This window comes from Cronobacter sp. EKM101R, from assembly GCF_963888145.1.
GTDB lineage: Bacteria > Pseudomonadota > Gammaproteobacteria > Enterobacterales > Enterobacteriaceae > Cronobacter > Cronobacter turicensis.
In genome coordinates this window covers 1-55,349 of record NZ_CAWPHW010000042.1, presented here as the reverse complement: position 1 = coordinate 55,349, position 55,349 = coordinate 1, and the positions used below count along the sequence as shown (strand labels likewise).

58 protein-coding genes (1 of these 58 running past the window's edge) are annotated in these 55,349 nt (G+C 57.9%); 34 read left to right on the top strand and 24 right to left on the bottom strand.

The window, feature by feature from the left end; translation table 11 throughout:
* The 4 genes from hslO to AACV31_RS17690 all read right to left on the bottom strand — a co-directional run.
* Positions 1-694, bottom strand: the 5' portion of a protein-coding gene (hslO, locus tag AACV31_RS17705) for an Hsp33 family molecular chaperone HslO (RefSeq protein WP_007764936.1). The gene continues 185 nt to the left of window position 1, outside the view; 694 of the gene's 879 nt are visible here — the first part of the coding sequence; its start codon is at positions 692-694; its stop codon lies beyond the left edge, outside the window.
* A gap of 23 nt (positions 695-717) precedes the next feature.
* Positions 718-1,119 carry a ribosome-associated heat shock protein Hsp15 gene (gene hslR, locus AACV31_RS17700; protein ID WP_015742753.1) on the bottom strand — a complete coding sequence of 134 codons (402 nt, stop codon included), beginning with the start codon at positions 1,117-1,119 and terminating at the stop codon, positions 718-720.
* Positions 1,119-1,799 (bottom strand): GMP/IMP nucleotidase, encoded by a 681-nt coding sequence (gene yrfG / locus AACV31_RS17695; RefSeq protein ID WP_041923999.1) that lies wholly within the window; start codon positions 1,797-1,799, stop codon positions 1,119-1,121. The genes hslR and yrfG overlap by 1 nt, the downstream gene beginning before the upstream one ends.
* A gap of 63 nt (positions 1,800-1,862) precedes the next feature.
* Entirely contained in the window at positions 1,863-4,001 is a 2,139-nt protein-coding gene (locus tag AACV31_RS17690; RefSeq protein WP_165155241.1) for an intracellular growth attenuator family protein, read from the bottom strand.
* Between the two features lie 336 nt (positions 4,002-4,337).
* On the opposite strand from AACV31_RS17690, the gene nudE reads away from it, so the two are divergent.
* Positions 4,338-4,898 carry an ADP compounds hydrolase NudE gene (gene nudE, locus AACV31_RS17685; RefSeq protein WP_032806887.1) on the top strand — a complete coding sequence of 187 codons (561 nt, stop codon included), beginning with the start codon at positions 4,338-4,340 and terminating at the stop codon, positions 4,896-4,898.
* 82 nt (positions 4,899-4,980) lie between these two features.
* Here nudE and mrcA read toward each other — a convergent pair whose 3' ends face one another.
* Positions 4,981-7,533, bottom strand: coding sequence for a peptidoglycan glycosyltransferase/peptidoglycan DD-transpeptidase MrcA (gene mrcA / locus AACV31_RS17680; RefSeq protein WP_165155243.1), 2,553 nt, complete (start codon positions 7,531-7,533; stop codon positions 4,981-4,983).
* Between the two features lie 119 nt (positions 7,534-7,652).
* Between mrcA and AACV31_RS17675 the strand changes: the two genes are divergently transcribed.
* The 12 genes from AACV31_RS17675 (at position 7,653) to trpS (ending at position 17,727) form a co-directional block, all read left to right on the top strand.
* Positions 7,653-8,435, top strand: a complete 783-nt coding sequence (locus tag AACV31_RS17675) for a pilus assembly protein (protein ID WP_165155245.1) — start codon at positions 7,653-7,655, stop codon at positions 8,433-8,435.
* 56 nt (positions 8,436-8,491) lie between these two features.
* On the top strand, positions 8,492-8,986 hold the full coding sequence (locus AACV31_RS17670; RefSeq protein ID WP_234006151.1) for a PilN domain-containing protein: 495 nt from the start codon (positions 8,492-8,494) through the stop codon (positions 8,984-8,986).
* Complete coding sequence (locus tag AACV31_RS17665) at positions 8,970-9,446, top strand: HofO family protein (RefSeq protein ID WP_165155246.1); 477 nt, start codon at positions 8,970-8,972, stop codon at positions 9,444-9,446. The genes AACV31_RS17670 and AACV31_RS17665 overlap by 17 nt, the downstream gene beginning before the upstream one ends.
* A gap of 19 nt (positions 9,447-9,465) precedes the next feature.
* Positions 9,466-9,846, top strand: a complete 381-nt coding sequence (locus AACV31_RS17660; protein WP_165155288.1) for a HofP DNA utilization family protein — start codon at positions 9,466-9,468, stop codon at positions 9,844-9,846.
* Positions 9,758-11,008, top strand: a complete 1,251-nt coding sequence (gene hofQ / locus AACV31_RS17655; RefSeq protein ID WP_370458098.1) for a DNA uptake porin HofQ — start codon at positions 9,758-9,760, stop codon at positions 11,006-11,008. The genes AACV31_RS17660 and hofQ overlap by 89 nt, the downstream gene beginning before the upstream one ends.
* A 294-nt stretch (positions 11,009-11,302) precedes the next feature.
* The gene (gene aroK / locus AACV31_RS17650) at positions 11,303-11,824 is read left to right on the top strand and encodes a shikimate kinase AroK (RefSeq protein ID WP_004386573.1); all 522 of its coding nucleotides are present in this window, start codon (positions 11,303-11,305) and stop codon (positions 11,822-11,824) included.
* Positions 11,825-11,878: 54 nt separating this feature from the next.
* Positions 11,879-12,967: a 3-dehydroquinate synthase gene (gene aroB, locus AACV31_RS17645; protein WP_165155250.1), complete on the top strand. Its 1,089-nt coding sequence runs from the start codon at positions 11,879-11,881 to the stop codon at positions 12,965-12,967.
* Between the two features lie 89 nt (positions 12,968-13,056).
* Positions 13,057-14,370, top strand: a complete 1,314-nt coding sequence (damX, locus tag AACV31_RS17640) for a cell division protein DamX (RefSeq protein WP_165155252.1) — start codon at positions 13,057-13,059, stop codon at positions 14,368-14,370.
* 68 nt (positions 14,371-14,438) lie between these two features.
* Positions 14,439-15,257: an adenine-specific DNA-methyltransferase gene (dam, locus tag AACV31_RS17635; RefSeq protein WP_007764890.1), complete on the top strand. Its 819-nt coding sequence runs from the start codon at positions 14,439-14,441 to the stop codon at positions 15,255-15,257.
* Between the two features lie 44 nt (positions 15,258-15,301).
* Positions 15,302-15,979 (top strand): ribulose-phosphate 3-epimerase, encoded by a 678-nt coding sequence (gene rpe, locus AACV31_RS17630; RefSeq protein WP_007753071.1) that lies wholly within the window; start codon positions 15,302-15,304, stop codon positions 15,977-15,979.
* Positions 15,972-16,730 (top strand): phosphoglycolate phosphatase, encoded by a 759-nt coding sequence (gene gph, locus AACV31_RS17625; protein WP_165155254.1) that lies wholly within the window; start codon positions 15,972-15,974, stop codon positions 16,728-16,730. Before rpe ends, gph begins: the two co-directional genes overlap by 8 nt.
* On the top strand, positions 16,723-17,727 hold the full coding sequence (trpS, locus tag AACV31_RS17620; protein WP_007702643.1) for a tryptophan--tRNA ligase: 1,005 nt from the start codon (positions 16,723-16,725) through the stop codon (positions 17,725-17,727). The genes gph and trpS overlap by 8 nt, the downstream gene beginning before the upstream one ends.
* Before the next feature lie 84 nt (positions 17,728-17,811).
* Here the strand turns inward: trpS and AACV31_RS17615 are convergent, their stop codons facing one another.
* From AACV31_RS17615 to tsgA, 11 genes are all read right to left on the bottom strand, one after another.
* Positions 17,812-17,982 carry a YhfL family protein gene (locus tag AACV31_RS17615; RefSeq protein WP_105538533.1) on the bottom strand — a complete coding sequence of 57 codons (171 nt, stop codon included), beginning with the start codon at positions 17,980-17,982 and terminating at the stop codon, positions 17,812-17,814.
* Between the two features lie 153 nt (positions 17,983-18,135).
* Positions 18,136-18,867: a GntR family transcriptional regulator gene (locus AACV31_RS17610; RefSeq protein WP_007764879.1), complete on the bottom strand. Its 732-nt coding sequence runs from the start codon at positions 18,865-18,867 to the stop codon at positions 18,136-18,138.
* 101 nt (positions 18,868-18,968) lie between these two features.
* Positions 18,969-19,754 (bottom strand): fructoselysine 6-kinase, encoded by a 786-nt coding sequence (gene frlD, locus AACV31_RS17605; RefSeq protein WP_165155256.1) that lies wholly within the window; start codon positions 19,752-19,754, stop codon positions 18,969-18,971.
* A complete protein-coding gene (gene frlC, locus AACV31_RS17600) occupies positions 19,751-20,581 on the bottom strand; it encodes a fructoselysine 3-epimerase (protein ID WP_165155258.1) in 831 nt (276 codons plus the stop codon). Before frlC ends, frlD begins: the two co-directional genes overlap by 4 nt.
* Positions 20,582-20,633: 52 nt before the next feature.
* Positions 20,634-21,656, bottom strand: coding sequence for a fructoselysine 6-phosphate deglycase (gene frlB, locus AACV31_RS17595; RefSeq protein ID WP_165155260.1), 1,023 nt, complete (start codon positions 21,654-21,656; stop codon positions 20,634-20,636).
* A 21-nt stretch (positions 21,657-21,677) separates the two neighbouring features.
* Positions 21,678-23,018 carry a fructoselysine/psicoselysine transporter FrlA gene (gene frlA / locus AACV31_RS17590; RefSeq protein ID WP_075197090.1) on the bottom strand — a complete coding sequence of 447 codons (1,341 nt, stop codon included), beginning with the start codon at positions 23,016-23,018 and terminating at the stop codon, positions 21,678-21,680.
* A gap of 285 nt (positions 23,019-23,303) precedes the next feature.
* Entirely contained in the window at positions 23,304-24,677 is a 1,374-nt protein-coding gene (gene cysG / locus AACV31_RS17585; protein WP_165155261.1) for a siroheme synthase CysG, read from the bottom strand.
* 21 nt (positions 24,678-24,698) lie between these two features.
* The gene (nirC, locus tag AACV31_RS17580) at positions 24,699-25,502 is read right to left on the bottom strand and encodes a nitrite transporter NirC (RefSeq protein WP_165155263.1); all 804 of its coding nucleotides are present in this window, start codon (positions 25,500-25,502) and stop codon (positions 24,699-24,701) included.
* Between the two features lie 304 nt (positions 25,503-25,806).
* Complete coding sequence (gene nirD, locus AACV31_RS17575; protein ID WP_007764860.1) at positions 25,807-26,133, bottom strand: nitrite reductase small subunit NirD; 327 nt, start codon at positions 26,131-26,133, stop codon at positions 25,807-25,809.
* Positions 26,130-28,676 (bottom strand): nitrite reductase large subunit NirB, encoded by a 2,547-nt coding sequence (gene nirB, locus AACV31_RS17570; protein ID WP_075197087.1) that lies wholly within the window; start codon positions 28,674-28,676, stop codon positions 26,130-26,132. The genes nirD and nirB overlap by 4 nt, the downstream gene beginning before the upstream one ends.
* A gap of 316 nt (positions 28,677-28,992) precedes the next feature.
* Positions 28,993-30,180: an MFS transporter TsgA gene (gene tsgA / locus AACV31_RS17565; RefSeq protein ID WP_007764858.1), complete on the bottom strand. Its 1,188-nt coding sequence runs from the start codon at positions 30,178-30,180 to the stop codon at positions 28,993-28,995.
* A 275-nt stretch (positions 30,181-30,455) separates the two neighbouring features.
* On the opposite strand from tsgA, the gene ppiA reads away from it, so the two are divergent.
* From ppiA to argD, 5 genes are all read left to right on the top strand, one after another.
* Complete coding sequence (gene ppiA, locus AACV31_RS17560; protein WP_007702586.1) at positions 30,456-31,028, top strand: peptidylprolyl isomerase A; 573 nt, start codon at positions 30,456-30,458, stop codon at positions 31,026-31,028.
* A 107-nt stretch (positions 31,029-31,135) separates the two neighbouring features.
* Positions 31,136-31,306: a YhfG family protein gene (locus AACV31_RS17555; RefSeq protein WP_007702581.1), complete on the top strand. Its 171-nt coding sequence runs from the start codon at positions 31,136-31,138 to the stop codon at positions 31,304-31,306.
* A complete protein-coding gene (locus tag AACV31_RS17550; RefSeq protein WP_007764853.1) occupies positions 31,296-31,898 on the top strand; it encodes a putative adenosine monophosphate-protein transferase Fic in 603 nt (200 codons plus the stop codon). Before AACV31_RS17555 ends, AACV31_RS17550 begins: the two co-directional genes overlap by 11 nt.
* Before the next feature lie 30 nt (positions 31,899-31,928).
* The gene (locus AACV31_RS17545) at positions 31,929-32,492 is read left to right on the top strand and encodes an aminodeoxychorismate synthase component II (protein WP_165155265.1); all 564 of its coding nucleotides are present in this window, start codon (positions 31,929-31,931) and stop codon (positions 32,490-32,492) included.
* A gap of 86 nt (positions 32,493-32,578) precedes the next feature.
* The gene (gene argD / locus AACV31_RS17540) at positions 32,579-33,799 is read left to right on the top strand and encodes a bifunctional acetylornithine/succinyldiaminopimelate transaminase (RefSeq protein ID WP_165155267.1); all 1,221 of its coding nucleotides are present in this window, start codon (positions 32,579-32,581) and stop codon (positions 33,797-33,799) included.
* On the opposite strand, the gene AACV31_RS17535 is transcribed toward argD, so the two are convergent.
* Entirely contained in the window at positions 33,800-35,884 is a 2,085-nt protein-coding gene (locus AACV31_RS17535) for a YccS/YhfK family putative transporter (RefSeq protein ID WP_105538525.1), read from the bottom strand.
* A gap of 62 nt (positions 35,885-35,946) precedes the next feature.
* Positions 35,947-36,579 carry a cAMP-activated global transcriptional regulator CRP gene (gene crp / locus AACV31_RS17530; protein ID WP_000242758.1) on the bottom strand — a complete coding sequence of 211 codons (633 nt, stop codon included), beginning with the start codon at positions 36,577-36,579 and terminating at the stop codon, positions 35,947-35,949.
* Between the two features lie 309 nt (positions 36,580-36,888).
* On the opposite strand from crp, the gene AACV31_RS17525 reads away from it, so the two are divergent.
* Positions 36,889-37,293: an OsmC family protein gene (locus AACV31_RS17525; RefSeq protein WP_015742723.1), complete on the top strand. Its 405-nt coding sequence runs from the start codon at positions 36,889-36,891 to the stop codon at positions 37,291-37,293.
* A gap of 47 nt (positions 37,294-37,340) precedes the next feature.
* Here the strand turns inward: AACV31_RS17525 and AACV31_RS17520 are convergent, their stop codons facing one another.
* The 4 genes from AACV31_RS17520 to AACV31_RS17505 all read right to left on the bottom strand — a co-directional run bounded on the left by AACV31_RS17520 (position 37,341) and on the right by AACV31_RS17505 (position 40,285).
* Complete coding sequence (locus AACV31_RS17520) at positions 37,341-38,210, bottom strand: phosphoribulokinase (RefSeq protein ID WP_007764833.1); 870 nt, start codon at positions 38,208-38,210, stop codon at positions 37,341-37,343.
* A 47-nt stretch (positions 38,211-38,257) separates the two neighbouring features.
* Entirely contained in the window at positions 38,258-38,476 is a 219-nt protein-coding gene (locus AACV31_RS17515; RefSeq protein WP_007764832.1) for a YheU family protein, read from the bottom strand.
* Entirely contained in the window at positions 38,477-39,493 is a 1,017-nt protein-coding gene (locus AACV31_RS17510) for a hydrolase (RefSeq protein ID WP_165155269.1), read from the bottom strand.
* A 72-nt stretch (positions 39,494-39,565) separates the two neighbouring features.
* On the bottom strand, positions 39,566-40,285 hold the full coding sequence (locus AACV31_RS17505) for an NUDIX hydrolase (RefSeq protein WP_075197083.1): 720 nt from the start codon (positions 40,283-40,285) through the stop codon (positions 39,566-39,568).
* 196 nt (positions 40,286-40,481) lie between these two features.
* Here AACV31_RS17505 and prs point away from each other — a divergent pair, with 196 nt between their 5' ends.
* Both prs and AACV31_RS17495 read left to right on the top strand, forming a co-directional pair.
* Positions 40,482-41,339, top strand: coding sequence for a ribose-phosphate diphosphokinase (gene prs / locus AACV31_RS17500; protein ID WP_165155271.1), 858 nt, complete (start codon positions 40,482-40,484; stop codon positions 41,337-41,339).
* Between the two features lie 11 nt (positions 41,340-41,350).
* On the top strand, positions 41,351-42,841 hold the full coding sequence (locus tag AACV31_RS17495) for a nicotinate phosphoribosyltransferase (RefSeq protein WP_165155273.1): 1,491 nt from the start codon (positions 41,351-41,353) through the stop codon (positions 42,839-42,841).
* Between the two features lie 27 nt (positions 42,842-42,868).
* On the opposite strand, the gene AACV31_RS17490 is transcribed toward AACV31_RS17495, so the two are convergent.
* On the bottom strand, positions 42,869-44,779 hold the full coding sequence (locus AACV31_RS17490; protein WP_075197080.1) for an ABC transporter ATP-binding protein: 1,911 nt from the start codon (positions 44,777-44,779) through the stop codon (positions 42,869-42,871).
* A 123-nt stretch (positions 44,780-44,902) separates the two neighbouring features.
* Between AACV31_RS17490 and kefG the strand changes: the two genes are divergently transcribed.
* The 4 genes from kefG to slyD all read left to right on the top strand — a co-directional run bounded on the left by kefG (position 44,903) and on the right by slyD (position 48,159).
* On the top strand, positions 44,903-45,457 hold the full coding sequence (gene kefG, locus AACV31_RS17485) for a glutathione-regulated potassium-efflux system ancillary protein KefG (protein WP_007764816.1): 555 nt from the start codon (positions 44,903-44,905) through the stop codon (positions 45,455-45,457).
* Entirely contained in the window at positions 45,457-47,262 is a 1,806-nt protein-coding gene (gene kefB / locus AACV31_RS17480; RefSeq protein WP_165155275.1) for a glutathione-regulated potassium-efflux system protein KefB, read from the top strand. The genes kefG and kefB overlap by 1 nt, the downstream gene beginning before the upstream one ends.
* An 11-nt stretch (positions 47,263-47,273) precedes the next feature.
* Positions 47,274-47,474, top strand: coding sequence for a YheV family putative zinc ribbon protein (locus AACV31_RS17475; RefSeq protein ID WP_004386608.1), 201 nt, complete (start codon positions 47,274-47,276; stop codon positions 47,472-47,474).
* 94 nt (positions 47,475-47,568) lie between these two features.
* A complete protein-coding gene (gene slyD, locus AACV31_RS17470; RefSeq protein ID WP_165155276.1) occupies positions 47,569-48,159 on the top strand; it encodes a peptidylprolyl isomerase in 591 nt (196 codons plus the stop codon).
* 57 nt (positions 48,160-48,216) lie between these two features.
* On the opposite strand, the gene AACV31_RS17465 is transcribed toward slyD, so the two are convergent.
* A complete protein-coding gene (locus AACV31_RS17465; protein WP_075197078.1) occupies positions 48,217-48,435 on the bottom strand; it encodes a SlyX family protein in 219 nt (72 codons plus the stop codon).
* Between the two features lie 212 nt (positions 48,436-48,647).
* Here AACV31_RS17465 and fkpA point away from each other — a divergent pair, with 212 nt between their 5' ends.
* The 9 genes from fkpA to AACV31_RS17420 form a co-directional block, all read left to right on the top strand.
* A complete protein-coding gene (fkpA, locus tag AACV31_RS17460; protein WP_007764810.1) occupies positions 48,648-49,475 on the top strand; it encodes an FKBP-type peptidyl-prolyl cis-trans isomerase in 828 nt (275 codons plus the stop codon).
* Positions 49,476-49,648: 173 nt separating this feature from the next.
* Positions 49,649-50,371, top strand: coding sequence for a helix-turn-helix transcriptional regulator (locus AACV31_RS17455; protein ID WP_007764807.1), 723 nt, complete (start codon positions 49,649-49,651; stop codon positions 50,369-50,371).
* Positions 50,371-50,757 carry a sulfurtransferase complex subunit TusD gene (tusD, locus tag AACV31_RS17450; protein WP_165155278.1) on the top strand — a complete coding sequence of 129 codons (387 nt, stop codon included), beginning with the start codon at positions 50,371-50,373 and terminating at the stop codon, positions 50,755-50,757. Before AACV31_RS17455 ends, tusD begins: the two co-directional genes overlap by 1 nt.
* Positions 50,757-51,116 carry a sulfurtransferase complex subunit TusC gene (tusC, locus tag AACV31_RS17445; protein ID WP_105538520.1) on the top strand — a complete coding sequence of 120 codons (360 nt, stop codon included), beginning with the start codon at positions 50,757-50,759 and terminating at the stop codon, positions 51,114-51,116. The genes tusD and tusC overlap by 1 nt, the downstream gene beginning before the upstream one ends.
* Before the next feature lie 8 nt (positions 51,117-51,124).
* A complete protein-coding gene (gene tusB / locus AACV31_RS17440; RefSeq protein ID WP_165155280.1) occupies positions 51,125-51,412 on the top strand; it encodes a sulfurtransferase complex subunit TusB in 288 nt (95 codons plus the stop codon).
* A 126-nt stretch (positions 51,413-51,538) separates the two neighbouring features.
* On the top strand, positions 51,539-51,913 hold the full coding sequence (rpsL, locus tag AACV31_RS17435) for a 30S ribosomal protein S12 (RefSeq protein WP_000246815.1): 375 nt from the start codon (positions 51,539-51,541) through the stop codon (positions 51,911-51,913).
* A gap of 96 nt (positions 51,914-52,009) precedes the next feature.
* On the top strand, positions 52,010-52,480 hold the full coding sequence (gene rpsG / locus AACV31_RS17430) for a 30S ribosomal protein S7 (RefSeq protein ID WP_001138042.1): 471 nt from the start codon (positions 52,010-52,012) through the stop codon (positions 52,478-52,480).
* A gap of 94 nt (positions 52,481-52,574) precedes the next feature.
* Positions 52,575-54,689: an elongation factor G gene (fusA, locus tag AACV31_RS17425; RefSeq protein WP_007764798.1), complete on the top strand. Its 2,115-nt coding sequence runs from the start codon at positions 52,575-52,577 to the stop codon at positions 54,687-54,689.
* Between the two features lie 67 nt (positions 54,690-54,756).
* A partial coding sequence (locus AACV31_RS17420) for a GTP-binding protein (RefSeq protein ID WP_165155282.1) occupies positions 54,757-55,349 on the top strand: 593 nt, incomplete at its 3' end.

The window sequence follows — 55,349 nt, the reverse complement described above, 5'->3', positions numbered from 1 at the left end:
AGGTGCATTTAAACTCCACCGCCTGCGGATCGTAAACGGTCACTTCTTCTTCGTGGTAGAGGCGCCACAGCACATCGTTAGCAGGCAGCGTAAAGAGTTCATCCGCTTTGATGGTTTCAGTCAGCGTCGCCAGATGGTTGAAGTCTTCCGTCTGGGCATCCTGCGCCGGCAGTACCTGCAACAGCATACCGCCTGCGGCAGGCTGGCCCTGCGCTTCGCCGGTGCGGATAAACAGACGGGTCGGCAGCTGCTCGGAGCGCATGAAGTAATCTTCCAGGCATGCGGCAAGGGTATCACCTTCCAGGCCAACCACGCCCTGATAGCGCTCGCCTTCTTCCGGCGTAATGGTGATGACCAGATAGCCGTTGCCCACCAGCGTTTTCAGACTGGCATCGGCCGGGACATCGCCCTGCACGCGCGCGACGCCGCGCATCTGCTGGCGGTTATTGCCGTTAATGACGGCAAGCGTCATCGGGCCGTCACCCTGCAACTGAACGGTGATATCGCCCGCGAATTTCAGCGTCGCGGTCAGCAGACTGGTGGCGACCAGCAGCTCGCCCAGCAGGGTTTTCACCGGCATTGGGTAGTCGTGGTTTTCAAGTATCTGTTTCCAGGTTTCTGAAACCGTCACCAGTTCGCCGCGCACGGCATAATTTTCAAAAAGATAGCGGTGTAGTTGGTCGTGTTGAGCCATTATTCTCTCTCCTGGCGTGACGGTTATTCGCTGTCGCCAAATTTAAATTTGATCAGATCGCGGCGCTCTTTTTTATCCGGGCGGCGATCCGGATGCGGCATGGAAAGGGCGTTGAGTTTACGCGCCAGCGCGAGTTTTTCGCGCTTTTCGATACTTTCTGCCGTCTCTTCGTACAGCAGTACCGCCTCGTTTGCCGGTCGTCGCTGATCGGTAATACCTTTTACCACCAGCGTGCGTTCATCGTTTCCCTGGCGCAGCGTTAATACCGCGTTCGGTTCGATAATTTTACTCGGTCTGGTCCGTTGCCCGTTGTAGTGCACCTTGCCGCCTTCGATCATCTCGCGGGCCAGCGTGCGGGTTTTATAGAAGCGCGCCGCCCAGAGCCATTTGTCCAGGCGAACCCCTTCCGTAGATTTCTCTTTCATCACGACTCCTCGGTTTGCAGCGAGGGGATCAGACGCCGGTAATCGCCAAGCGCCGGATGGCGCTGATAGCTTTTATCCGCAACGCCTGAATCGGGATTGGTGACGCCAAGGCAGTAGCGAATACCAAACCGCGCGGCGGCATCGAGAATCGGCTCGCTGTCGTCGATAAACAGCGTGCGCGATTTTTCAAGGCCGGTGTGCCGGGCAACGGCCTGCCATAACCGCTGATCCTCTTTTGGATAACCAAATGTGTGGGTGGAAAGTAATAAATCAAGGTGCTGAGCAAGCCCAGTATGCTCAAGCTTGACGGCCAGATTATGAGGATGCGCGTTGGTCAGCAAAATACGCCGCTTGCCGCAGGCTTTCAGCGCGTCGAGAAACGGCACGGTATCTTCACGTATCAGCGCACGCGGCCCTTGCTCGGTCGTCATGGCGCAGATATCGAGCCCCAGGCGCTCGCTCCAGTAATCCAGACAGTACCAGTTTAGCGTATGCTGCACGGCGTGATATTCGGCGCGGATATGATTGTGGGCGTCATCCAGCGAAATGCCTCGCTGCTGGCTTAAGGTTTCGGGCACCAGCTTCTGCCAGAAAAAGGTATCGAACGCCAGATCGAGCAGCGTGCCGTCCATATCCAGCAGAACGGTATCAACCTCCTGCCAGGCGATATCAATAGTCATGGGAACTCCCGCCTGAGGAAAAAAGGGGCGACAGATTACCATAAACCTGTCGCCGCCGGATTATCAGAACAGGGGGCGAATATCCGCGGAGGGGACCAGCTGCGGGTTGAAGCAATTTTCGTAGTAGCGCTGGATTTCTTCGATACGGGTGCGGCTGCGCTGCCAACGACGCAGCGCGACGACGCCGTTATACAGCGCGCAGATAAGCATCACCAGCATCAGGAGCGTGGTGCCGAAATAGCGCCACAGCCCGGCGCTGTCCGGAATACTGCTGAGCGTAACATGCTGGGTGCCGTTGGCATCGGTGCGCAGGCTGGTGACGACGCCTTCAGCGTGGAACGGCGTCTGCATCAGCATACCGGCCAGACGCTGAAACTCTTTCCACTGCTCCTGCGGCGGGAAATCATACAACGATGTCGGCGGTAGCGGCTGGTTCACCATATCTTTGCCTTCATCGCTGATAAGCATAAAGCCGCCCGGCGGCGGGCTGTTGAGCGACTGCGCGGCGCGGCTGGTTTCACGTACGAAGAACGGCGCGGTTGACGCAATCACCAGATTATCGAGCGATTCCGCGCTGACCGGGCGCAACAGGACATTGATGCCGTCGAGTTTGCCTTCGCTGGCGCGTTTCACGAGCGACGGCCAGTCTTTGGTATTGCCGAGGTTCACCAGCGCGTTTTTCAGTCTCACGCACTCTTCTTCGCCCGTACACAGCGCTTCGGTTTTCAGCACGATCTCCGCGAAATCATCCAGCAGCACCATGCCCGATTTCTGGATAGCCGACGCCAGTTGCGGGTTGATTTTGGTGTCACCTTCCTGCGGATGCAGCTGGCGGTTAACCGCATCTGCCAGCGCCGTCGCTTTGGTTACCGTATCGGATTCCGGCAGGGGCAGGGGGCTTGCGTTATTCCAGAGAATTTGCGAGCAGTCGAACGGCATAAACGGGTAGTTCTGGCGCGTGGTGTAACGCCCCGGCAGATGGATATTACACATGCCCGTGCCGTTGATACGCAGCGTGTCGCCAACGCGCAAACCCGCTTCTTCAAGCTGCGCGACGCTGGTCGCTTCGACCGTTTGCGCGCCTTTAAGCCAGGAGAGCGTCAGCTTAAACGGCATATCGAGCGGCACCCAGATAGTCAGGAGCAGCAGCACCAGCAGTGCGCCCGCGCCGATGACCGCGCTGCGCAGCCAGTGCTGGAGCGGGAAATGTTTCACTTCATCATGCAGCGACAGGAAACGCCCCTGGCGCACCACATGCCTGTCCATATAGATATCGATATCCGTTTTCTGGCCTAAATCATGGGCGATAAACGGCTGCCAGTGCGGCGGATAGATAAGGTCGATAATGCCGAGCGAAATATTATTGAGCTGTTCCTGATTGGTTTCGCCAAACAGACCCCAGCGTTTGGGCGTGCCGCGCAGGCAATGGATTTCGCGCAGCGCCGTTTTCGCCGGCGGCGCATACAGCCCCCACAGGCCCGCGCCCAGCAGCAAAATCGCGCCGCCCGCAAGCCAGGGCAGCATCATCGGCGGCGTCACGAGGCAGAGGAAAAAGAGCACAAACGCGGCGCAAATCAACAGCGCTTCGCGCAGCCCGTCCGGGCGTCCAAGCAAGTGCTCTTCCTGCGTCTCCTGACGAATATTCAGCAGCTCAATCTGTTCGCTCTCTTCGCCGCGAATGGACGCCAGGCCTGACGCCGGGCCTTCCAGCACGTAGCCGCGCGCTTCATGCACGTGTTCCTGGATCGAATGGCCGTTTAGCGAAATAACCAGCGGCAACGTTCCGGTGCGGATAAGCTCGACGCTGTTATCATCCGTGATGTATTGCTCGCAGAAAGGCGGCAGATGCACTTCGACCGAATCCAGGTAGTAGCGCCATTTGTTCGGATCGTCTGATGAGAGGCCGTAGCGGGTAATGGCCCGACGGATACAGTAGACAGTGCTGCTTTGCGGCGTCAGCGTTAACCGGACTGGCGGCTTAATCGCGCCGGTCGGCGTCGGCGAATCCTGAAAACGAGAGAGCGTTTCCAGATAGCTTTCGATGGCGCTACGCTCTTCACTGCTGAGTTTACGGGTCGTGGCGCCAGCAAAAACCTGGGCGGGTAAACGGGGATGACGGGGGCGAATTTTGCGCTTTATCCACCAACCTGCAATGACGATGCAGGCCAGCATAGCAGCGACTAAAATCAACAAGGTGCTCATGCTTTCCCCATCAAATCACGGTACTCGATGCAAATGTAAACAAGTATTGCCTATGCAACATTAAGGCAGAACAATGAACAAAAATCGACAGGTATGGGTTCAATTTGAGTGAAATTTTTTGAGGCATACCAGCAGTAAATCAATGTTAGCAAAGCGAGAAGCGCGGAAATATCAGCAAATTCTTATTTTAAATTCAACCTCTTGACATAAATGGGTATTTGGGTTTTACGTGCGCGTGACGTTGCGGGAATGTAAATAAAAAACGAATCACATTGCCCGAACCGTGCGGTGTGTCGCACAATGAGAAGAGATATTGTCACCCGGTGGCCGGTTAAAATGAGTAAACCCCTGCAAAAACCCACTATTTTACATATCGAAACGGTTGCCCGTTCACGTCTTTTTAGCGTCGAGCAGGTGAGTCTGGCCTTCAGCAACGGCGAGCAGCGCGTCTATGAGCGCATGCGTCCTTCCGAACGCGAGGCGGTCATGATCGTGCCGATTATTGACGATCATCTGGTCTTAATCCGTGAATATGCCGTCGGCACCGAATCCTATGAGCTGGGCTTTTCCAAGGGACTTATCGATCCAGGTGAGAATATTTACGAAGCCGCGAACCGCGAGCTCAAAGAAGAAGTCGGCTTTGGCGCGAAGCAACTGACGTTCCTGAAAAAACTCACCATGGCGCCGTCTTATTTCTCCAGCAAAATGAATATTCTGGTGGCGGAAGATCTCTACCCGGAAACGTTGCAGGGCGACGAGCCGGAGCCGCTGGTTCAGGAGCGCTGGCCGCTCGCGCATATGATGGATCTGCTGGAAGACCCCGATTTTAGCGAGGCCCGCAACGTCAGCGCGCTGTTTTTAGTGCGAGAATGGCTGAAGATGCACGGCAGGCTGTAGCCAAAGAAAACGCCCGTTAAAGGGCGTTTCAACCCGCGCAACGGATAAAAAAACGCCCCATGATGGGGCGTTTTGTGTTTTATCAGAACAGCTCGTGGGTTTCCCCGTTATCGATAATCGTCGTACCGACTTCATGCACCGCCTGTTGGGTCGGTTGCGTGCCTTCGATAAAGAACTCCTGACGACTGTTGCCGCCGTTCGCGAGCTGGCCGGTGCTGCGGTCGATGTTGACCGTCACGATGCCAGGCGGCGGGGTTAACGGCTCTTCCGGCACGCCTTCCAGCGCGGCTTTCATGTACGCATCCCATGCAGGCTGCGCGCTTTTTGCGCCGCCCTCATAGCCGGAAATCTGATTTTTAATCGCGCCCGAGGCCGTGGTGCGGCCCAGATCGCGGCGATGATCGTCAAAGCCTATCCAGACCGATGTCACCACACCCGGACCATAACCGGAGAACCAGGCGTCTTTCGAGCTGTTGGTCGTCCCGGTTTTACCGCCGATATCGCGGCGCTGGAGATCGCGGCCGGCGCGCCAGCCCGTGCCCTGCCAGCCCGGCTCGCCGAAGATATTGCTGTTCAGCGCGCTTTTAATCAAAAACGACAGCGGCGTGCTGATGACGTGCGGCGCATATTGCGGCGCCGGGCTTTGCGCGACCAGATCGCGGTTCGCCTGCTCAAGCTGCGGCATCGGCACCGGGGCGTTCTGCTGTTCAGCGGAGGTGGCGACGTTTTCCACGTCTTTATTTTCCAGCACGTCTGACTTCGGCGTTTCGCCGTAAATCACCGGGATATCGCAATCCGGGCAGGCGATTTTCGGTTTCGCTTCAAACAGCGGTTCGCCCTGGTCGTTGGTGATTTGGCTGATAAACCACGGGTCGACCAGGAAGCCGCCGTTCGCCATCACCGCGTAGCCGCGCGCCACCTGCAACGGCGTAAAGGAGGCGGAGCCCAGCGCGAGCGATTCGGTATGCACGATATTCTGCGCCGGGAAGCCGAAACGCTGCAGATATTCCGCCGCGTAGTCGACGCCCATAGCGCGCATGGCGCGAACCATCACCACGTTCTTCGACTGGCCCAGGCCCTGGCGCAGACGAATCGGCCCGGCATATTCCGGCGGAGAGTTTTTCGGCCGCCAGTCGGAGCCCGCGCCCGCATCCCAGCGGGAAATCGGCACGTCGTTCAGGATGCTCGCGAGCGTCAGGCCTTTGTCCATCGCGGCTGTATACAGGAATGGCTTAATGTTCGAGCCGACCTGGCGCAGCGCCTGGGTCGCGCGGTTAAATTTGCTCTGGTTGAAATCAAAACCACCTACCAGCGCCAGGACCGAGCCATCTTTCGGGTTGATGGAAACCAGCGCCGAGTTCACATCCGGCACCTGAGCGAGCCACCAGCTGTCATCCACCTTACGCACCCAAATCTGCTGGCCGGCCTGCAACACGTCGGTCACGCGGCGCGGCGTCGGGCCCTGCGCGGTATCGGAACGGTAAGGACGCGCCCAGCGCACGCCGTCCATCTTCAGCGACACCGACGAGCTGTCCGCCAGCAGGGCTGTGGCTTCGTCCGTATTTGCCGAGGTGACGACGGCAGGCAACAGCGGCCCGTAGGTCGGCAGGTTTTTCAGCGAATCGGTGATTTTCTTGCTGTCCCACGCCATCTCGCCCACGCGCCACAACACGTTAGATGGGCCGCGGTAGCCGTGGCGCATGTCGTAGTCCATCACATTATCGCGAACCGCTTTCTGCGCGGCCTGCTGAATGCGGCGGGTAATGGTGGTGTAGACCTTATAACCGTCTTCATAGGCGTTTTCGCCGTAACGGCTAATCATCTCCTGACGCACCATTTCCGTCAGGTACGGCGCGGAGAAGGCGATTTCCGGCGCGTGATAATTGGCGTCAATGGCTTCGCTACGGGCGTCGTCATACTGCGACTGGCTGATATAGCCTTCGCTCAGCATACGTGAGAGCACGACGTTACGGCGCGCGGTGGCACGCTCAAGCGAGTAGAGCGGGTTGAACGTCGACGGCGCTTTCGGCAGACCGGCGATCACGGCGATTTCACTTAAGGAAAGCTGATCCACCGTTTTGCCGAAATAGACCTGCGCGGCCGCGCCCACGCCATAGGCGCGGTAGCCGAGGTAAATCTTGTTCAGGTAAAGCTCAAGGATCTCATCTTTCGTCAGCAGTTGCTCAATACGCACCGCGAGAAAGGCTTCCTTGATTTTACGCATCAGGGTGCGTTCCGGGCTTAAGAAGAAGTTACGCGCCAGCTGCTGCGTAATGGTGCTCGCGCCCTGCGAGGCGTGACCGGAGAACAGCGCGACGCTTGCGGCGCGGAAAATCCCGATAGGATCGACGCCGTGGTGATCGTAGAAGCGGCTGTCTTCCGTGGCGATAAACGCCTTCACCATTTCTGGCGGGATCTGATTGAGCGTCAGCGGAATGCGGCGCTTTTCGCCGTACTGTGCGATCAATTCACCATCGGCGCTGTAGATCTGCATAGGGATCTGCAACCGCACATCTTTCAGCGTGGCGACATCAGGCAACTGCGGCTCAATAAATTTATACAGACCGTATATCGAGCCGGCTCCCAGCAGAATGCAAAAGACTGCAAGGAAGAATAAATACTTTACGAACTTCACCGAGGATTTCCCATTTAGTTTCTGTTGGGCAGTTTATAAACAACCGCGCGGTAGTATAAAGGCAAGCCAGAAGCATTGATATTGCATTTTCATTTTGCGGGACAGGGAGAACGTCAAAAATGATCGGCGCGCAATGGCAGATAGGCCTGCATATTCAATCAGATAGTGTTATTTCCGTGGCGTTAACGCCTAAGCGAGGCGGCTGGCGCCAGCAGCGCTGGTGGGCGCTTCCGCTGGCGCCTTATCATGACGACGAACAGCGCCGACAAGCGTTAATCGAAGCACTAACGCCGTGGCGCGCGCAGTTGCCGCGCTATGCATCCATCCGGCTCGGATTTCCGGCGCAGCGCACGCTACAGCGCGAGCTTCCCCGGCCCGTTACCGCGTTATGCGAACCGGAATGCGAAGCCTGGCTTGGCGTCGTTGCGGCGCGCCAGCTCTCTCTGCCGCCCGACGCGCTGGCGTTTGATTATACCGAGAGCCAGGAGGGCTATGCCGTAACCGCCGCGCGCGCTGTGGAAGTGGCGGAACTGACGGCCTGCGCCCGCGCGCTGCGTTTTACGCCCGCCGCGCTGACGCCTGACGCGAGCGCGCTGGCCTGCTTCTTTCCGTATGTTGATAACACCTGCAAAGTCATTGTGGCGCAGGCGGGTGCGCAGTGGCTGTGGGCGACCCGCGAGCGCTGGGGCGTGTGCGCGACGCCAGGCGCGGAGGGCTTATTGTCGCTTGGCGTGCAGCTTAACGTGCCGGCGCAGGAGATAACCCTGTGCGGCGCAATCCGGGAAGAGGGCGACTGGCAGGGGTTTGATCCCTGGCAGGCCATCACCTGGCCCTGCCCGCCCTTGCCGGATGAGCGCGGACGCTTCGCTGTCGCCATTGGGCTGGCGCTGGGAGCGGCGTGATGAGGCGGCACGTTAATCTCTTACCGTGGCGACACGTAAGGCGGCGCACGCGGCTGATGCGCTGGGGCGGCTTTTTTCTTCTCGTGACGCTTGCGGCAGCGCTGGTGGCTGTGACCGGTCACTACGTCATTAGACATCAGCAGCGCGCGCGACAGCAGCAGCTTGACGCTCTGCTCCTCGTCGTGACGGAGCAAAAAACACAGCTGCAGCAGTCGCAGCGCGCCGGGGCAGAATATGAGGCGTTACGTGCGCGCTGGCAGCAGCGTGAAAGCGCCCGTCAGGACGTCGCGGCGTGGCGGCAACGCCTGCTCACACTCGCCGATGCCCTGCCGCCGTCGCTCTGGCTCACCACGCTGCGTTTTCATGACGAGCGTCTGGAGCTCACCGGCAATGCCTATGAACCGCAGGCGCTCAGTCTGTTTGAGGAAAATCTGCGTGGGCTTGCGCCTTTTACGCAGGTGACGCCGGGTGAAACGCGCCGGGAGGCGGAGGGCTACTGGCGTTTTAGCCTCTCATTGCAGAAGGAGCCTGCCGATGCGGCTCCTCATTGATCGCTGGCTTAGCGGCCCGCTGTTGCTGCGCGCGGCGTGCGCCGTGGGCTGGCTGGCGGCGCTTACTGGTGCCACTTATGCATGGCTGGCGCCGCTTTGCCAGGATGTTTACCACTTAGAAACGCAGCTTGAACAGCGGGGTGCCGAACGGCAAACGCTTCAGCGACTACAGGCCGCTCAACCCGATCGGCGAGAAGCTGTCGCCGCGCTGGAAGCGCAGCTCACCCTGAAGCCATTTTCGCCGCTGGCGCTAAACCCCGGCCCCGACGGGCACCTTCTCCGCTGGCAACCGCAGGGCGATACGGGCGAGCTGGAACTGGCGTTAGCCTGGCAGCATGTACCGGCCATTTTTGAGGGGCTCGCGCAGAGCGACATGCTGCCGCTCGGGTTTACGCTGCGCAGAGAGGACGAACAGAACCTGCGTCTGACGCTACAACTGGGGCGTGCTCATGAGAAGTAGCGCGCTAGGGGCATGGCTGATGCTGGCGTGTTTCCCGGTCTGGGGCGAGGGCGATCCTTTTGCGCCGCCGCAGGCGCGCTGTCAGCTGCATCAGGCGGATCTCTGGCGCTATGGCGGCATGGTGAAAAAGGGCGAGTCGGTGCGGGTGCTGTTGCAGACGCCGGATAAAAAGTGGCTGCGTGTCAGCCCCGGCGCGACGCTCCCGACAGGCTGGCAGCTCACCGGTGTCGAAGCCGGTAAGGTGACGTTAAAAAGTGGCGAAGGGTGTCGCCCTTCGGTTCTGGTATGGACACTTAAGGATGCGCATCATGATAAGGAAATCCCTTCCTTTATTATTACTCGCAGCGACAACCGTCTGCGCGGCGCCCGCGAGCCCGGGCGTCTCACTGGTGGCGGATGAAACGCCGGTCGTCCAGCTGTTACAGGCGCTGGCTGAGAGCGAACAGTTAAATCTGGTCATAGCGCCCGGCGTGGAGGGCGTGGTCTCGCTGCACTTGCAGAACGTGCCCTGGCAGCAGGCGTTTCAGATGGTCACGGAGAGCGCGCGGCTACGCTGGCGCAAAGAGAGCAATATTTTGCGGGTCTACCCGGAAACCTGGGAGCAGCAAACGCAGGCCCAGCGCGAAGCGGCGCGCCAGCAGCAAGAGCGTAGCCTGCCGCTGGCGAGCGAGACCGTCACGCTGCGCTATGCCGAAGCCACGGAGCTTGCCGCCGGGCTGGCGGCGCTCGGCGATAAACTGATGACGCCGCGCGGCAGCATCACGGTGGATAAGCGTACCAACCGGTTGTTGATACGCGATACCGCAAGCGCGTTGCGTCAGGTGCAGGAGTGGGTCGCGAAAATGGATATTCCGGTAGGCCAGGTGGAGCTGGCCGCCCATATCGTTACCATCAACCAGCAGAGCCTGCGCGAACTCGGCGTCAAATGGAGTACTGCGGATGCCGAAGGCGCTACGAAGCTCTATCACCCCACCACGGTCTCGGCAGATCTGGCGGTAGCGAACGCCACTACACGGCTTGGCTTTAATATCGGCCGTATCGACGGGCGCATGCTGGAGTTCGAGCTTTCGGCGCTGGAGCAAAAGCAGAAAGTGGAAATTATCGCCAGCCCTCGTCTGTTGGCCGCGCATCAGCAGCCAGCCAGCATTAAGCAGGGCAGTGAAATCCCGTATCAGGTGTCGAGCGGCGAAAGCGGGGCGACGTCGGTGGAGTTTAAAGAGGCGGTGCTGGGGATGGAAGTGACGCCCACGATCGGCCAGGGCGGACGTATCCGGCTGAAGCTGCGTATCAGCCAGAATATGCCGGGCCAGGCGCTGCAACAGGCCGACGGTGAAGTGTTAGCCATTGATAAACAAGAGATTGAAACGCAGGTTGAGGTGAACGACGGCGAGACGCTGGCGCTCGGCGGGATCTTCCAGCAAAAAAATAAAACGGGGAATGAACAGGTGCCGGTATTGGGAAATATTCCGCTCTTCGGGAGCCTGTTTCGCCACGACGGTAAAGATAAAGAAAAGCGTGAACTAGTGGTGTTTATTACGCCGCGTATCATCAACGGCGCCTGATCGCGCAGGAGTTTTTAGCCATAATCGTCGCCGGATGTTTGACGCAGAGTTGGAATTAGCATACAAGGAGTACCGATTTGAGAGTCGGTCAAAGGCGGTGCGCCCGTTATTGTTTTTCACTCCTGTGCGTCAGACGCGGTGATTTATTCGGTTGCCAAACTACCTTGAGTGTTGAGATAATTTTTGATCTGACTCTCGCACTATCGCTTAAGAGGTTTCAGTTCATTTCCCGCAGCTCAGGGTTATTTGCTCGCGGGTTTATCATCAACGAATTGTCTTAGTAGTACCGAAAAAATGGCAGAGAAACGCAATATCTTTCTGGTTGGGCCTATGGGTGCTGGCAAAAGCACTATTGGGCGTCAGTTAGCACAACAGCTCAACATGGAATTTTACGACTCCGATCAAGAGATCGAAAAACGTACCGGGGCTGATGTCGGCTGGGTCTTCGATGTAGAAGGCGAAGAAGGTTTCCGTGATCGCGAAGAAAAAGTCATCAATGAGCTGACGGAAAAACAGGGTATTGTACTGGCGACCGGCGGTGGCTCTGTCAAATCCCGCGAAACCCGCAATCGTCTCTCCGCGCGTGGCGTGGTGGTCTATCTGGAAACCACTATCGAAAAGCAGCTCGCCCGTACTCAGCGCGATAAAAAACGTCCGCTGTTGCAGGTTGATACGCCGCCGCGTGAAGTACTCGAAGCGCTCGCCAATGAGCGTAATCCGCTGTACGAAGAGATTGCCGACGTCACCATCCGTACTGACGATCAGAGCGCAAAAGTTGTGGCTAACCAGATTATCCATATGCTGGAAAATAACTAATTCCGGCGAATCCTTACTCACCTGCGGGTAAAGCACAGAAGGTTACTGAACGTCATGGAGAGGTTAACGGTTACTCTCGGGGAACGTAGTTACCCTATCACCATCGCAGCCGGATTGTTCAACGATCCGGCTTCCTTTTGGCCTTTGCGTGCAGGTGACCAGACCATGTTGGTCACCAATGAAACGCTGGCGCCGCTGTGGCTGGACAACGTCCGCTCTGTGCTGGAACAGGCTGGCGTGAAGGTTGACCAGGTGATTTTGCCCGACGGCGAGCAGTATAAAAGCCTGGCCGTGCTGGAAACCGTATTCAGCGCGTTGCTGGAAAAACCGCATGGCCGCGATACCACGCTTATCGCGCTGGGCGGCGGCGTCATCGGCGATCTTACTGGCTTTGCCGCGGCGTGCTATCAGCGCGGCGTGCGCTTCATCCAGGTGCCGACCACGTTGCTTTCGCAGGTCGATTCCTCCGTCGGCGGCAAAACGGCCGTTAACCATCCGCTTGGCAAAAACATGATAGGCGCCTTCTGGCAGCCCGCCTCCGTGGTGGTCGATCTCGACTGTCTGCAAACCCTGCCTGCGCGTGAGCTCGCCTCCGGGCTCGCGGAAGTTATCAAATATGGCATCATCCTTGACCGCGATTTCTTCTACTGGCTGGAAGAGAACATCGACGCGCTGCTGGCTCTCGATGGCGCGGCGATGGCGTACTGCATTCGCCGCTGTTGCGAGATCAAAGCCGATGTCGTCGCGGCGGATGAGCGCGAAAGCGGCATGCGCGCATTGCTGAACCTGGGCCATACTTTTGGGCACGCGATCGAAGCGGAAATGGGTTACGGCAACTGGCTGCATGGCGAAGCGGTATCCGCGGGCATGGTCATGGCGGCGCGCGCCGCAGAGCGTCTCGGCCAGTTTGCGACGCAGGATGTCGAGCGCATTATCACGCTGCTCAAACGCGCAGGTTTGCCGGTCACCGGCCCTGCGTCTATGGCGCCGCAGGCGTACCTGCCGCACATGAAGCGCGATAAAAAAGTTCTGGCTGGCGAGCTGCGCTTAGTGCTGCCGCTGGCTATCGGGAAGAGTGAAGTGCGCGGCGGAGTGCCGCACGATCTGGTATTAAGCGCGATTGCTGACTGTCAGCAGGCGTGAATGAAAAGTACTGTTCGCCAGTAATGGCGTTTTTACTATCGGGCAATAGCGTGGCGCAGGCCGCAATGAGCCTTCGAGTGGGGTGTTAAATGGATGAATTCAAACCAGAAGACGAGCTGAAACCCGATCCCAGCGATCGTCGTACTGGTCGTTCTCGTAAATCTGCTGAGTTCGATAACGAACCGCAAATCAACATTGATGACGTTGATCTGGATGCAGACGATCGTCGTCCGTCGCGCGCGCGTCGTGAGCAGACGCAAGAGACTTACGAAGCGGATGAATCGCTGGCGGATGAGGAAGACGTGCAGGAACGCCGCTCGCGCAAGCGTAAAAAAGCGCCGCCGAAAGGGCCCATTTCTCGCCAGCATCTGATGATGGCGCTCGGTATTTTTGTGCTGGTGCTGCTGATTATCGGCATCGGTTCAGCGCTGAAAGGCCCGGACACCACGAAAACCGACGACGCGCAGGCGCAAAACGCCGAGAAGAATATCGATCTCGCGGGTAACACTGGCAGCCCGTCAGACCAGGCTAACGGCGCGCAGCCGCAGCCGGGCAACACCTCTGCCGCGAATCAGAACACCAGCAACGCGCCGCAGGATATCTCTCTGCCGCCGGTTTCTTCGACCCCGACTCAGGCTGAGGCGCCGTCTGCGCCGCAAGGCCAGCAGCGTGTCGAAGTCCCGGGCGATCTGAACAATGCGCTGACGCAGCAGCAGGGCCAGATTGATAACGCGGTGTCCGGCTCTACGCTGCCGACCGAGCCCGCGACCGTCGCGCCGGTGAATGGCAACGCCGCCGCGCCGCAGCCGTCGCGTGACGCCGCGCAAAGCGAGAAGCCTGCGCGTCATAACGCCGCAACCACGCCTTCGCGCCCTGAGCGTAAGCAAATGGTGATTGAGTCTGAACCGCGTAAAGCGCAGACCACCCAGAGCAAACCGCAGCAGGCGCCAGCGAAAACCGCAACCACCGAACAGAAACCGGCCAGCACGCCGAAGCGCAGCGAACCGGCGACCGGTACCGCCTCTGCGCCGGTGAAAGCGCCTGCGACCACCACGGAAGCGCCGAAAAGCGCGCCTGCGGCGAGCCAGCCTTCCGCTCCGGCGGGTGGGGCGAGCGCCGGTAACGTCGGTGCGCTGAAATCCGCGCCGGGCAGCCACTACACGCTTCAGCTGAGCAGTTCGTCGAACTACAACAACCTGAACGCGTGGGCGAAGAAAGAGAATCTGAAAAACTTCGTCGTATACCAGACGACCCGTAACGGTCAGCCGTGGTATGTGCTGGTGAGCGGCGTTTATGGCTCGAAAGAGGAAGCAAAACGCGCCGTCTCTTCGCTGCCAGCCGACGTGCAGGCGAAAAACCCGTGGGCTAAGCCGATTCACCAGGTCCAGGCCGATCTGAAGTAATGAGTAAAGCGCAGTATGCTGTCGGAGCCTCCTCCACAGCGTGGGAAGGTATGAATTAATCAGGCAGCATGAAAAAATATCGCGCTTTTCTTAAATGGGCAGGGGGGAAATACCCCCTGCTCGAAGAGATCAAACGTCATCTCCCTGAAGGGGAGTGTCTTATCGAGCCCTTCGTCGGCGCGGGGTCGGTTTTTCTTAACACCGACTATTCGCGCTATGTGTTGTCAGACATCAACAGCGATCTGATAAGCCTCTACACCACGGTGAAAGATAAAACTGACGATTATGTCAGCGAAGCGCGTCTGCTGTTTACCGCCGAGCATAATCAGGCCGAGGTGTACTATCAGTTACGCGAAGAGTTTAATCAGAGCCGGGATGAGTTCCGCCGGGCGCTGCTCTTCCTGTATCTCAACCGCCACGGTTACAACGGGCTGTGCCGCTACAATTTGCGCGGCGAGTTCAACGTGCCGTTTGGCCGCTATAAAAAGCCCTATTTCCCGGAGACGGAGCTGTATCATTTTGCGGAGCGCGCCCAGAACGCGCTGTTTATCTGCGAATCCTATGACGCCAGCATGGCGCGGGCGCAGCAGGAAAACAGCGCGGTGGTCTATTGCGATCCGCCTTACGCGCCGCTTTCCGCCACCGCGAATTTTACGGCTTATCATACGAACAGCTTTAATCTCGAACAGCAGCAGCATCTGGCGCAACTGGCGGAAGGGCTGCAAACCCAGCGCATTCCGGTGCTCATTTCTAACCATGATACCGAGCTAACCCGCCAGTGGTATCAGCAGGCGAAGCTGCATAAGGTGCGGGTACGACGCAGCATCAGCAGCAATGGCGGCACGCGCAGAAAGGTGGACGAACTGCTGGCGCTTTACGAAGCCTGAGTGAGTTCCGTCCGCCATACACACAAGACTTAATGGAGAAGCGGATGAAACAGTATTTGATTGCCCCCTCGATTCTGTCGGCCGACTTTGCCCGGCTGGGTGAAGACACCGCCCGGGTGCTGGCCGCCGGTGCCGACGTCGTCCATTTCGATGTTATGGATAACCATTATGTGCCCAACCTCACCATCGGGCCGATGGTGCTGAAGGCGCTGCGCGATTACGGCATTACCGCGCCGATCGACGTGCATCTGATGGTGAAACCCGTGGATCGCCTGATCCCCGATTTTGCCGACGCGGGCGCCAGCATCATTACGTTCCACCCGGAAGCCTCCGAGCATATCGACCGTTCGCTGCAACTGATCAAAGAGCACGGCTGCAAAGCGGGCCTGGTTTTTAACCCGGCGACGCCGCTGAGCTATCTCGACTATGTGATGGATAAGCTGGACGTCATTCTGCTGATGTCAGTCAACCCCGGCTTCGGCGGTCAGTCGTTTATTCCGCAGACGCTGGAAAAGCTCAAAGAAGTGCGTCAGCGCATCGACGCCTCCGGGCGCGATATCCGTCTGGAAGTGGACGGCGGCGTGAAGGTCAGCAATATCGGCGCTATCGCCGCGGCGGGTGCCGATATGTTTGTCGCGGGCTCCGCCATCTTCAACGAGCCGGATTACCAGAAAGTCATCAACGATATGCGTAGCGAGCTGGCGAAGGTTTCTCATGGATAATCTGCAAACGATCCGCGCCGTCGCCTTCGATCTCGACGGCACGCTGGTGGACAGCGCGCCAGGGCTGACCTACGCCGTGGATAACGCGCTCTATGCGCTGGAACTGCCGACGGCGGGCGACGCGCGGGTTATCACCTGGATTGGCAACGGCGCCGATGTGCTGGTTGAGCGCGCGCTGAGCTGGGCGCGTCAGGAGAAAGCTACGCTGCGCGCCGCCGCGGGTAAGCCTGTGGAAACCGACGGCATTCCGGAAGAAGAACAGCGCCGCATGATGCGCCGTCTGTTTGACCGCTATTATGGCGAGGCTGTCGAGGCCGGTAGCGCGCTGTTCCCGGAGGTGGCGCAGACGCTCGACGCGCTGCGCCGTCATGGGCTCGCGCTGGGGCTGGTGACCAATAAGCCGACGCCATTCGTAGCGCCCATGCTGGAATCGCTCGGCATCGCAGACTATTTCAGCATTATTATCGGCGGCGATGATGTGCAGAATAAAAAACCGCATCCGGAACCGCTTCTGAAGGTTATGGACGCGTTGCGGGTTACGGCGCAGGAGTTGCTCTTTGTGGGCGATTCACGCAATGATATTCAGGCGGCGCAGGCCGCGGGTTGCGCAAGCGTCGGTCTGACCTATGGCTATAACTACGGTGAAGCGATAACGTTAAGCCACCCGGATTTCGTCTTTGACCATTTCCGCGACTTACTGCCCGCGTTCGGGCTCCCCCACAGTGACAATCAGGAATTGAAAAATGAGTAAGCCCATCGTTTTTAGTGGCGCACAGCCATCCGGAGAACTGACCATCGGTAACTACATGGGTGCGCTGCGTCAGTGGGTTAACATGCAGGACGACTACCACTGCATCTACTGCATCGTGGATCAGCATGCCATCACTGTGCGTCAGGACCCGGCTGCGCTGCGCAAAGCCACGCTGGATACGCTGGCGCTTTACCTCGCCTGCGGCATCGACCCGAAAAAGAGCACCATCTTCGTTCAGTCTCACGTGCCGGAGCACGCGCAGCTGGGCTGGGCGCTGAACTGCTACACCTATTTCGGCGAACTGAGCCGCATGACGCAGTTCAAAGATAAATCCGCGCGCTATGCGGAAAACATCAACGCCGGCCTGTTTGATTACCCGGTGCTGATGGCGGCGGATATCCTGCTGTACCAGACCAACCTGGTGCCGGTGGGCGAAGATCAGAAACAGCACCTGGAGCTGAGCCGCGATATCGCGCAGCGCTTCAACGCCATCTACGGCGACATTTTCCGCGTGCCGGAGCCGTTCATCCCGAAATCGGGCGCGCGCGTGATGTCACTGCTGGAGCCGACCAAAAAGATGTCCAAGTCGGATGACAACCGCAATAACGTCATCGGCCTGCTGGAAGATCCGAAATCCGTCGTGAAGAAAATCAAACGTGCGGTAACCGATTCCGACGAGCCGCCGGTGGTGCGCTACGACGTGGCGAACAAAGCGGGTGTTTCTAACCTGCTGGATATTCTTTCCGCCGTGACCGGCCAGAGCATCCCGGAGCTGGAGCAGCATTTCGAAGGCAAAATGTATGGCCACCTGAAAGGCGAGGTGGCGGATGCCGTCTCCGGCATGCTCACCGAGCTTCAGGAGCGCTATCACCGTTATCGCAACGATGAAGCCTTCCTGCAAAGCGTGATGAAAGAAGGGGCTGAAAAAGCCCGCGCGCACGCTGGCGAAACGCTGAAGAACGTGTATGAAGCCATTGGGTTTGTCGCGCAGCCGTAATAAAAAACCGGGTAAGCCCGGTTTTACGTATCGCGTTGAAACCACCTCTCAGGAGGTGGTTTTTTATTGCTTAGCGCAGGCGTATTACTGCTCCGCCGCCGGGCCGCAGCCGCCAATTATTTTCGAAATAGAAATCGCCGGGTGAAGCAGATAGTCGTAGCTGCAGGTTTTATTTTTATTTTCGATATGACCAGTACAGGCGGTCAGTGAGGAGAGTACGGCGGCCAGCATTGCGAGTTTCATGACGTGTTTCATTGTGCATCCCTATTGATAAAGTGTCCTAAATAGCTGATATGAATGTCTTTTATGACCATTCATAACGGGACGACTTTATGCGGCTTCAGGCAGGGGAAGTCAACGTCAGTAACAGGACTTGCAGGGCAGGAAAAACCGCGTGGGCGCTGCCATTCAGCGCCGCTGGTTGTCGATGGTCAGAGTGACGCGGTTAGCGCGGCAGAACAACTCGGAATAGTGCACGGGTTTCTGATGCTGGTCGTAGGCGATTTTGCTGATGCGAAACAGCGGCTCGCCCAGTTCGCATTTCAGCCACTGCGCCTCGGCTTTGGTGGCGGTAAAAATATCGATGGTTTTTTTATCGCTCACCACCTGCGTATCGAAGCGCTCCTGAAACAGCTGATAGGTCGATGCGCCTGCGCTGTAGATCTCGTCAAACTGCGGGTAGCGGGAGAGCGGGATCCACGAGGCGTCGATAAACAGCGGTTCGCCATCGAGATACATCACCCGGCGCAGCAGGAACATCTCGCCGCCGCCCGGAATATTCAGGCGTTCGCAGAACGGATCGGCGCTGACGCGCGCCTGTTCAATCACTTCTTCTTTGGTGGGCTTGCCCTGCGATACGCCGAAATCGGTAAAGCCGCTCACGGTCAGCAGGGCGTTTTCCACTTTCTTGCTCTGCACAAACGTGCCTTTGCCCTGCCAGCGGATCAGGACGCCATCTTTCACCAGATCGCTAATCGCCTTGCGGATGGTGATGCGGCTGACGTTGTAGAGCGTACACAACTCGCTTTCAGTGGGGATCTGCTGCCCGGCCTGGTACACGCCATGTCCGATATCATCAAGCAGACGCTGGCGGACGGTGGCATAAAGGAGTTGATGAGAGTAGCGCTCCGTAGCTGGCATGTATCGACCCTGAAGTTGTAGAAAACGTGGGGATGATTATAAGAGCGTTTATTGAGGAGTGACAGGGCGTTGGCGTGAGTTGCGTCACGCCAACGCAGACCTTACCAGGCGCCGTGATAGCCAAGCGTTCTCGCCGCGCACTGCGTACCCTGTTTCATCGCATCAACCAGCGGTAGCCCGGCGGCGATGGCGCAGAGGAAACCGGCGATGTATGAATCCCCGGCGCCCATGGTATCAACCACCTCGACCTGCTCCGGCGGCATGCGCCAGAACCGCGCGCCATCCCACGCCAGACTGCCGTTCTCGCCGAGCGTGGCGACGGCGACGCCTGCGCCGCACTCCACCACCGTTTGCAGGCGGTCGCGCAGCCAGGGCGTCTCGTCGTGCGCGGAGGCAAACGCATAATCGAGATGCGCCGGCAGCGTGCGCCACAGCGGGCTTTCCCATTTGTCGGCAAAATCAAACGACAGCGTTTTCCCGGCGGCGTGGAGCGCCGGAAAGACAGCGTCGGCATGGCCCCAGATGGCGGAGTGAATGATATCGAACCCCATCAGCCAGCGCAGATCCTCGTCGCTGACCATAAAGTCCGCCATCACGCCTTCGGTGTAGTCGCCAAGAATGCGGTCATTATGGCGAAGCTCCACCTGGGTCTGCGCTGTGACGCCCGGTGTGGTGTGCAGATGCGAGATATCGATGCCGTGGCGCGCCAGGTCCTGCTTCAGCATGTCGCCATAGTCGTCATCGCCCACCCAGCTGACGCAGGCGGGTTGCATCCCGTAGCGGGTGCTGTAAACCGCTACGTTAACCGCGTTGCCGCCGGAGAACGCCTTGCCAAGCTGCGGGTAGATATCCACGCAGTTATCGCCGACCGTCGCCAGTTTTTTCATAGCGCCTCCTCTGGCAGCAGGTCGCGAAAGCGCGCCAGCGCCTGGCGGGCGTAAAGCCGCGGCTCGTTCATATACATGGTGACCAGCTCAATAGTGCAATAGCCGTTGTAGCCGCGATCGATGATGTCGCGCATCAGCTCGCGCAGCGGCATTTTGCCTTCGCCGGGGATGTAGTGGCTGTCGCTTGCGCCATCGCTGTCGACGATATGCAGATGGCGCAGCTTATCGCCGAGCTTGTCGAAGTAACTCATCACCGGCTCGCCCTGCACAAACGGCGCGCAGATGTCTACCATGCTGTAGAGGCGCGGCGACGGCACCATTGAGAGCGCCCGCAACACGTCGTTAGCGTTGCACACAACGTTGGATTCATAAGGCGTGAGCGGCTCCAGCAGCAGGTCGATGCCGATATTTTCGGCGACATCGCACAGCTCGCGCAGGTTATCGGCGAGGCGCTGCCAGATGGCGTCAGGCCCGGTGAGGTAGCCCGCGTGGGCGGCGGAGATCATTGTAAAGCCCGCGTCCATCTCTTTGGCCATCTCCATGGCGAGCTTGATCATGTCGAGGCTTTCGCGGCGCATCCGCTCGTCGCCCAGCATCATGTTATAGGGATAGCCGTTGGTTTCCGGCGTGTAGCCGATGATCGGCATCTGATAAACGCGCGACAGTTCTTTCACCTGGCGAATGCCGCCTGCGTTGAGATCCGGCGCAAACGCGTGCGGCCTGCCGCCCCACAGCTCCAGCCCGTCATAGCCCAGTTCGTGCGCGTCGCGAAAGGCGTGCTCCAGCGGCAGTCGCTGATGCCCGCAGGTAAACATACCCGTTTTCATAACCCTTCTCCTTGCATGAATGTCCCGGCCCCCGCAGAGGCCGGGCGGGGGATCAATACTCGACAATGCCGCCGTAGTAGCGACGGTCGTCCGGGTTGTGGTCTTTGTAGATGGAGAGGTAGTAGCAGAGCCACTCCATCGGCACGAACATCAGGAACGGCGCGAGCCACGGGTGCAGCCCCTGGGAAATCTCCGCGTAGTCGATAACGATGACGTTATCGGTACGCTCACGCACAAAGCGGATAGCGCGCTCGGTGGTGTGGCGGCTCTCATCATTGCCAAGCAGGAAGAGGAACGGCACGCCCGGCTCGACTATCTCCAGCGGCCCGTGGCGGAATTCGCCGCTCTCAATCACCGAACCGTGCGTCCAGGTGAACTCCATCAGCGTCACGATCCCTTCTTTGTAGCCAAGCGGACGCAGCGGGCCTGCGGAGACGGTGTAGATCATCGGCCACTGCGACGCCTGCTCGCCGAGCTGGCGGCCCTTGTCTTCCCAGGTGCGCACCAGATGGCCCAGCGCCTGCGGCAGCTTGCGCAAGTCGTTTTTGATTTTGCCGATCTCGGCGTGCGGCGCCTGGCGGGTGATCATCTCCAGCACCACGCTGTAGCAGAGCAGCAGGTGGATTTCCCAGATGCAGTCAGCTTCATACGCCACCACATGTTCGGCGGCCTGCACGATCGGGCTGTCCGGGCGCTTGGTGAACGCGGCGGTCAGCGCGCCGCAGGCGGCGCCCAGCGTCAGCGCGTTGATCACTTCTTCGGTTTTGCCGTAGTCGGAGACGCCAATCACCGCGCATTTCGCATCGAGGCGGTGCGGCGTGTTGTCGCAGAACTCCCAGCCGGAAAGCGCGTAAACCTGAAGGCTCGAGTAACGGTCCGCCAGGTGCTTCGCCGTCTGCGCCGCGTTAAGCGGCGAGCCGCAGGCGACGAAATAGATGCGATCGATGCCGCGATTGATCATTTCGTCCACGATGGCGTGCACGCGCGGCACATCCTTCTCCAGAATCTTCTCCACTTCCTGAACCATGTTTTCGGTGACCAGGAAATCCACGGTGCTTTTATCGATATTCAGCATGAAACAACTCTCCAGACAGGGTTAAGAAACATGAGCCAGACGGCGGTTGCGCTTTTCCCAGAAGGCGTAAGCGGGCAGGCCGGTGGCGATAACAATCAGGGCGCAGATAAGGCCGGGAACCGGTGCCCACACAAAGGTGGAAGCGACCAGAATCAGGCTTGACGCGATGGCGGCGAAGGTCATCAGGCCGAAGGCTGGCGTGCGCCACAGCGGTTTGTAGTCCTCACGTTTGCGACACCAGATGATGGAGCCGAAGGTGAGCGTGTTTTTAAAGCACATCACCAGCGTGAAATAGCCGAGCAGGCTGGTGAGGTCTGACACGAAGATGAAGAAGATGCCCAGCGCGCACTGCAAAATGATGGAGACATCCGGCGTGTTGTACTTCGGGTGCACGTGGCCGAAGCATTTGAAAAAGAGATTGTCTTTCGCCATCGCGTATTCCAGGCGCGGCTGGTACATCACGCAGCTGGAGAGCGAACCCAGAATAACGATCATGGCGGTAATGGCGACAAACACGCCCGCCACGCTGCCGAGCGCCGGAATATAGGTCAGCGCGTCGGAAATCGGCGTTTCGGAGGCGGCGAGCTTGTCAAACGGCATCAGCCCGGAGATAACCAGCGCCAGCAGCGAGTAGAGCACCAGCACCAGCAGGCAGGAGCCAATCAGCGCCCGCGGCATGGTTTTGCCGGGGTTTTTGATTTCGCCGGTCATATAGCAGATGGACGCCATACCGGTGTAGGACCAACTGGTAGCCGAGATGCCCGCCAGCAGCGCCATAATGCCCGCTGCCGTGCTGGTGGTGGCGCTGGCGGCAGGCGCCGTGAAGTTATCGCCCTTCAGCCAGAAGACGCCGATGCCAATCACAATCGCGAAAGGAATGATTTTGGCGATAGTAATCAGCGTCTGGAATGTGGCGCCGCCCTCCACCGAGCGCAGGTGCAGCAGCATAAAGGCGAGGATCAGCCCGGTGGCGACAAGCTTGCCGGTGAGCGGATCGAGCGGCACCAGAAAACCGAAATTACTGACGATGGCGAGCGCCATAATGGAGAGCGACGGCGCGTCGTTGGCCCAGAAGCTGGCCCAGCCGGAGAGAAACGCCAGCGGGCGGCTGCCGGCGTTTTTGAGATACACGTAATCTGCGCCGTTCTCGGGGTAAGCGGTAGAGAGCTCCGCGTAAACGCACATCTGCGGGATCACAATCAAACCGCCAATCACAAAAGCGAGCACCGTGAGCCACGGCGTGCCTGCCGCTTTCGCCACTTCACCAACCGAAACGAAAATACCGGAACCGACGGTCGTTCCGACGGAAATGGCCAGCACGGCCCAGAAGCCGAGCTTGCGTTGGAGTTCCTGGCCTTCCATATCGTTACCTTTTTAGTATTGAACAGGGTTGTAGGATTCAGAGCGCGTCGCCCGGATGAAGGCAGCAGGAGGCCGCACGACCCGGCATAGCGGGTTGTGGGATGCCGTCAGGCTGTTTTCATAATGAGATGACGCATAACCAATATAACAACACATGATGAATAATGTTGGCGAGGCAGATCACAAAATCGCCGCATGTTAGCGATATGTAATATATTTAGTGGTTATGTATTTGAAAGATAAGAAAAGAAAGTTTGAGGCCAGCGGCGCTGGCCTGAGAAGAGATTATTTAGACGAGAACCAGTTGAGCTTATCACGCAGCGCCACAACGCGGCCGACGATAATCAGGCTCGGGCTTTCCACACGCTGCGCCAGCGCGCCAAGCTCGGTCAGAACACCGGTAACGACGCGTTGTTTGACGCTGGTGCCGTTTTCGACCAGCGCCACCGGCATCTGTGGATCCATACCGTGTTCGATGAGTTTTTCCTGAATAGCCGCGGCCTGGTTTAATCCCATGTAGAACACCAGCGTCTGTTTTTCCGCGGCGAGATTATGCCAGTCAAACTCACCGCCGTTTTTCAGATGCCCCGTGACCAGACGCACGCTCTGGGCGTAATCGCGATGGGTCAGCGGCAGCCCGGCGTAGGCTGAACAGCCCGACGCCGCGGTGATGCCCGGTACCACGGAGAAAGGAATGCCTGCGTCGCACAGCGTTTCCAGCTCCTCGCCGCCGCGCCCGAAGATAAACGGATCGCCGCCTTTCAGGCGCACGACGCGTTTGCCGCGCTGGGCTTCGCGCAGCAGGATCTGGTTGATCTCCTCCTGCGGCACGCAGTGATAGCCCGCGCGTTTGCCGACAAACACGCGATCGGCGTCGCGGCGCACCAGATTCATAATCTCATCGGAGACCAGACGGTCGTAGACCACGATATCCGCCTGCTGGATCTGCTGGAGCCCCTTGAGCGTCAGCAAACCCGGATCGCCAGGCCCGGCGCCTACCAGCACGACTTCGCCGCGATCATCAAGCGGTTCGCTCAGCAGCGTTTCGGTAATACGGGTGACGGCCTGTTCATCGTCATTGGCAAGCGACTGCGCGAGGCGGTCGTTCACGAAGAATTTTTCCCAGAAGCGGCGGCGCTCGCTGACAGAGGCGAAGGTTTGCTTCACGCGACGGCGCAGTTGCCCGGCATAACCGGCGACCTTGCCGAGGTGCTGCGGAAGCAGCGCTTCGAGCTTTTCACGCAGCAGGCGCGCCAGCACCGGTGACGTGCCGCCGGAAGAGACGGCCACCATCAGCGGCGAGCGGTCGATAATCGACGGCATGATGAAGCTCGCCTGTTTCGGCGCATCCACCACGTTGCAGAAGATACGCCGCGCTTCGGCAGCCTCGCTGACCTGATTATTCACCGCGTCGTCATCCGTCGCGGCGATCACCAGCCAGCACTCATCAAGAAGCGTGGCGTCAAACTCACCCTGCGCCAGGCGCAGCATGCCCTGTTCAGCCCAGGCTTCAAACTGCGGCGCGAACGCGAGCGCGTTGACCGTAAGCGCCGCGCCTGCCTCCAGCAGCAGACGCGCCTTACGTTCTGCGACATCGCCGCCGCCGACCAGCAGGCAGGCGCGATGACGTAACTGACAAAATATCGGCAGGTGATCCACGGCGTATCCTTCTTATCGGGCTTAACGGGCGGTTTCTGGTGCGGTGTGGGCGGCAGGCTGCGGGCGCTCCGCTTTCGGGGTAGCATACCAGTAACCCAAACCCATGAACACGGCGCCAGAGAGCGTATTGCCGAGGGTTACCCACAAGAGGTTATGGCCGATACCACTAAGCGTGAAAGCCTCGTTGTGATGACCAAACCAGGAGAGCGCGAACAGCGTCATGTTAGCGACGGAGTGCTCATAGCCCGAAGCGATAAAGGCCAGCAGACACCACCAGATGGCGATAAATTTCGCCGCCCCTTCGGTGCGGAGCGCCATCCAGATAGCGAGACATACCAGCCAGTTGCACAGCGCGCCTTTAAAGAACAGCGCCATGGCCGGCGCGCTGGTTTTCGCGAGCGCGACGGTATGGACGAGGCTGGTGTCGACCGGCAGCAGGCTGCCGCCGCCCCAGCTGTAAAGCAGCGCGACAAACACCGAGCCGACCAGATTGCCAAGCCAGGTCTGCGGCAGGATTGCCCACATCTGACCGTGGCTGATGGCGCCCGCTTTGACGCCGAGCGTCAGAAACATCGTGTGGCCGGTGAAAAGCTCTGAACCGGCGATGATAACCAGCGTCAGCGCGATGCCGAACGTGGCGCCCATCACCAGCGGACGAACGGAAGGGTCAAGCAGATTGCCGAGGGTGAAAATCAAAATAATACCGAGCCCGACGTAAGCGCCCGCCATTGCGGAGCTGACCCAGAAGCCCAGAGGATTATTTGCCGAGAGGCGAGCGATGCGGGCCGCATTGGCCGCGCACTTATTGATCGTGTCGGTAAACATAGTGGTTATCCTAAAAAGTGAGTGAAAGTAAAAAATTAAGAAACGAAAAAGGTGATTCAGAGCGGCGCGCTGTTTATTGCGCGCGTAATTGTTGTTGTCCGTAACGAGCGTTCCTGTAATGCGAACGCCGATGACGCTTTTCATGAGCGGAGGCTTGAGCCTCTCTGCTTTACGACGCCCTTTGCGAAGGGCGGTTATTGCTATTTGAAAATGGGGTGGATGCGCTGCGCTTATCCACCCTGGGGTGCCAGGAAACCGGCGTCCGGGGCGGGTAAGCGAAGCGCCACCCGCCTGCCTTTCTGCGTTACGCCTTCACCTGTACCTGGCCATCCTTCACGCGCGCCTCAAAGTGCGCCACAGAACGGCTTTCATCTTCCATACACAACCCATCGCGCAGGCGGAAGCGCTGCTTTTTCAGCGGGCTCGCCACCCATAAATCGCCCTGATGTTCGGCGATGATGCCGCGCGACAACACGCTGGCCTCAAAGAACGGGTCGATGTTGCTGATGGCGTAAACCTCGTCGTTCGCGCGCGGGCGGAAAATCGCCACCTGGTTTTTGCCGACCAGCGCGCAGACGCCGGTCGCCGGGATAATCTCATCGAGCGAACAAATCGTGTTCCACTGGCTCATACGGTTTCCTCCACGAAGGTGACAGGGATGCGCTCATACGGCGTGGCCGGACGGTGCTGCTGGCGCTCCGGCACCACCTGCACGTTCGGGTCGCGGCGATCGCTGTTCACGAAGTGTTTAAAGCGGCCCTGCGCCTGCGGATCGTTGACCGTTTCGGTCCACTCGCAAATGACCGCTTCGCGCAGACGGGTCATTTCGGCTTCCAGCTGGCTGTTCAGGCCCAGTTTGTCGTCGATGATGACGCGTTTCAGGTAGTCGATACCGCCTTCCATGTTGTCCAGCCACGGCGCGGTACGGGTCAGTTTGTCCGCGGTGCGGATGTAGAACATCATGAAGCGGTCGAGATAGCGCACTAAGGTCTCTTTATCGAGATCCGCCGCCAGCAAATCAGCGTGGCGCGGTTTCATGCCGCCGTTGCCGCAGACATAGAGGTTCCAGCCTTTTTCGGTGGCGATAATACCGACATCTTTACCCTGCGCCTCGGCGCATTCACGCGTACAGCCGGAGACGCCGAATTTCATTTTGTGCGGCGTGCGGATGCCTTTGTAGCGGTTTTCCAGCTCAACGCCGAAGCCCACGCTGTCGCCGACGCCGTAACGGCACCAGGTGCTGCCGACGCAAGTTTTCGCCATGCGCAGCGCTTTGGCATAGGCGTGGCCGGTTTCGAAGCCTGCGGCAATCAGCTGACGCCAGATTTCCGGCAGGTCGTCTTTCTGCGCGCCGAACAACCCGATGCGCTGGGAGCCGGTGATTTTGGTGTAGAGGTTAAATTCGCGGGCGATACGGCCCACTTCCATCAGCCCTTCCGGGGTGATCTCGCCGCCAGCCGAGCGCGGGATCACGGAGTAGGTGCCGTCTTTCTGGATATTCGCCAGGAAGTTGTCGTTAGTATCCTGCAGCGGCGTGTGCTGCGGCTTGAGAATGTACTCATTCCAGCAGGACGCCAGCAGCGAGCCGACGGTCGGCTTACAGACTTCGCAGCCGTAGCCTTTGCCATATTTCGCCAGCAGTTCGTCGAACGATTTAATGCCTTCCACGCGGATGAGGTGATACAGCTCCTGGCGGGAGAACGCGAAGTGCTCGCACAGGTTGTTGTTTACTTCGATGCCCTGTTTCGCCAGTTCGGCGTTCAGCACCTGAGTCACCAGCGGGATGCAGCCGCCGCAGCCGGTGCCGGCTTTGGTTTCGGCTTTCAGCGCCGCGACGGTATGACAACCTTTGTTGATGGCGGCGATCAGCGCCCCTTTGGTTACGTCGAAGCAGGAGCAAATCTGCGCGCTGTCCGGCAGTTTATCGACGCCGATAGACGGTTTGCCCTGGCCTGCGTGCGCCGGGAGGATCAGCGAATCCGGGTTTTCCGGCAGCTCGATGCCGTTCAGCACCAGTTGCAGCAGGTTGCCGTAATCGCTGGTGTCGCCTACCAGCACCGCGCCGAGCAGCGTTTTGTTGTCTTCGCTGACGATGAGGCGTTTGTAGATCTCTTTGCTTTCGTCGAGGAACACGTAGCTGCGTGATTTCGGCGTGCGGCCATGCGCGTCGCCGATGCCGCCGACGTCAACGCCCAGCAGCTTCAGCTTGGCGCTGAGATCCGCGCCTTCAAACTGGTTGCCCGCGTTGCCGAGAATGTGGTCGACCGCCACCTGCGCCATTTTGTAGCCCGGTGCGACAAGGCCATACACGCGGCTGTTCCAGCTGGCGCATTCGCCGATAGCGTAGATATCCGGGTCGGAGGTCTGGCACTGGTCGTTAATCATGATGCCGCCGCGCGGCGCAATCTCGAGATCGCACTGTTTCGCCAGTTTGTCGCGCGGGCGGATGCCGGTGGAGAAAACGATGAAGTCGACTTCCAGCTCGCTGCCGTCGGCAAAGCGCATGGTTTTACGCGCTTCAGTGCCTTGCTGGACAATCTCCTGGGTATTTTTGCTGGTGTGAACTCTCACGCCCATGCTTTCAATCTTACGACGCAGCTGCTCGCCGCCCATCTGGTCGAGCTGTTCCGCCATCAGCATCGGCGCGAATTCGATGACGTGGGTTTCGACGCCTAAGTTTTTCAGCGCGCCCGCGGCTTCCAGACCGAGCAGACCGCCGCCGACAACCGCGCCGCGTTTGCTGCGACGCGCGCAGGCTTCAATCGCGTTCAGATCTTCGATGGTGCGGTAAACGAAGCAGTCCTGGGTTTCGGAGCCTTTAATCGGCGGGATCCACGGGTAGGAGCCCGTCGCCATGATCAGTTTGTCGTAGAAGACGGTGCGCCCGGCGCTGGAGTGGATCACTTTCTCCTGGCGGTTAATGGTGATCGCACGCTCGCCCACCAGCACTTTCACGCCGTGCTTGTCGTAGTAGCCTTCGCGGACCAGCGACAGCTCTTCAGCGGTGTGATGGGAGAAGTAAGAGGAGAGGTGCACGCGGTCATAGGCGATGCGCGGCTCCTCACAGAAAACGGTGATGTCGAACTGGCCTGGATCGGCTTTATCGAGAAGGTCTTCGATAAAGCGGTGACCAACCATGCCGTTACCGATAATAGCGAGTCTGACTTTGCTCATTTTTGCCTCGATTTCTTTTCTATTACCGCCTACCTTAACGATTCAGCACCCCCGCTTATTGATGTAAATCAATTACATCTTTATATACCCCTTAATAGGTATTTCCTTGATTTTTGTAGGTTTTTCTAAGTACTGGAATTGATTAGGATTTCGCGACTGTCTGTTTTTTGAGCCACGGTGGAATGAATTTTCGCCAGAACCATTTACGGTGTGAACGCGTTAATGCATGGCAAGAAAGGGCAATCGTGAGGAGAAAAACGACGGGGAAAAGATAAGAGAAAATGTCCCTTCCCGGCCGGGAAGGGACAGGCAAAACTTAATGCGCTGCCGCGGTTTTCGCGTGCTGGCGATGACGGCTGACAAAGCCCAGCGCGAAGCACATCACGAACACGACGGCGTAGAGGCCGTTGGCGGTAAACAGCGCCGCCTGCGGGCCGTGATTCGCCACAATCGGGCCGGTCACGATAAAGGTCAGCATGGTGCCGACGGTGCCGCAGGTCAGGATGAAGTTAACCAGTTTCGGCGAGGAGACTTTGGTCTGCTGCGAGCCGAGCGTAATGATGGTGGTGTAAATCGCGCTGGAGAAGAAGCCCAGCGCCAGAATGAACCACGCCATATGTTCCGGCTTGCTGGTGATGAAGAAGTACATCAGCACCGTCGCGAGACCTGCCAGCACGGTCAGGATGCGCTGCAAATCAAAGAAGCGCAGCACGAAGCTGAAGACCCACATGCCGACCATATAAGACATCCAGAAGTTGCTCACCAGCGTACCGGCGTCGTTGAGGTTCATGCCGAGGCCTTTGGTGGCATATTCCGGCACCCAGCCGATAAAACCGAGCTGACCCAGAATGTAGCAGAGCGCGGCGATGGAGAGGAACAGCACGCCCACGCCCCATTTCTCTTTTGCTACCGGCTTGTTTTCCTGCGGGGCATGTTTGCCGAGCACCGGGAAATCGCAGCCGAACGTCAGGATGAAAATCGCGACATAGACCAGACCGATGCAGGCGTACACCCAGTACCACTCAATGCTGCGCGCCAGCAGGAAGGCGGCGACCATCGGGAAGATCATCCCGGCCATGCTAAAGAAGGAGTCGGTAAACAGCAGGCGGGAGCCGCGCTGACGGCCTTCATACATATGGGTAATCAGGAACGTCCCGATCGACATCGTGATCCCGCTGACCAGGCCAAGCACAAACATGGCGGCGGAGAAGAGCGTCAGGCTCTGGCTGAACATCAGCGCCACCACGGCCAGCACCATCAACACAAAGCCAAAGCGCAGCTGGGTTTTCAGCGGCACGATTTCCATCAGCCAGGCATTCAAAAAGATAGAGATCAAAATCCCGGCATTCAGGAACGTGAAGGTGTTGCTCATGCTGGATACAGGCAGTTTGAAATACTCTGCGATATTACCCATCACCATCCCGGTGACGATTACCAACGCGCCGGTTAGGGCGTAGGAAAAAAAGCTGATCCATGTGAGCTTAATACGATTGCTGTTAGTCATGACTGGCCTGTGAATAGAAGTGTAAAGCGCGTTGACGGCGCCGGGAACCCAGGCATTCTAGGTGGTATTGTGATCCAATAAAACATTCATTGATCACATGCTGTGTAAAACGACATAGTTTATATGACGCGGCTCACACAATTTTACGTAGCAGATCCGATGAGCGCTTTTTCGCTGCGCGCTGGTACGTAAAACCAGGTAAATCTCTGGCACGGCATGCGATCGCTATTTAGAATCGACCCACTCGCTTTTTTCTGCTTCGTAAGGAATTCTTCATGCTCAAATCCACTCTGGCGGCTGTTGCGGCTGTATTTGCTCTCTCTGCCCTTTCTCCTGCCGCGCTGGCGGCAAAAGGCGACCCGCATGTTCTGCTGACGACCTCTGCGGGAAATATTGAGCTGGAGCTGAACAGCCAGAAAGCGCCGGCATCCGTGAAAAACTTCGTTGATTACGTCAACAGCGGTTTTTACAACAACACGATTTTTCACCGCGTGATCCCAGGCTTTATGGTGCAGGGCGGCGGTTTTACCGCGGATATGCAGCAGAAACCGACCAACGCGCCGGTGAAAAACGAGGCGGATAACGGCCTGCCTAACGCGCGCGGCACCATCGCGATGGCGCGCACCGCCGATAAAGACAGCGCCACCAGCCAGTTCTTTATCAACGTGGCGGATAACGCCTTCCTGAACCACGGCCAGCGCGATTTCGGCTACGCCGTTTTCGGTAAAGTGGTTAAAGGCATGGACGTGGCGGATAAAATCGCCCAGGTGCAAACCCACGACGTCGGCCCATACCAGAATGTGCCCTCCAAACCGGTTGTGATCCTCTCCGCGAAAGTCCTGCCGTAATCTTCCTGCGCACGCGGGCTACAGGGCCCGCGTCGCGTCTCCTCCCGGCAAACCGGCCCATTGCTGCTTATACTTGTGGCACACGGGGTTACGTTCAGGGAGGCAAAATGTCCAGAAAACTCACCGATAAACAAAAGTCCCGGCTGTGGGACGCGCAAAAGAATCAAAACTTCCAGGCCAGCAACAGGCTGGAAGGCATTGAGGTGCCTCTGGTGACCTTATCCCGCGAAGAAGCGCTGGCGCGCATTGAAGAGCTGAGGGGGCACTATGAGCGATAAATTCGGCGACGGGCGCGACCCTTACTTCTGGTCCGGCAGCGATGTGCTGCGTAACCGGCTGAACATTCATGCCGCCCAGGATCTGCAACATGCCGAGCGCGAACTCACCTCGCTGCGCGCGGCGACGCTGGAACTCGGGCCAGTGCAGCGCGGGCTGCCGCATCTGTGCGCCATTCACCGCCAGCTGTTTCAGGATCTCTATGAGTGGGCGGGCGAGCTGCGCGAGGTGGACATCTACCAGGGCGAAACCCGCTTCGCGCACTTTGAATATCTGGAGAAAGAGGGTAACGCGCTAATGCAGGCGCTGGAAGATGAAGACTATCTCATCGGTCTGGAGCCGGAGGCGTTTGTCGCGCGTCTTTCGCACTACTACTGCGAAATCAACGTGCTGCATCCGTTTCGTATCGGTACGGGCCGCGCCCAGCGCGTCTTCTTCGAACAGCTGGCGCTGCATGCGGGTTACAGCCTCGACTGGCGCGGTGTGGATGTCGACGCGTGGCGCGCCGCCAACCAGGCGGGCGCGATGGGCGACCTGGCGCCGCTTGAGAAAATCTTCGCGAGCGTAGTGAGCGACGCGCGGGAAAACGAGTAAACTGACGCGGTTCTTTTTTACGGAGCCGCCATGTTACTGCTTATCGACAACTACGATTCTTTCACCTGGAACCTGTTTCAGTATTTCAGCGAGCTGGGCGCGGAGGTGGTAGTCAGGCGCAACGATGAACTGACGTGTGAGGATATCGAGGCGCTCGCCCCGGCGCGGCTGGTGATTTCTCCCGGTCCCTGCACGCCGAATGAAGCCGGTATCTCACTGGCGGCAATCCGGCGTTTTGCCGGGCGCCTGCCGATCCTCGGCGTTTGCCTCGGGCATCAGGCCATCGGGCAGGCCTTCGGCGCGTCCGTTGTGCGGGCCGAAAAGGTCATGCACGGCAAAACTTCGGTGATTTCACATAACAATAACGGTGTTTTTTCCGGGCTTAATAACCCGCTGACCGTGACCCGCTATCACTCGCTGATTATCGACCGCGCCACGCTCCCTGCGGCGTTTGAAATCACTGCCTGGACAGAGGCGGGCGAAATCATGGGCATTCGCCATCGCCACCTTGCGCTTGAAGGCGTGCAGTTTCACCCGGAAAGCATTCTCAGCGAGCAGGGCCACCAGCTCCTGGCGAACTTCCTTTCGCGCTGAATTTTTATTGCCTTTTAGTGATTTTTTATTCATATTTTGTGCTTATCTTTTCATGTGCGATGGCACATTTACTGGATGGGCATGAAATGGCAACTGAAAAAACAGCAATTACGCGCGCCACCTTCGATGAAGTGATCCTGCCGATTTATGCACCGGCTGAATTTATCCCGGTGAAAGGCAAGGGTAGCCGCGTCTGGGATCAGCAGGGCAAAGAGTATGTCGATTTCGCGGGCGGTATCGCGGTGACGGCGCTCGGCCACTGCCACCCGCGGCTGGTGGAGGCGCTGAAAGCGCAGGGCGAAACGCTCTGGCACACCAGCAACGTCTTTACCAACGAGCCCGCGCTGCGCCTGGGCCAAAAGCTGGTGGACGCCACGTTCGCCGAGCGCGTGGTGTTTATGAACTCCGGCACCGAAGCCAACGAAACCGCGTTCAAGCTGGCCCGCCATTACGCCATCACACGTCACAGCCCGTACAAAACGAAAATCATCGCGTTTCATAACGCCTTCCACGGACGTTCGCTGTTTACCGTCTCCGTGGGCGGCCAGGCGAAATACTCCGACGGTTTCGGCCCGAAACCCGCAGATATCATCCATGTGCCGTTCAATGATCTCAATGCGGTCAAAGCGGTGATGGACGACCACACCTGCGCGGTGGTGGTCGAGCCGGTGCAAGGCGAGGGCGGGGTGACCGCCGCGACGCCGGAATTCCTGCGCGGCCTGCGCGAGCTGTGCGACCGCCATCAGGCGCTGCTGGTGTTCGACGAAGTGCAATGCGGCATGGGCCGCAGCGGCAAGCTGTTTGCTTACATGCATTACGGCGTGACGCCGGACATCCTGACCAGCGCCAAAGCGCTGGGCGGTGGTTTCCCGGTCAGCGCGATGCTCACCACGCATGATGTCGCCTCGGCGTTTCACGTGGGTTCGCACGGCTCCACCTACGGCGGCAACCCGCTCGCCTGTGCGGTGGCGGGCGAAGCGTTTGATATTATCAACACCCCGGAGGTGCTGGACGGCGTGGCGCAAAAACGCGAGCAGTTCGTGCAACACCTTCAGCGCATTGGCGAGCAGTACGGACTGTTCAGCGATATTCGCGGCATGGGCCTGCTGATTGGCGCCGAGCTGACCCCGGCCTTCCACGGACGCGCCCGCGATCTCCTGTACGCCGCCGCGGCGGAAGGCGTGATGGTGCTGAACGCCGGGCCGGACGTGATGCGTTTCGCGCCGTCGCTGCTGGTGGAGAGCGCCGATATCGACGAAGGGATGACCCGTTTCGCGCGCGCCGTCGCACGCGTGGTGAACGGTTAATCAGCGTGACTGGCTCAGGCGTCGCCTGAGCCAGATACCGTGATGCGGGCGCTGGCGCCACGCCACGGAAGAGATGGTGTGCATGGTGCGCAGATGATCGAGAATGCGCAGCAGATGATGCTCCATTACGCCCGGCGCCCCTTCCGGCAAGACCTCTTCGCCCTCCAGTACCGCCTCGTTTTGCGTGTCGCCCGGCGCGTCATGCTCCAGCCGCTGCTGGCAGCGCTGTAGCGCAATTTCACAGGCCTGTAAGTAGCGCGCCGCCGTCTCGGGCGCCAGCGTGGTTTGCTCGCGCGCCATCGTCGTTATCGCGTTGATGTGCTCGACGATAAACTGACTGTGCGTGACCCACAGACGCATATCCTCCAGATAACGGCTGTTAAAGCCCGGCTCCTGCATGGCCTGATTGAGCGAGTTATAGAGCGCGTTGTGCGCCTGGTTGACCTGCATCCGCTGCCACGCCAGCGGGCCGGGCTGCGGATCGTCGCTCAGGATCAGGCGCAGCGCCTCCTGGTCGGCCTCCAGCGCGTCATGCGCGTTCTGGCGCAGCAGGCCGCTCTGCCACTGGGGCCAGAGCCAGACCATGCCGCCGAATGCGATAAGGCAGCCGGACAGCGTGTCTATCAGGCGCGCCACGATGTACTGCTCGCCGTTGAGCGTCAGGATTTGCAGCGAATAGACCGCCGTGACGGTAAAGCCAATCATCGCCCAGCCGTAGTGCCGCCGGATTATCAGATAACTGATTAACGTCACCAGCAACATACCGAGCAGGGTATAGCCCTGCGGCACATTCAGATGCAGCGTGATGCCCGCGATAATCAGCCCCGCCAGCGTGCCGCCCGCCCGATGCAGGATGCGCACCCGCGTCGCGCCATAGCCGTTTTGCGTGACGAACAGCACCGTCATCAGGATCCAGTACGGTTTCGGTAAATTGAACGCGCTCCCTAACAGGCCCGCCGCCGCCAGCATCACGCCCAGGCGCGCGGCGGTGCGCAGCGCCGCGGATTTCAGCGACAGATAGCTTTTCAACGCCCGTAGCAGCGGCAGGCGGCGCTGGCCGCTGTCCATCAGGTCACGGGCGTAGAGCGGGCGCTGGGTGCGTAGCACGCGCGCGATGCGGCTGAAATGGTATTCGCAGAACTGGCCGACCGGGTTATCCGGGTGCTGACGGGCGATTTTCGCCAGCGCCTCAATCTGCTTATCCATTGAGAAGCGGTGCGAGTAGCGATGGTAGAGAATATCGTCAGAGAGCGTGCGCAGGCGCGTGGCGACGGTCTGGGCCGTCCAGCGCAGCACCGCCTCGGCGTGGCTGCGTTCCACCAGCTTTTGCACTTCACGCGGCTGATGCAGAGAGACCGAAATGTGCTCCTGAAGATCCAGCGCCACCTGAAACGTGCGTAGCAGGCGCTTGTAGCCGTTCTGCTTAGTGGCTGAGAGCATCTGTAGCTGCTGATAGCACTGGCTTATCTGATCCACCACTTTTTGCTGATGCACCAGCAGTGGAGGCAGCGCCTGTTCCGGCTCGGTGTGGCGCGTCAGCAGGCTATATTTCGCTTCGCAGTAGTCGGCGAGGCTTTTATAAATCAGGCTTAACGATTCGCGCAGCGGCTGTTCGCGCCACAGCCAGAACCAGAAACCGTTAAACGCGCCATACCAGAGCGTGCCGAGAACGTAGAGCAGCATCGGCTCCCAGACGGGCATATTCCCGGCGAGGCTTAACGTGAAGATGGCCGCGATAAGCGACGCGGGCAGCAGGCGCGCATGCAGGGGGCTTATCTCCGCCGTCACGCCCAGCAGCAGCGCCAGCATCAGCAGAATAAGCGGCAACGGGATGGCCTGTAACAGCAGAAACTGCACCGCCAGGCTGCTCAGCGCAAACAGCGAAGCGCCGATGATCAAGCGTTTGAAGAAGCGTTTGTGCGGGGTATCGAGACCGGCAATGTTGCAACAGGCGGGGACGAGTGAAAACAGTAACCCTTGTTGGAGATGGCCCAGCATCAGCCCGACCGCCACCGGCAGGCTTAAGATCAGCGTTTGCCGTAAAGCGTAATTGATTTCAGGGTGATAGATAAGACGACGCCACATAGGGGAGAAGTATAGATACAAAAACGGCGTGTTACCGAAGCGACACGCCGTTTTTTGATTTTTTAGCGGGTACCGTAAACCACAATGGTTTTACCGTGGGCGGAGATCAGGTTCTGATCTTCGAGCATTTTCAGAATGCGGCCAACGGTTTCGCGGGAGCAGCCGACAATCTGGCCGATTTCCTGACGCGTGATTTTAATCTGCATTCCGTCCGGATGGGTCATCGCGTCCGGCTGTTTCGCCAGGTTCAGCAGCGTCTGCGCGATGCGGCCGGTCACGTCCAGGAAGGCGAGGTTGCCCACTTTCTCTGAGGTGACTTGCAGGCGGCGAGCCATCTGCGAGGAGAGACGCATCAGAATATCCGGGTTAACCTGAATCAGCTGACGGAATTTTTTGTAGGAGATTTCAGCCACTTCACAGGCAGTTTTAGCGCGAACCCAGGCGCTGCGTTCCTGACCTTCCTCGAACAAACCCAGTTCGCCGATGAAGTCTCCCTGATTCAGGTACGAGAGGATCATCTCCTTGCCCTCTTCATCTTTGATCAGCACTGCCACTGAGCCTTTGACGATGTAATACAGCGTCTCCGCTTTTTCACCCTGGTGAATCAGCGTGCTCTTAGATGGATACTTATGAATGTGGCAATGAGACAAGAACCATTCAAGAGTCGGGTCTGTTTGCGGTTTGCCAAGCACCATGCGCGGTTATCCTCTGTTTTAAACTGGCTCCAAAGACAGGGCGCGTAACCCCTGTCTGGCTTTGCAATCATCATCTTCCCGCTTCCAGGGAAGTTGGCTGTCCGTGGACATCGCAGCCGATAAATTGTCTTCTCCTCTGCACCCATGCGTAACATCAATGTATCGCCGCTGCATCCAGACTGTTTTAGCATAGCTTTTCTCAGGTGTCTCCTGTTGTCTCGTTTCAGCTTGACGCAGGTCGCCTTCCGTTGCCTCTGACGACGCGCGCGCGTAATCTGTCAGAAAAATGAATAGCCTGGAGCGAATAACATGCATGCACGAGTGAAATGGGTGGAAGGCTTAACCTTCCTTGGCGAGTCCGCTTCGGGGCATCAGATCCTGATGGACGGCAACTCCGGCGACAAAGCGCCGAGCCCGATGGAAATGGTCTTAATGGCGGCAGGCGGCTGCAGCGCTATCGATGTGGTCTCTATTTTGCAAAAAGGCCGTCACGACGTGACCGACTGCGAAGTGAAGCTGACCTCAGAGCGTCGTGAAGAGGCTCCGCGTCTGTTCACGCATATCAATCTGCACTTTGTGGTGACGGGGAAAGATCTGAAAGACGCGGCAGTGTCGCGCGCGGTGGATCTGTCGGCGGAGAAGTACTGTTCAGTGGCGCTGATGCTCGGCAAAGGGGTTAACATCACCCATTCCTACGAAGTGATCGACGCGTGATGTGACGGCGGGCGGCCCGGCAGGCGCAGCGCCACCGGGCCATTCTGTCACGCTATCTGCTTCCCTTCCATCAACCGCTGCACCAGCGGCAGCATAATAAGCTCCATCGCCAGCCCCATCTTGCCGCCCGGCACCACCAGCGTATTGATGTGCGAGATAAACGAGCCCTGTAGCATCGCCAGCAGCCAGGGGTAATCGATATTGTCCAGATTGCGGAAGTGAATCACCACGAAGCTCTCATCAAGCGACGGAATGCTTTTCGCGGCGAACGGGTTGGACGTGTCCACCGTCGGCACGCGCTGGAAGTTAATATGGGTGCGCGAGAACTGCGGCGTGATGTAGGAGATGTAATCTTCCATGGAGCGCACCACGGAATCCATCACTGCCTCGCGGGAGTGGCCGCGCTCGCTGGTATCGCGAATCAGCTTTTGTATCCACTCAAGGTTGACGATTGGTACCACGCCTACGAGCAAATCGACATGCTTCGCCACGTCGTTTTGCGGCGTCACCACGCCGCCGTGCAGCCCTTCGTAAAACAGCACGTCTGTCGGTTCCGGCAACGGCTGCCACGGCGTGAAGGTGCCGGGCACCTGGTTCCACGGCACCGCTTCGTCATAGGTATGCAGATATTTGCGCGACTGCCCTTTGCCGGTCAGGCCATACTCCACAAAAGTTTGCTCCAGCAGGCCGAAATCGTTCGCCTCCGGGCCGAAATAGCTGATGTGGCGACCAAGATCGCGCGCTTTGCGGATAGCCATGTCCATTTCCGGGCGCGTGTAGCGATGGAAACTGTCGCCTTCCACTTCGGCGGCATGAAGATTTAGCTGGGCGAAAATTTTGCGAAACGCGAGGCTGGTGGTGGTGGTTCCCGCGCCGCTGGAGCCCGTGACGGCGATAACCGGATGTTTGGCAGACATAGCGAGACAACTCCCTGAAGCGGCGGGGCAGGACTCCGCCTGGAACGTTAACCGCGAAACTGCGAACGCGGCATGATATTGACCGTTTCGTGCAGTTCAGACCACACCAGAACGGCCTCGCCACTTTGCAACTGACGCCGCACGTCGGCGACCTTTTGCTCAAGCGAGCGTTCATGTTCACCATAATCGGTGCCTTCGCGCAAGACGAAGGCTTCAATCAGGCGGTCCAGGGTGTCGGGCGCCAGCTCTTGCCAGGGAATGATCATTTATCGGTCCAGATAAGGGGTTAACCAGTCAGGAATGCGCTGCTCCAGCCACATTTTGGGCTGACGCAGCGTGCCGCCGACAAAGCCCACGTGGCCGCCATGCTCCGTCAGCTGATATTCAATATTAGCAGGCAGCGTGGCGGTATCGGGGATCACGTGATGATCCATGAACGGGTCGTCTTTGGCATGAATAATCAACGTCGGGCGGCTGATATTCGTAAGACGCGGCATGGCGCTGCACTGGCGATAGTAATCGACGGCGTCGCGAAAGCCGTGAATTTTTGACGTAATCAAATCATCGAAATCGCGAATGCGGCGCAGGCGTTTAAGCTGGGCGAGTTCAATCGGCAGCGTGCCGGGCCAGGCTTTCAGCTTGCGAGAGGCGTTGGCTTTCAACAGGTTCAGCAAATAGAACTGATAGAAGCGCGAAAAGCCTTTTTCCATATGGTTGCAGCAGTGTTCCAGCATAAACGGCGCGGACACAATCACGCCTGCGGTCAGCGGGAAACGGGCGTCAATCTCCGCCATCAGGCAGCCAAGCATATTGCCGCCGAGCGAATAGCCGACCGCCGCCGTCGGCACGGTGCCGTAGCGTTCATCCAGCCAGCGCAGGAAAAAGGTGCCGTCTTCGGTTTCCCCAGAATGGTAGATGCGCCCCATCTTGTTCGGCACGCCGCTACAGCCGCGAAAGTGCATCACCACGCCGAGCCAGCCGCGTGCTTTCGCCGCATGGATGAGGCCGTGAACGTAAGGGCTGTGCAGGCTGCCTTCAAGCCCGTGAAACACCACCAGCCGTGGCTTATGGCGCGCCTGGTCAGGGTTTTCGCTAAACGCCAGGTCGACAAAATCGCCGTCCGGCAGATCCAGACGCTGCCAGTGCGGCTCAAACTGCACCCGGCGGCGCAGCACGCGCGGCAGCATGGTTTGCAGGTGTGGATTGCTGACTCCCGGCATTGGCTGAAAGTGTGAGGAATCGGTGTTCAGTGCAGGAAGTTCTGCGGGAGTAATGTCGGCCATAGCTGATGTCTTTTATTAGTTCGCTAACTACTATACCGGTTGTTATCCATTTTGTTGATGCTTTGGTGCGGATCATTCAGCCAGTAAATTGCGCGAGAACAGGTGAATATCGGCGTCCGGCTTGCGTCGCCAGAGCCTGGCCTTACGGGCGCCGGTGGCGACGCTCTCGCCGGTCTCTTCAAACATCCCTGAGGCTTCAAAGCGGCGGATCAGGCTTTTACGCTGAATGGGCTGGCCGAGAATAATTTCCGTCGCCTCCTGAAGCTGGCTCAGCGTAAAGCACTCCGGCAGGCAGTAAACCGGCAGGAGCGAATACATCGTTTTCTGGCGCAGGCGGCGCAGCGCCGCGTCGATAATCGTCAGGTGATCGAATGCCAGTTCAATCGCGCCAAGCTCCGCCACCGGCACCCACCGCGCATCGCTGACGGAGGCGATATGCGGCTGGCAGTCGACCCAGGCGATTAGCGCAAACCAGGCGGTGGTGAGGCTCCAGCCGCGCGGATCGCGATCCGGGCCGGAGAAGGTCTCCAGTTGCTCCAGCCATGACGGGCGCACGCCGGTTTTCTCGGTCAGCTTACGCAGCGCCGTCGCGTGGGTGGAGTCATCCTTCCGCATATCGATAAACCCGCCCGGCAGCGCCCAGCGCCCCTGCTGCGGCTGACGGGCGCGCTGTGCCAGCAGCACGCAAAGCGCCTGGTCATGCAGGGTGAACAGCACGCTATCGACGGTCACCAGCGGAGAAGGGAACCGCGCAGGGTCATAGTTTTCCAGATATTCCGCTTCAGTGGTCATGCGCCGCTCCGTTTAATTGTCTCAGAGACAAGTTTACCAGCCCCGGGCACCGGGACAAAGCAAACCTGTAATGTTTTAATTTTCAGTAACATGCTATTTTTTAGCCAGCGCGGCGAAAATATCGCTTGCTTATTAGTGTCTCTTGGACAATATTAAATGTGTCACAAGGACACAAACTCATTAACCGGGGGCGAAAATGATGCAGCCGCAACTGATGGTAGACGGACAAGAGATTGCAACACAGACCGGGCGTTTTCCTGACGGCGCCGTATGGGCGAAAGTAACCGGCGAACTGCCGCGCGTCGCCTCGCTGATGTGTATTCGCGCCGCCGCCATGAAAACGATGGACGATTTTATGGTGCTGGCGCAACTGACCGACGCGGTGCGTCAACACTGCGATGTGCGCTTCAGCCATCTGGAGTTGCCCTGGCTGCCGTATGCGCGTCAGGACAGGCACATGCAGCCAGGCGACAGCTTTGCGCTGAAAGTCTTCGCCCGCCAGCTGAACACCCTCGGTTTCGACAAAGTGAGAGTGCTCGACCCCCACAGCGAGGCCGCCGCCGCCGCGATTGAAAATCTGGTGGCTATCCCGCAGGAGCGTTGCCTGTTACAAAGCAAGACGCTGGAGCGCGCCCTGAAAGCCGGCGAGTTAATGCTGGTGGCGCCGGATGCCGGCGCGCTTAAAAAAATCCATACCGTCGCGCAGGCCGCAGGCGTCCATGAGTTCGCCATTCTGACCAAACAGCGCAATGTCGTGACCGGCGAGCTGACCGGTTTTCGCCTGGTAGACGGCGATGTGCAAGGCAAAGCGGTACTGATTGTGGACGATCTCTGCGACGCGGGCGGCACGTTTATCGGCTCAGCCCAGGTACTGCGCGAGGCGGGCGCGCGAAGCGTCAGCCTCTATGTTACCCACGGCGTGTTTTCCAAAGGCGTCGACAACCTGCTGAATAACGGCATCGACCAGTTGTATACGACCACCTCCTTCGCGCCCGCTGAACTGGCGCAGGAACGGGTAGAAATGATTGATATCAATAAAATTTATAACGCGTAAGGAGAGGGAAGATGAACATGAATCCAATTCTGGCTATTGACGGCTACAAAGTGTCGCACCGCGAGCAGTACCCGGCAGGCACCACCAAAGTCTATTCCAACTTTACGCCGCGCAGCGACCGTCATTTCCACTCTCCTGTCGCGGACGGCAAGCTGGTGTTTTTCGGCCTGCAGGGGTTCCTGCAGTGGTTCCTGGTCGATCTGTTTAACGAGCAGTTCTTCGCGCGCCCTGAGGCGGAAGTGGTGGACGAATACCAGGCGGTGATGGACAGCTATATCGGCAAGGGCGCTGTCAGCGCGGATCACATTCGCGCGCTGCATCAGCTCGGCTATCTGCCGCTGCATATCAAAGCGCTGGATGAAGGCAGCAAGGTGTCGATGAAAGTGCCGGTACTGACCATCACCAATACGCGCCCGGAATTCTTCTGGCTGGTGAACTATCTGGAAACCGTGCTCTCGGCGGAGCTGTGGAAATCCTCCACCAACGCCACTATCGCGCATCACTACCGTACTATCTGCGAGCGCTGGGCAGAGAAAACCTGCTCTGACGTAAGCCACCTGGATTTTCAGTGCCACGATTTCTCGTTTCGCGGCATGTCTGGCCTTCAGGATACCGCGCAGGCGGGCTGTGGCCATCTGCTGAGCTTTAAAGGCACCGATAACATTCCGTCGATGCTCTATGCCCGCGATTACTACACCCAGGGCCAGGAGTGCTTCATTGCCGCGTCCATTCCGGCCACCGAGCACAGCGTGATGTGCATGGGCGAGAAAGAGAGCGAAATCGAGACGTTCCGCCGCCTGATTTGCGATCTCTACCCGAATGGCTTTGTCTCGATTGTGTCGGATACCTGGGATTACTGGCGCGTCATCACAGAATATACCCGTGAACTGAAAACGCAGATTATGGCGCGTGAAGGCCGCGTGGTGTTCCGTCCGGACAGCGGCGACCCGGTAGAGATCCTCTGCGGTACCGGCGCCGATGACGACACGCGCGCCGATCGCACGCCGGAAGAGAAAGGCTCGGTGGAAGTGCTGTGGGAAATTTTCGGCGGCACCGTGAATGACAAAGGCTTCAAAGTGCTCGACCCGCATGTAGGCCTGATTTATGGCGATTCCATCACACTTGATCGCGCTGAAGAGATCCTGCGCCGTCTGGCGGCGAAAGGCTTCGCCAGCTCAAACGTGGTGTTCGGCGTCGGTTCGTTTACGTATCAGTACAACACCCGCGACACGTTCGGCTTTGCGATGAAGGCGACATACGGCGAAGTGAACGGCGTGGGCCGCATGATTTTCAAAGAGCCGAAAACCGACAGCGGACTGAAACGCTCAGCGCGCGGGCTGCTGCGGGTGGAGCGTGATGACAACGGCGATTATCAGCTGTTTGACGAACAGACCCTGGAGCAGGAGAAGCAGGGTGAACTGAAAACCCGTTTTCTGGATGGCAAACTTCACAGCGTGGAGCATCTGGAAACCCTGCGCCAGCGCCTGGCGGCGCAGCGTTAACCCAGCCAACCGGGCGCCCGCGCCCGGTTACTCGTTTTGCAGCATCGCTTCTAATTGCTCCTGCGCGTCCAGCCACGCCATTTCGCACTCTTCCAGCGCCGCTTTGGTCTTCGCCTGCGTTTGCAGGCACTCATTCATCTCCGCTTTGCGAGCCGGATCGTAAATGGCGCTGTCGGCGAGCTTCTCTTCGACGCCCGCCAGCGTGGCGTTGAGCTTTTCCATCTCTTTTTCCAGACGGGTTATCTCTTTACGCAACGGTTGCGTCTGGGTGCGCAGCTCCGCCTCGCGGCGCTTCTGATCTTTGCGCGCCTGAGCGCTGTTGCCGTTGTCTTTCTCGCGGCTGGCGTCGTCGCCCTGGCTCTCCTGCTTCTGCACGTCGCTCAGCCACTGCTGGTAGTCGTCCAGATCGCCGTCGAACGGTTCGACTTTGCCGTCATGCACCAGATAGAGATCGTCGGTGGTGGAGCGGATCAGGTGACGGTCGTGCGAGACCACCACCAGCGCGCCTTCGAATTCGATTAGCGCGTCAGTCAGCGCCTGGCGCATGTCGAGATCCAGGTGGTTGGTCGGTTCATCGAGCAGCAGCAGGTTAGGGCGCTGCCAGACGATGAGCGCCAGCACCAGACGGGCCTTTTCGCCGCCGGAGAAACGCTCGGTGACGTCGGTGACTTTATCGCCCTGGAAGCCGAAGCCGCCGAGATAGTCGCGCAGCTGTTGTTCGGTTTCACGCGGGGCGATGCGCGCCAGATGCTGCAACGGCGATTCGTCGGCGCGTAAAAACTCCAGTTGATGCTGCGCGAAATACCCGAGCTTGATGCCTTTGGCGAGCCCGATGTCGCCGCTGATCGGGTTAAGTTCGCCCGCCAGCAGTTTAATCAGCGTCGATTTCCCGGCGCCGTTGCGCCCCAGCAGGCCGATGCGCGAGCCGGGCACCAGGTTGAGCTTGATGGAGTTCAGAATGATGCGCTCGCCATAACCGGCGCTGACTTTTTCCATTTTCAGCAGCGGGTTGGGCAGGCTTTCCGGCGCGCGGAAGCTGAAGTGGAACGGGTTATCCACGTGGGCAGGCGCAATCAGCTCCATGCGCTCCAGCATTTTGATACGGCTCTGCGCCTGCTTCGCTTTGGACGCCTTCGCTTTAAAGCGATCGATAAAGCTTTGCAGATGCGCGACGCGCTGCTGCTGGCTTTCATAGGTCGCCTGTTGCTGGGCGAGACGCGTGGCGCGCTGACGTTCAAACGAACTGTAGTTGCCGGTGTACTCGAACATATTTTGCTGTTCGATATGAATGATTTTGTCCACCACCGGATCCAGGAAATCACGGTCGTGCGAGATAAGGATCAGCGTGCCGTTATAGCTTTTCAGCCATTTCTCCAGCCAGATGACCGCGTCGAGATCGAGGTGGTTGGTCGGTTCGTCGAGAAGCAGCAGATCGGAGCGGCAGATCAGCGCCTGCGCGAGGTTAAGACGCATACGCCAGCCGCCGGAGAAGTCGCTCACCGGGCGCGTTAGTTGTTCATTGCTAAAGCCCAGCCCGTGCAGAAGACTCGCGGCGCGTGAGCGAATGGTCCAGGCGTCGATGGCGTCCAGCTTGCCGTGCGCTGTGGCGATCGCGTGACCGTCGTTGCGCTCGGTGGCGTCGTTCAGCTCGCGCTCAAAGGCGCGGTATTCGCGATCGCCGTCAATCACATATTCCAGCGCGGGCTGCGCGAGCGCAGGCGTCTCCTGATTCACCCAGGCCAGCTGCCAGGTGCCGGGGTAGGTGAAGCTCCCGCCGTCGGCGCTAATCTCGTTTTTCAGAAGCGACAGGAGCGTGGATTTGCCGCAGCCATTTTTGCCCACCAGGCCGACTTTCTGGCCCGGGTTGATCGTGGCGGTGGCGTTGTCCAGCAGCACGCGAGTGCCGCGACGAATTTGTAACGAGGAGAAAACAATCATAAGGCGCCGTAGATTCAGACTATGTTAAATTGTCATTGTATTCATGTAACGTGATGCTTTGGGCACCGCGTGGGGCCGCCATGGTAGCCCAAAATAGTAACAATGACGACGCCCTGGAGGGGAATGATGTCACAGACAGCGAAAGTTTTGCTGCTGTATGCCCATCCGGAATCTCAGGACTCGGTGGCCAACCGGGTTTTGCTTAAGCCGGCTCTGCAATTACCGAATGTCACGGTGCATGACCTCTATGCCCACTATCCCGATTTCTTTATCGATATCAGCCATGAGCAGGCGTTGCTGCGCGATCACGATGTGATTGTTTTTCAGTTCCCGCTTTATACCTATAGCTGTCCGGCGCTGCTGAAAGAGTGGTTCGACCGGGTGTTAAGCCGCGGTTTCGCGAGCGGCGTGGGCGGCACGGAGCTTGCCGGAAAATACTGGCGCTGCGTTATTACTACCGGCGAGCCGGAGACGGCCTATCGCCCGGACGGGTTTAACCGCTATGCCCTGAGCGACATTCTGCGGCCTTTCGAGCTGACCGCCGCTATGTGCCGTATGCACTGGATGACGCCGCTGATTATTTACTGGGCGCGGCGTCAGTCGCTTTCCGAACTGGCGTCTCACGGCCACGCGTATGAACGCTGGCTGGCGGACCCGTTAACGCCGGGAGGCTTTTGATGGAAGGTTCCGACCTGCTGCTGGCAGGCATTCTGTTTCTTTTCGCCGCGGTGGTGGCGGTGCCGATTGCGGCGCGCCTGGGTATCGGCGCGGTACTCGGCTATTTGCTGGCGGGGATCGCCATCGGCCCGTGGGGGCTTGGCTTTATCAGCGATGTCGAGGAGATCCTGCACTTTTCGGAGCTGGGCGTCGTATTTCTGATGTTCCTGATAGGGCTTGAGCTTAATCCCTCGAAACTCTGGAAGCTGCGGCGCTCGATTTTCGGCATCGGCGCCGCGCAGGTGCTGTTAAGCGCCGTGGTGCTGGCGGGGCTGCTGATGCTCACTGATTTCGCGTGGCAGGCGGCCGTGGTTGGCGGTATCGGGCTTGCGATGTCGTCTACCGCGATGGCGTTGCAGTTGATGCGCGACAAAGGGATGAACCGCACCGAAGGCGGCCAGTTAGGGTTCTCCGTGCTGCTGTTTCAGGATCTCGCCGTGATCCCGGCGCTGGCGATGGTGCCTTTGCTGGCGGGCAACGGCGATGAGCATCCGGACTGGCTGAAAATCGGCATGAAAGTGCTGGCGTTCGCGGTCATGCTGGTCGGCGGGCGTTATCTCCTGCGCCCGGTGTTTCGCTTTATCGCCGGTTCCGGGGTGCGCGAGGTGTTTACCGCCGCCGCGCTGCTGCTGGTGCTGGGCGCCGCGCTGTTTATGGATTTGCTGGGGCTTTCTATGGCGCTCGGCACGTTTATCGCGGGCATTCTGCTGGCCGAGAGCGAATATCGCCACGAGCTGGAAATCGCCATCGAGCCGTTTAAAGGCTTGCTGCTGGGGCTCTTTTTTATCTCCGTCGGCATGGCGCTGAACCTGGGCGTCCTCTATACCCATATTCTGTGGGTCGTGATGAGCGTGGTCGTGCTGGTGAGCGTCAAGATGGCGGTGCTGTATGGCCTCGGGCGTTTTCAGGGCTTGCGGCGCACCGAGCGGTTGCCGTTCGCGGGCGTATTGAGCCAGGGCGGGGAGTTCGCCTTTGTGCTCTTCTCCAGCGCCTCATCGCAGAAGCTCTTTCATAATGACCAGATGGCGCTGCTGCTGGTGACGGTTACGCTCTCAATGATGACCACGCCGCTGGTGATGAAAGGCATCAACCGCCTGCTGGCGCGCCACTTCAACGCCCAGGACGACCACGATGAAACGCCTTATGTGGAAGATGATAAGCCGCAGGTGATTATTGTCGGCTTCGGACGTTTCGGGCAGGTGATTGGTCGCCTGCTGATGGCCAACAAAATGCGTATTACGGTGCTGGAGCGCGATATCAGCGCGGTCAACCTGATGCGTAAATATGGCTACAAAGTTTACTATGGCGACGCCACCGAGCTTGAACTGCTGCGCGCCGCCGGGGCCGAATCCGCAGAGTCTATCGTCGTGACCTGCAACGACCCGGAAGACACGATGCGCATCGTGCATCTCTGCCAGCAGCACTTTCCGCAGCTGGAGATCCTGGCGCGAGCGCGCGGTCGCGTCGAGGCGCACGAGCTCCTCCAGGCGGGCGTCAAACAGTTCTCGCGCGAGACGTTCTCCAGCGCCCTGGAGCTTGGGCGCAAAACGCTGGTTTCGCTGGGGATGCATCCTCACCAGGCGCAGCGCGCGCAGCTTCATTTCCGGCGCCTTGATATGCGCATGCTGCGCGAACTGATGCCGGTACATACCGATAACGCGCAAATCTCCCGTGTACGCGAGGCGCGGCGCGAGCTGGAAGAGATTTTCCATCGCGAGATGCAGCAGGAACGACGCCAGCTGGACGGCTGGGACGAATTTGAATAGAAGGTGAACCTATGGCTGTGCGTAAACGTTTTATTGCCGGGGCCGTGTGCCCGAAATGCCAGGCGCAGGATTCTCTCGCCATGTGGCGTGAAAATCAGGTCGATATTGTCGAGTGCGTAAAGTGCGGGCATCAGATGCGCGAGGCGGATAAAGAAGTTCGCGAGAAGGTTCGCAAAGATGAGCAAGTCATAGGGATTTTTCATCCCGACTAGCGAGATGCCCCAGGTTTCTTTAAGCTAAAGGGTACACAGGCGCCGAATTGGGCTACAATCGGCGCCAGTCTTTTTTCCTCACTCAGGAGATATCATGAAAGTAGCAAAAGACCTGGTGGTCAGCCTGGCCTATCAGGTACGTACAGAAGACGGTGTATTGGTTGATGAGTCTCCGGTGAGTGCGCCGCTGGACTACCTGCATGGTCACGGCTCCCTGATTTCCGGCCTGGAATCGGCGCTGGAAGGTCACGATGTTGGCGATAAATTCGATGTGAACGTAGGCGCCAACGACGCTTACGGCCAGTACGATGAAAACCTGGTGCAGCGCGTACCGAAAGACGTCTTCATGGGCGTTGACGAACTGCAGGTTGGCATGCGTTTCCTGGCGGAAACCGATCAGGGCCCGGTACCGGTAGAAATTACCGAAGTGGGCGACGACCATGTTGTCGTTGACGGCAACCACATGCTGGCGGGCCAGAACCTGAACTTCAACGTAGAAGTTGTTGCTATCCGCGAAGCGACCGAAGAAGAGCTGGCCCACGGCCATGTTCACGGCGCGAACGGTCATCATCACGACCACGATCATGACCATGATCACGACGGTTGCTGCGGCGGTCACGGCCATAGCCACGACCACGAGCACGGTAAAGGCAGTTGCGGTAACGGCGGCTGCGGTTGCCACTAAGAGCCTGACAAAAAAGGGGCGCTCCGGCGCCCCTTTTTACTGCCCGCGATTTACCTGTCAGTAATGCGGCGGCGGCGTTTCTTCCGCCTGCGATGCGATCATTGACGGCTGTGAGGCTTTAATTTTCTCCACCATAATTTTGAGCTGTTCGCGCATCTTCGCGAGCTCAAGCTCATGCTTTGTGATGGCGGCGTTTAAGTCTTCAATGGTGGTTTCCTGAAACGCCAGCCGGCTTTCCAGCTCAGCAATGCGTTGTTCAGTCGATTCGTTTTGCATGATGTTTCCCCCTTTGCGTCGCGATTCTACGCAACTTTTCCGGATTCTGCCGAGTTGCTTCAACAGAAAGAAACTTATTTAAACAAATTAAGTCTGAAATAACGCCCGAAACGGAAAAGTGGTTATGTTGATTTCCGCTGCGACGTTTTATAGTACGACTTTCGTTTTTAAGATAACCCTGGGGTGAGAGGCCCCAACCCTGGAGATAATGGATGAAATCACTGTTTAAAGTAACGCTGCTGGCGACCACGATGGCTGTGGCGTTCAATGCGCCCCTGACTTTTGCTGCGCCAGCCGCACAGCAGCAGAATACTGCTGCCGCTGACAGCAAAGCCGCATTCCAGAACGACGATCAGAAATCGGCTTACGCGCTGGGTGCTTCGCTGGGCCGTTACATGGAAAACTCCCTGAAAGAACAGGAAAAACTGGGCATCAAACTGGATAAAAACCAGCTGATCGCCGGTGTCCAGGACGCGTTTGCCGATAAGAGCAAACTCTCTGACCAGGAAATCGAGCAGACTCTGCAGGCTTTCGAAACGCGCGTGAAAGGCGCCGCTCAGGCGAAAGTCGAGAAAGACGCGACGGAAAACGAAACGAAAGGCAAAGCCTTCCGTGACAAATTCGCCAAAGAGAAAGGCGTGAAGACCTCTTCTACTGGCCTGCTGTATAAAGTCGAGAAAGAAGGTACCGGCGCTGCGCCGAAAGAGAGCGACACCGTTGTGGTTAACTACAAAGGCACGCTTATCGACGGTCAGGAGTTCGATAACTCTTACAAACGCGGCGAGCCGCTCTCTTTCCGTCTTGACGGTGTGATCCCGGGCTGGACTGAAGGCCTGAAAAACATCAAGAAAGGCGGCAAAATCAAGCTGGTCATCCCGCCTGAGCTGGCTTACGGCAAAAACGGCGTTCCGGGCATTCCGGCTAACTCCACCCTGGTGTTTGACGTAGAACTGCTGGATATCAATCCGGCGGCGAAAGCAGACGCCGCACCGAAGGCCGCCGCAGGCGATAAAGCGGACGACGCCGCCAAAGCGAAGTAACGCTTCGCAGACCGCCGCCTTCGGGCGGCGGTTTTTTTTATCCGGGCCACGTATAATAAAAGCTGGCTAGTGTTGCGCCCGCTGTATTACTTTAGCGAGTTACGTAACAACTGAATGATGAGTCTGCCCAGACCTTGAGACGACAGGCTCGCTGTAAAGGGTGGTATGTTTTCATGTCCAATTCGCTATTAACCAATGAGGCCAGCGAACTCGATCTGCTGGATCAGCGTCCTTTCGAACAGACCGACTTTGATATTTTGCGCTCCTACGAAGCGGTCGTGGACGGGTTAGCGATGCTCATCGGCTCCCACTGTGAAATTGTGCTGCATTCCCTGCAGGATCTGAAATGTTCGGCAATCCGCATCGCCAACGGCGAACATACGGGGCGTAAAATCGGCTCGCCGATTACCGATCTGGCGCTGCGTATGCTGCACGATATGACCGGCGCTGACAGCAGCGTGTCGAAATGCTATTTCACCCGTGCGAAAAGCGGTGTTCTGATGAAGTCGGTCACTATCGCCATCCGTAATCGGGAGCACCGCGTGATAGGCCTCCTGTGCATTAACATGAACCTTGATGTGCCGTTCTCCCAGATTATGAGCACTTTTGTGCCGCCGGAAACGCAGGAAGTGCCGTCTTCCGTCAACTTTGCCTCGTCTGTAGAAGATCTGGTGACCCAGACGCTGGAGTTCACCATTGAAGAGGTGAACGCGGACCGCAACGTCTCTAACAACGCCAAGAACCGTCAGATTGTCCTTAACCTCTACGAGAAAGGCATATTTGATATTAAAGACGCCATTAATCAGGTGGCTGACCGGCTGAATATCTCCAAGCACACGGTGTATCTGTACATCCGCCAGTTCAAAAGCGGCGATTTCCAGGGGCACGAACGGTAATGCGCTTCGCACTGATGGTCACCGGGCCTGCTTATGGTACGCAGCAGGCCAGCAGCGCCCTGCAATTTGCGAAAGCGTTACTGGCGGAAGGCCATAGCCTTGAGAGCGTCTTTTTTTATCGGGAAGGGGTCTATAACGCCAATCAGTTCACGTCGCCGGCGAGCGATGAATTCGATTTGGTGCGCGCCTGGCAACAGCTGCACGATGAATACGGCGTCGCGCTGCACATTTGTGTGGCGGCCGCGCTGCGACGCGGCGTGACGGATGAAAATGAAGCGCGAACGCAGGGGCTGCCGAGCGCGAACCTTCAGCCCGGGTTTCAGCTGAGCGGTCTTGGCGCGCTTGCCGAAGCCGCGCTGACCTGTGACAGAGTGGTAGAGTTTTAATGAAACAGGTGGCTTTTGTATTTACCCAGGCGCCGCATGGCACTGCGGCGGGCCGCGAAGGACTCGACGCGCTGCTGGCGATGTCCGCGTTAACGGAAGAGATCGGCGTCTTTTTTGTCAGCGACGGCGTTTTTCAGATTCTGCCAGGCCAGAACCCGCAGGCGATTCTGGGACGCGACTATATCTCTACGTTTAAAGTTCTGCCGCTGTACGATATTGACCGCTGCTATATTTGCCAGGCATCCCTTCAGGAGCGCGGGCTTGGCGACAAACACGATTTTGTCATTGATGTCGAGCCGCTCAGCGCCGGCGCGCTGCGCGAGCGCCTCAATGATTACGACGTCGTGCTGACTTTTTAAGGAACGCCATGCTGTACACGCTTTCTCGCTCACCCTGGCAGTCTGATGTTAACGCGTTGCTGCGCCTTGTATGTCCTGGCGACGACATCCTTCTGATGCAGGACGGCGTGGTCGCTGCGCTTAACGACAGCCGCTATCTCGCTGCGCTGCTGGCGTCGCCCGCCCGGGTTGCCGCCTTACACTGTGATGTGGAAGCTCGAGGGCTCTCCGCTCAAATTTCGAGCAATATCGACACGATTAGCTATAATGAGTTCGTCAAACTTACCGTAAAACACGCAAGCCAGATGGCCTGGTAACGTGCGAACGCTGTATATTTCTTGACACCCTTTAAGCACAGCCCTAAAATTCCGCGTCCTCATATTATATGAGGGCGATTTATTACGTGTTTACGAAGCAAAAGCTATAAAACCAGGAGCTATTTAATGGCAACAGTTAACCAGCTGGTTCGCAAACCTCGCGCTCGCAAAGTTGCTAAAAGCAACGTGCCGGCGCTGGAAGCTTGCCCGCAAAAACGTGGTGTATGTACCCGTGTATATACCACCACTCCGAAAAAACCGAACTCCGCACTGCGTAAAGTATGCCGTGTTCGTCTGACTAACGGTTTTGAAGTGACTTCCTACATTGGTGGTGAAGGTCACAACCTGCAGGAACACTCCGTGATCCTGATCCGTGGCGGTCGTGTTAAAGACCTTCCGGGTGTTCGTTACCACACCGTGCGTGGCGCGCTTGACTGCTCCGGCGTTAAAGACCGTAAGCAGGCTCGCTCCAAGTATGGCGTGAAGCGTCCTAAGGCTTAATGGTTCTCCGTTAAGTAAGGCCAAACGTTTTAACTTTAATGTCAAACTAAACTCGTAGAGTTTTGGACAATCCTGAATTAACAACGGAGTATTTCCATGCCACGTCGTCGCGTCATTGGTCAGCGTAAAATTCTGCCGGATCCGAAGTTCGGATCAGAACTGCTGGCTAAATTTGTCAATATCCTGATGGTAGACGGTAAAAAATCTACTGCAGAATCTATCGTATACAGCGCGCTGGAGACCCTGGCTCAGCGCTCTGGTAAATCCGAACTGGAAGCTTTCGAAGTCGCTCTCGAAAACGTGCGCCCGACTGTAGAAGTTAAGTCTCGCCGCGTTGGTGGTTCTACTTATCAGGTTCCAGTTGAAGTCCGTCCGGTTCGCCGCAATGCTCTGGCAATGCGTTGGATCGTTGAAGCTGCTCGTAAACGCGGTGATAAATCCATGGCTCTCCGCCTGGCGAACGAACTTTCTGATGCTGCAGACAACAAAGGTACTGCAGTTAAGAAACGTGAAGACGTTCACCGTATGGCAGAAGCCAACAAGGCGTTCGCACACTACCGCTGGTAATCCCTGCGGCATGTTAGTCACCAGACGGGCGCTTCAGGTAAGCCGCCCGCTCTGGGTAACTTATCCTGAACGCCTAAGGCAATAGAGGAATCAAATGGCTCGTACAACACCTATTGCACGCTACCGTAACATCGGTATCAGTGCGCACATCGACGCCGGTAAAACCACTACTACCGAACGTATTCTGTTCTACACCGGTGTAAACCACAAAATCGGTGAAGTTCATGACGGCGCCGCAACTATGGACTGGATGGAGCAGGAGCAGGAGCGTGGTATCACCATTACCTCCGCTGCGACTACCGCATTCTGGTCTGGTATGGCTAAGCAGTATGAACCGCACCGTATCAACATCATCGACACCCCGGGCCACGTTGACTTCACCATCGAAGTAGAACGTTCCATGCGTGTCCTTGACGGTGCGGTAATGGTTTACTGCGCAGTTGGTGGTGTTCAGCCGCAGTCTGAAACCGTATGGCGTCAGGCTAACAAATACAAAGTTCCGCGTATTGCGTTCGTTAACAAAATGGACCGCATGGGCGCGAACTTCCTGAAAGTTGTTGGTCAGATCAAATCCCGTCTGGGCGCGAACCCGGTTCCGCTGCAGCTGGCGATTGGTGCTGAAGAAGGTTTCACCGGTGTTGTTGACCTGGTGAAAATGAAAGCCATCAACTGGAACGATGCAGACCAGGGCGTTACCTTCGAATACGAAGATATCCCGGCTGACATGCAGGACCTGGCTGACGAATGGCACCAGAACCTGATCGAGTCCGCTGCTGAAGCTTCTGAAGAGCTGATGGAGAAATACCTGGGCGGTGAAGAACTGACTGAAGAAGAGATCAAAAAAGCTCTGCGTCAGCGCGTTCTGAACAACGAAATCATCCTGGTAACCTGCGGCTCTGCGTTCAAAAACAAAGGCGTACAGGCGATGCTGGATGCGGTAATTGATTACCTGCCATCCCCGGTTGACGTACCTGCGATCAACGGTATCCTGGACGACGGTAAAGATACTCCGGCTGAGCGTCACGCTAGCGATGACGAGCCTTTCTCTGCACTGGCGTTCAAAATCGCTACCGACCCGTTCGTTGGTAACCTGACGTTCTTCCGCGTGTACTCTGGCGTGGTTAACTCTGGCGACACCATCCTGAACTCCGTGAAATCCGCACGTGAGCGTTTCGGTCGTATCGTACAGATGCACGCTAACAAACGTGAAGAGATCAAAGAAGTTCGCGCAGGCGACATCGCGGCTGCTATCGGTCTGAAAGACGTGACCACCGGTGACACTCTGTGTAACCCGGATCACCCGATCATTCTGGAGCGCATGGAGTTCCCTGAGCCGGTAATCTCTATCGCAGTTGAACCGAAAACCAAAGCTGACCAGGAAAAAATGGGTCTGGCTCTGGGCCGTCTGGCTAAAGAAGACCCGTCTTTCCGCGTATGGACTGACGAAGAATCTAACCAGACCATCATCGCTGGTATGGGTGAGCTGCACCTCGACATCATCGTTGACCGTATGAAACGTGAGTTCAACGTTGAAGCGAACGTCGGTAAACCTCAGGTTGCTTACCGCGAAGCGATTCGCGCGAAAGTTACCGATGTTGAAGGTAAACACGCTAAACAGTCTGGTGGTCGCGGTCAGTATGGTCATGTTGTTATCGACATGTACCCGCTGGAGCCGGGCTCAAACCCGAAAGGCTACGAGTTCATCAACGACATCAAAGGTGGTGTAATTCCTGGCGAATACATCCCGGCCGTTGATAAAGGCATCCAGGAGCAGCTGAAGTCTGGTCCGCTGGCTGGTTACCCGGTTGTTGACATGGGTGTTCGTCTGCATTTCGGTTCTTACCACGACGTTGACTCCTCTGAACTGGCGTTTAAACTGGCTGCTTCTATCGCCTTTAAAGAAGGCTTTAAGAAAGCAAAACCAGTTCTGCTTGAGCCGATCATGAAGGTTGAAGTAGAAACTCCGGAAGAGAACACTGGTGACGTTATCGGTGACTTGAGCCGTCGTCGCGGTATGCTGCGTGGTCAGGAATCCGAAGTAACTGGCGTTAAGATCCACGCTGAAGTTCCGCTGTCTGAAATGTTCGGATATGCAACTCAGCTGCGTTCTCTGACCAAAGGTCGTGCATCATACACTATGGAATTCCTGAAGTATGATGATGCGCCGAACAACGTTGCTCAGGCCGTTATCGAAGCCCGTGGCAAATAAGCCGCAGGGTTAAAACCAAAGTCCCGTGCCCTCTCGGCGAGGGGGCACTATAGTAAGGAATATAGCCGTGTCTAAAGAAAAATTTGAACGTACAAAACCGCACGTCAACGTCGGTACTATCGGCCACGTTGACCATGGTAAAACTACCCTGACTGCTGCCATCACTACCGTTCTGGCGAAAACCTACGGTGGTTCTGCTCGTGCATTCGATCAGATCGATAACGCGCCGGAAGAAAAAGCTCGTGGTATCACCATCAACACCTCTCACGTTGAATATGACACCCCGACTCGCCACTACGCGCACGTTGACTGCCCGGGCCACGCCGACTATGTGAAAAACATGATCACCGGTGCTGCTCAGATGGACGGCGCTATCCTGGTTGTTGCTGCGACTGACGGCCCGATGCCGCAGACCCGTGAGCACATCCTGCTGGGTCGTCAGGTAGGCGTTCCGTACATCATCGTGTTCCTGAACAAATGCGACATGGTTGATGACGAAGAGCTGCTGGAACTGGTTGAGATGGAAGTGCGCGAGCTGCTGTCTCAGTACGACTTCCCGGGCGACGACACCCCGATCGTTCGTGGTTCTGCTCTGAAAGCGCTGGAAGGCGAAGCAGAGTGGGAAGCGAAAATCATCGAACTGGCAGGCTTCCTGGATTC

What these genes read in the sequence shown, in the direction of transcription:
- AACV31_RS17550 (WP_007764853.1), top strand. Translation starts at nt 31,296, where the DNA reads ATGAGCGATAAATTCGGCGACGGGCGCGACCCTTACTTCTGGTCCGGC.
- AACV31_RS17665 (WP_165155246.1), top strand. Translation starts at nt 8,970, where the DNA reads ATGCGGCTCCTCATTGATCGCTGGCTTAGCGGCCCGCTGTTGCTGCGC.
- AACV31_RS17520 (WP_007764833.1), bottom strand. Translation starts at nt 38,210, where the DNA reads ATGTCTGCCAAACATCCGGTTATCGCCGTCACGGGCTCCAGCGGCGCG.
- ppiA (WP_007702586.1), top strand. Translation starts at nt 30,456, where the DNA reads ATGCTCAAATCCACTCTGGCGGCTGTTGCGGCTGTATTTGCTCTCTCT.
- aroB (WP_165155250.1), top strand. Translation starts at nt 11,879, where the DNA reads ATGGAGAGGTTAACGGTTACTCTCGGGGAACGTAGTTACCCTATCACC.
- rpsL (WP_000246815.1), top strand. Translation starts at nt 51,539, where the DNA reads ATGGCAACAGTTAACCAGCTGGTTCGCAAACCTCGCGCTCGCAAAGTT.
- yrfG (WP_041923999.1), bottom strand. Translation starts at nt 1,799, where the DNA reads ATGACTATTGATATCGCCTGGCAGGAGGTTGATACCGTTCTGCTGGAT.
- nirB (WP_075197087.1), bottom strand. Translation starts at nt 28,676, where the DNA reads ATGAGCAAAGTCAGACTCGCTATTATCGGTAACGGCATGGTTGGTCAC.
- hslR (WP_015742753.1), bottom strand. Translation starts at nt 1,119, where the DNA reads ATGAAAGAGAAATCTACGGAAGGGGTTCGCCTGGACAAATGGCTCTGG.
- kefG (WP_007764816.1), top strand. Translation starts at nt 44,903, where the DNA reads ATGATGTCACAGACAGCGAAAGTTTTGCTGCTGTATGCCCATCCGGAA.
- tusD (WP_165155278.1), top strand. Translation starts at nt 50,371, where the DNA reads ATGCGCTTCGCACTGATGGTCACCGGGCCTGCTTATGGTACGCAGCAG.
- crp (WP_000242758.1), bottom strand. Translation starts at nt 36,579, where the DNA reads ATGGTGCTTGGCAAACCGCAAACAGACCCGACTCTTGAATGGTTCTTG.
- trpS (WP_007702643.1), top strand. Translation starts at nt 16,723, where the DNA reads ATGAGTAAGCCCATCGTTTTTAGTGGCGCACAGCCATCCGGAGAACTG.
- nirD (WP_007764860.1), bottom strand. Translation starts at nt 26,133, where the DNA reads ATGAGCCAGTGGAACACGATTTGTTCGCTCGATGAGATTATCCCGGCG.
- AACV31_RS17510 (WP_165155269.1), bottom strand. Translation starts at nt 39,493, where the DNA reads ATGGCCGACATTACTCCCGCAGAACTTCCTGCACTGAACACCGATTCC.
- AACV31_RS17610 (WP_007764879.1), bottom strand. Translation starts at nt 18,867, where the DNA reads ATGCCAGCTACGGAGCGCTACTCTCATCAACTCCTTTATGCCACCGTC.
- rpe (WP_007753071.1), top strand. Translation starts at nt 15,302, where the DNA reads ATGAAACAGTATTTGATTGCCCCCTCGATTCTGTCGGCCGACTTTGCC.
- rpsG (WP_001138042.1), top strand. Translation starts at nt 52,010, where the DNA reads ATGCCACGTCGTCGCGTCATTGGTCAGCGTAAAATTCTGCCGGATCCG.
- kefB (WP_165155275.1), top strand. Translation starts at nt 45,457, where the DNA reads ATGGAAGGTTCCGACCTGCTGCTGGCAGGCATTCTGTTTCTTTTCGCC.
- AACV31_RS17675 (WP_165155245.1), top strand. Translation starts at nt 7,653, where the DNA reads ATGATCGGCGCGCAATGGCAGATAGGCCTGCATATTCAATCAGATAGT.
- AACV31_RS17465 (WP_075197078.1), bottom strand. Translation starts at nt 48,435, where the DNA reads ATGCAAAACGAATCGACTGAACAACGCATTGCTGAGCTGGAAAGCCGG.
- damX (WP_165155252.1), top strand. Translation starts at nt 13,057, where the DNA reads ATGGATGAATTCAAACCAGAAGACGAGCTGAAACCCGATCCCAGCGAT.
- AACV31_RS17475 (WP_004386608.1), top strand. Translation starts at nt 47,274, where the DNA reads ATGGCTGTGCGTAAACGTTTTATTGCCGGGGCCGTGTGCCCGAAATGC.
- frlA (WP_075197090.1), bottom strand. Translation starts at nt 23,018, where the DNA reads ATGGAAGGCCAGGAACTCCAACGCAAGCTCGGCTTCTGGGCCGTGCTG.
- AACV31_RS17535 (WP_105538525.1), bottom strand. Translation starts at nt 35,884, where the DNA reads ATGTGGCGTCGTCTTATCTATCACCCTGAAATCAATTACGCTTTACGG.
- fkpA (WP_007764810.1), top strand. Translation starts at nt 48,648, where the DNA reads ATGAAATCACTGTTTAAAGTAACGCTGCTGGCGACCACGATGGCTGTG.
- prs (WP_165155271.1), top strand. Translation starts at nt 40,482, where the DNA reads ATGATGCAGCCGCAACTGATGGTAGACGGACAAGAGATTGCAACACAG.
- fusA (WP_007764798.1), top strand. Translation starts at nt 52,575, where the DNA reads ATGGCTCGTACAACACCTATTGCACGCTACCGTAACATCGGTATCAGT.
- dam (WP_007764890.1), top strand. Translation starts at nt 14,439, where the DNA reads ATGAAAAAATATCGCGCTTTTCTTAAATGGGCAGGGGGGAAATACCCC.
- frlB (WP_165155260.1), bottom strand. Translation starts at nt 21,656, where the DNA reads ATGCTGAATATCGATAAAAGCACCGTGGATTTCCTGGTCACCGAAAAC.
- nudE (WP_032806887.1), top strand. Translation starts at nt 4,338, where the DNA reads ATGAGTAAACCCCTGCAAAAACCCACTATTTTACATATCGAAACGGTT.
- aroK (WP_004386573.1), top strand. Translation starts at nt 11,303, where the DNA reads ATGGCAGAGAAACGCAATATCTTTCTGGTTGGGCCTATGGGTGCTGGC.
- AACV31_RS17490 (WP_075197080.1), bottom strand. Translation starts at nt 44,779, where the DNA reads ATGATTGTTTTCTCCTCGTTACAAATTCGTCGCGGCACTCGCGTGCTG.
- slyD (WP_165155276.1), top strand. Translation starts at nt 47,569, where the DNA reads ATGAAAGTAGCAAAAGACCTGGTGGTCAGCCTGGCCTATCAGGTACGT.
- gph (WP_165155254.1), top strand. Translation starts at nt 15,972, where the DNA reads ATGGATAATCTGCAAACGATCCGCGCCGTCGCCTTCGATCTCGACGGC.
- AACV31_RS17555 (WP_007702581.1), top strand. Translation starts at nt 31,136, where the DNA reads ATGTCCAGAAAACTCACCGATAAACAAAAGTCCCGGCTGTGGGACGCG.
- AACV31_RS17505 (WP_075197083.1), bottom strand. Translation starts at nt 40,285, where the DNA reads ATGACCACTGAAGCGGAATATCTGGAAAACTATGACCCTGCGCGGTTC.
- frlC (WP_165155258.1), bottom strand. Translation starts at nt 20,581, where the DNA reads ATGAAAACGGGTATGTTTACCTGCGGGCATCAGCGACTGCCGCTGGAG.
- AACV31_RS17690 (WP_165155241.1), bottom strand. Translation starts at nt 4,001, where the DNA reads ATGAGCACCTTGTTGATTTTAGTCGCTGCTATGCTGGCCTGCATCGTC.
- frlD (WP_165155256.1), bottom strand. Translation starts at nt 19,754, where the DNA reads ATGAAAAAACTGGCGACGGTCGGCGATAACTGCGTGGATATCTACCCG.
- AACV31_RS17455 (WP_007764807.1), top strand. Translation starts at nt 49,649, where the DNA reads ATGTCCAATTCGCTATTAACCAATGAGGCCAGCGAACTCGATCTGCTG.
- argD (WP_165155267.1), top strand. Translation starts at nt 32,579, where the DNA reads ATGGCAACTGAAAAAACAGCAATTACGCGCGCCACCTTCGATGAAGTG.
- AACV31_RS17515 (WP_007764832.1), bottom strand. Translation starts at nt 38,476, where the DNA reads ATGATCATTCCCTGGCAAGAGCTGGCGCCCGACACCCTGGACCGCCTG.
- tusC (WP_105538520.1), top strand. Translation starts at nt 50,757, where the DNA reads ATGAAACAGGTGGCTTTTGTATTTACCCAGGCGCCGCATGGCACTGCG.
- tsgA (WP_007764858.1), bottom strand. Translation starts at nt 30,180, where the DNA reads ATGACTAACAGCAATCGTATTAAGCTCACATGGATCAGCTTTTTTTCC.
- AACV31_RS17660 (WP_165155288.1), top strand. Translation starts at nt 9,466, where the DNA reads ATGCTGGCGTGTTTCCCGGTCTGGGGCGAGGGCGATCCTTTTGCGCCG.
- AACV31_RS17670 (WP_234006151.1), top strand. Translation starts at nt 8,492, where the DNA reads ATGCGCTGGGGCGGCTTTTTTCTTCTCGTGACGCTTGCGGCAGCGCTG.
- AACV31_RS17545 (WP_165155265.1), top strand. Translation starts at nt 31,929, where the DNA reads ATGTTACTGCTTATCGACAACTACGATTCTTTCACCTGGAACCTGTTT.
- nirC (WP_165155263.1), bottom strand. Translation starts at nt 25,502, where the DNA reads ATGTTTACCGACACGATCAATAAGTGCGCGGCCAATGCGGCCCGCATC.
- AACV31_RS17615 (WP_105538533.1), bottom strand. Translation starts at nt 17,982, where the DNA reads ATGAAACACGTCATGAAACTCGCAATGCTGGCCGCCGTACTCTCCTCA.
- AACV31_RS17495 (WP_165155273.1), top strand. Translation starts at nt 41,351, where the DNA reads ATGAACATGAATCCAATTCTGGCTATTGACGGCTACAAAGTGTCGCAC.
- AACV31_RS17525 (WP_015742723.1), top strand. Translation starts at nt 36,889, where the DNA reads ATGCATGCACGAGTGAAATGGGTGGAAGGCTTAACCTTCCTTGGCGAG.
- tusB (WP_165155280.1), top strand. Translation starts at nt 51,125, where the DNA reads ATGCTGTACACGCTTTCTCGCTCACCCTGGCAGTCTGATGTTAACGCG.